The organism is Mycobacterium sp. NPDC051804 (genome assembly GCF_044452905.1).
GTDB lineage: Bacteria > Actinomycetota > Actinomycetes > Mycobacteriales > Mycobacteriaceae > Mycobacterium.
The window spans coordinates 225,504-280,202 of sequence record NZ_JBITCD010000002.1; the positions used below are offsets into that span (position 1 = coordinate 225,504).

General features: G+C 65.4%; 61 protein-coding genes (2 of these 61 running past the window's edge). 27 read left to right on the forward strand and 34 right to left on the reverse strand.

The annotated features are described in order from the left end of the window. Positions 1–22: the start of a type I methionyl aminopeptidase gene (gene map, locus ACIA48_RS06760; RefSeq protein ID WP_396728974.1), read on the reverse strand. It extends 836 nt beyond the left edge of the window; 22 of the gene's 858 nt are visible here — the first part of the coding sequence; its start codon is at positions 20–22; its stop codon lies beyond the left edge, outside the window. Between the two features lie 41 nt (positions 23–63). Between map and ACIA48_RS06765 the strand changes: the two genes are divergently transcribed. Next, positions 64–510: a nuclear transport factor 2 family protein gene (locus ACIA48_RS06765; protein WP_396728976.1), complete on the forward strand. Its 447-nt coding sequence runs from the start codon at positions 64–66 to the stop codon at positions 508–510. Here the strand turns inward: ACIA48_RS06765 and ACIA48_RS06770 are convergent. Both ACIA48_RS06770 and ACIA48_RS06775 read right to left on the reverse strand, forming a co-directional pair. Then, positions 507–1,337: a maleylpyruvate isomerase N-terminal domain-containing protein gene (locus tag ACIA48_RS06770; protein ID WP_396728978.1), complete on the reverse strand. Its 831-nt coding sequence runs from the start codon at positions 1,335–1,337 to the stop codon at positions 507–509. The two genes, ACIA48_RS06765 and ACIA48_RS06770, sit on opposite strands and share 4 nt — an antisense overlap. Positions 1,338–1,354: 17 nt before the next feature. Beyond that, positions 1,355–1,957 carry a TetR family transcriptional regulator gene (locus ACIA48_RS06775; protein ID WP_396728980.1) on the reverse strand — a complete coding sequence of 201 codons (603 nt, stop codon included), beginning with the start codon at positions 1,955–1,957 and terminating at the stop codon, positions 1,355–1,357. Between the two features lie 19 nt (positions 1,958–1,976). Between ACIA48_RS06775 and ACIA48_RS06780 the strand changes: the two genes are divergently transcribed. After that, on the forward strand, positions 1,977–3,071 hold the full coding sequence (locus tag ACIA48_RS06780; protein ID WP_396728982.1) for a DUF1214 domain-containing protein: 1,095 nt from the start codon (positions 1,977–1,979) through the stop codon (positions 3,069–3,071). Between the two features lie 47 nt (positions 3,072–3,118). Next, positions 3,119–4,240 (forward strand): sulfotransferase, encoded by a 1,122-nt coding sequence (locus tag ACIA48_RS06785; RefSeq protein WP_396730661.1) that lies wholly within the window; start codon positions 3,119–3,121, stop codon positions 4,238–4,240. On the opposite strand, the gene ACIA48_RS06790 is transcribed toward ACIA48_RS06785, so the two are convergent. Beyond that, positions 4,233–4,811 (reverse strand): DUF1707 domain-containing protein, encoded by a 579-nt coding sequence (locus ACIA48_RS06790; protein ID WP_396728985.1) that lies wholly within the window; start codon positions 4,809–4,811, stop codon positions 4,233–4,235. The two genes, ACIA48_RS06785 and ACIA48_RS06790, sit on opposite strands and share 8 nt — an antisense overlap. 78 nt (positions 4,812–4,889) lie before the next feature. Between ACIA48_RS06790 and ACIA48_RS06795 the strand changes: the two genes are divergently transcribed. Then, positions 4,890–5,138, forward strand: a complete 249-nt coding sequence (locus tag ACIA48_RS06795) for a hypothetical protein (protein WP_396728986.1) — start codon at positions 4,890–4,892, stop codon at positions 5,136–5,138. 3 nt (positions 5,139–5,141) lie between these two features. On the opposite strand, the gene ACIA48_RS06800 is transcribed toward ACIA48_RS06795, so the two are convergent. The 7 genes from ACIA48_RS06800 to ACIA48_RS06830 all read right to left on the reverse strand — a co-directional run bounded on the left by ACIA48_RS06800 (position 5,142) and on the right by ACIA48_RS06830 (position 12,645). Further along, positions 5,142–6,950, reverse strand: a complete 1,809-nt coding sequence (locus tag ACIA48_RS06800) for a penicillin-binding transpeptidase domain-containing protein (RefSeq protein WP_396728988.1) — start codon at positions 6,948–6,950, stop codon at positions 5,142–5,144. Positions 6,951–7,063: 113 nt separating this feature from the next. After that, positions 7,064–7,723, reverse strand: coding sequence for a GNAT family N-acetyltransferase (locus ACIA48_RS06805; RefSeq protein ID WP_396728990.1), 660 nt, complete (start codon positions 7,721–7,723; stop codon positions 7,064–7,066). A gap of 26 nt (positions 7,724–7,749) precedes the next feature. Next, positions 7,750–8,604, reverse strand: a complete 855-nt coding sequence (locus ACIA48_RS06810) for a GNAT family N-acetyltransferase (protein WP_396728992.1) — start codon at positions 8,602–8,604, stop codon at positions 7,750–7,752. A gap of 87 nt (positions 8,605–8,691) precedes the next feature. Further along, on the reverse strand, positions 8,692–9,855 hold the full coding sequence (ispG, locus tag ACIA48_RS06815; protein ID WP_396728993.1) for a flavodoxin-dependent (E)-4-hydroxy-3-methylbut-2-enyl-diphosphate synthase: 1,164 nt from the start codon (positions 9,853–9,855) through the stop codon (positions 8,692–8,694). 7 nt (positions 9,856–9,862) lie between these two features. Further along, a complete protein-coding gene (locus tag ACIA48_RS06820; protein WP_396728996.1) occupies positions 9,863–11,077 on the reverse strand; it encodes a M50 family metallopeptidase in 1,215 nt (404 codons plus the stop codon). Then, positions 11,074–12,246, reverse strand: a complete 1,173-nt coding sequence (dxr, locus tag ACIA48_RS06825; protein WP_396728999.1) for a 1-deoxy-D-xylulose-5-phosphate reductoisomerase — start codon at positions 12,244–12,246, stop codon at positions 11,074–11,076. Before dxr ends, ACIA48_RS06820 begins: the two co-directional genes overlap by 4 nt. 204 nt (positions 12,247–12,450) lie before the next feature. Then, positions 12,451–12,645 (reverse strand): hypothetical protein, encoded by a 195-nt coding sequence (locus ACIA48_RS06830; RefSeq protein ID WP_396730784.1) that lies wholly within the window; start codon positions 12,643–12,645, stop codon positions 12,451–12,453. On the opposite strand from ACIA48_RS06830, the gene ACIA48_RS06835 reads away from it, so the two are divergent. The 3 genes from ACIA48_RS06835 (at position 12,581) to ACIA48_RS06845 (ending at position 15,629) form a co-directional block, all read left to right on the forward strand. Then, entirely contained in the window at positions 12,581–13,126 is a 546-nt protein-coding gene (locus ACIA48_RS06835) for a fasciclin domain-containing protein (RefSeq protein ID WP_396730663.1), read from the forward strand. The two genes, ACIA48_RS06830 and ACIA48_RS06835, sit on opposite strands and share 65 nt — an antisense overlap. A gap of 94 nt (positions 13,127–13,220) precedes the next feature. Continuing rightward, complete coding sequence (locus ACIA48_RS06840) at positions 13,221–14,960, forward strand: cytochrome c biogenesis protein CcdA (protein ID WP_396729002.1); 1,740 nt, start codon at positions 13,221–13,223, stop codon at positions 14,958–14,960. Between the two features lie 90 nt (positions 14,961–15,050). Continuing rightward, on the forward strand, positions 15,051–15,629 hold the full coding sequence (locus ACIA48_RS06845; RefSeq protein ID WP_396729005.1) for a fasciclin domain-containing protein: 579 nt from the start codon (positions 15,051–15,053) through the stop codon (positions 15,627–15,629). A gap of 17 nt (positions 15,630–15,646) precedes the next feature. Here the strand turns inward: ACIA48_RS06845 and sigI are convergent, their stop codons facing one another. Beyond that, positions 15,647–16,552 carry an RNA polymerase sigma factor SigI gene (gene sigI / locus ACIA48_RS06850; RefSeq protein WP_396729007.1) on the reverse strand — a complete coding sequence of 302 codons (906 nt, stop codon included), beginning with the start codon at positions 16,550–16,552 and terminating at the stop codon, positions 15,647–15,649. Between the two features lie 81 nt (positions 16,553–16,633). Here sigI and ACIA48_RS06855 point away from each other — a divergent pair, with 81 nt between their 5' ends. Further along, complete coding sequence (locus tag ACIA48_RS06855) at positions 16,634–17,476, forward strand: NAD(P)H-binding protein (RefSeq protein WP_396729010.1); 843 nt, start codon at positions 16,634–16,636, stop codon at positions 17,474–17,476. Between the two features lie 10 nt (positions 17,477–17,486). Next, positions 17,487–17,930: a nitroreductase family deazaflavin-dependent oxidoreductase gene (locus tag ACIA48_RS06860; protein ID WP_396729012.1), complete on the forward strand. Its 444-nt coding sequence runs from the start codon at positions 17,487–17,489 to the stop codon at positions 17,928–17,930. Between the two features lie 29 nt (positions 17,931–17,959). Here the strand turns inward: ACIA48_RS06860 and msrB are convergent, their stop codons facing one another. From msrB to ACIA48_RS06875, 3 genes are all read right to left on the reverse strand, one after another. After that, positions 17,960–18,451 carry a peptide-methionine (R)-S-oxide reductase MsrB gene (msrB, locus tag ACIA48_RS06865; protein WP_396729014.1) on the reverse strand — a complete coding sequence of 164 codons (492 nt, stop codon included), beginning with the start codon at positions 18,449–18,451 and terminating at the stop codon, positions 17,960–17,962. Positions 18,452–18,565: 114 nt separating this feature from the next. After that, positions 18,566–18,976 carry an ester cyclase gene (locus ACIA48_RS06870; RefSeq protein WP_396729016.1) on the reverse strand — a complete coding sequence of 137 codons (411 nt, stop codon included), beginning with the start codon at positions 18,974–18,976 and terminating at the stop codon, positions 18,566–18,568. 2 nt (positions 18,977–18,978) lie between these two features. Continuing rightward, complete coding sequence (locus ACIA48_RS06875; protein ID WP_396729018.1) at positions 18,979–19,848, reverse strand: TIGR03619 family F420-dependent LLM class oxidoreductase; 870 nt, start codon at positions 19,846–19,848, stop codon at positions 18,979–18,981. Positions 19,849–19,887: 39 nt separating this feature from the next. Between ACIA48_RS06875 and ACIA48_RS06880 the strand changes: the two genes are divergently transcribed. After that, a complete protein-coding gene (locus ACIA48_RS06880; RefSeq protein WP_396729020.1) occupies positions 19,888–21,180 on the forward strand; it encodes a cryptochrome/photolyase family protein in 1,293 nt (430 codons plus the stop codon). On the opposite strand, the gene ACIA48_RS06885 is transcribed toward ACIA48_RS06880, so the two are convergent. Next, positions 21,173–22,006 (reverse strand): mycofactocin-coupled SDR family oxidoreductase, encoded by an 834-nt coding sequence (locus ACIA48_RS06885; protein WP_396729022.1) that lies wholly within the window; start codon positions 22,004–22,006, stop codon positions 21,173–21,175. The two genes, ACIA48_RS06880 and ACIA48_RS06885, sit on opposite strands and share 8 nt — an antisense overlap. A gap of 89 nt (positions 22,007–22,095) precedes the next feature. On the opposite strand from ACIA48_RS06885, the gene ACIA48_RS06890 reads away from it, so the two are divergent. Continuing rightward, a complete protein-coding gene (locus tag ACIA48_RS06890) occupies positions 22,096–22,359 on the forward strand; it encodes a DUF2631 domain-containing protein (protein WP_396729024.1) in 264 nt (87 codons plus the stop codon). Here ACIA48_RS06890 and ACIA48_RS06895 read toward each other — a convergent pair. Both ACIA48_RS06895 and ACIA48_RS06900 read right to left on the reverse strand, forming a co-directional pair. Continuing rightward, a complete protein-coding gene (locus ACIA48_RS06895) occupies positions 22,356–22,883 on the reverse strand; it encodes a hypothetical protein (RefSeq protein WP_396729027.1) in 528 nt (175 codons plus the stop codon). The two genes, ACIA48_RS06890 and ACIA48_RS06895, sit on opposite strands and share 4 nt — an antisense overlap. 104 nt (positions 22,884–22,987) lie before the next feature. Continuing rightward, positions 22,988–24,415 carry a wax ester/triacylglycerol synthase family O-acyltransferase gene (locus tag ACIA48_RS06900; RefSeq protein ID WP_396729029.1) on the reverse strand — a complete coding sequence of 476 codons (1,428 nt, stop codon included), beginning with the start codon at positions 24,413–24,415 and terminating at the stop codon, positions 22,988–22,990. A 115-nt stretch (positions 24,416–24,530) separates the two neighbouring features. Here ACIA48_RS06900 and ACIA48_RS06905 point away from each other — a divergent pair, with 115 nt between their 5' ends. Together ACIA48_RS06905 and ACIA48_RS06910 are read left to right on the forward strand one after the other, a co-directional pair. Next, on the forward strand, positions 24,531–25,196 hold the full coding sequence (locus tag ACIA48_RS06905) for a DUF427 domain-containing protein (protein ID WP_396729031.1): 666 nt from the start codon (positions 24,531–24,533) through the stop codon (positions 25,194–25,196). Between the two features lie 85 nt (positions 25,197–25,281). Continuing rightward, positions 25,282–27,114, forward strand: coding sequence for an acyl-CoA dehydrogenase (locus ACIA48_RS06910; protein ID WP_396729033.1), 1,833 nt, complete (start codon positions 25,282–25,284; stop codon positions 27,112–27,114). A gap of 109 nt (positions 27,115–27,223) precedes the next feature. Here ACIA48_RS06910 and ACIA48_RS06915 read toward each other — a convergent pair whose 3' ends face one another. Beyond that, positions 27,224–27,886, reverse strand: coding sequence for a TetR/AcrR family transcriptional regulator (locus tag ACIA48_RS06915; RefSeq protein ID WP_396729035.1), 663 nt, complete (start codon positions 27,884–27,886; stop codon positions 27,224–27,226). A gap of 106 nt (positions 27,887–27,992) precedes the next feature. Here ACIA48_RS06915 and ACIA48_RS06920 point away from each other — a divergent pair, with 106 nt between their 5' ends. The 5 genes from ACIA48_RS06920 (at position 27,993) to ACIA48_RS06940 (ending at position 33,825) form a co-directional block, all read left to right on the forward strand. Continuing rightward, positions 27,993–29,123, forward strand: a complete 1,131-nt coding sequence (locus tag ACIA48_RS06920) for a VOC family protein (protein ID WP_396729037.1) — start codon at positions 27,993–27,995, stop codon at positions 29,121–29,123. Beyond that, positions 29,120–30,058: a fumarylacetoacetate hydrolase family protein gene (locus tag ACIA48_RS06925; RefSeq protein ID WP_396729039.1), complete on the forward strand. Its 939-nt coding sequence runs from the start codon at positions 29,120–29,122 to the stop codon at positions 30,056–30,058. Before ACIA48_RS06920 ends, ACIA48_RS06925 begins: the two co-directional genes overlap by 4 nt. Before the next feature lie 5 nt (positions 30,059–30,063). Beyond that, a complete protein-coding gene (locus ACIA48_RS06930; RefSeq protein WP_396729041.1) occupies positions 30,064–31,596 on the forward strand; it encodes a bifunctional 3-(3-hydroxy-phenyl)propionate/3-hydroxycinnamic acid hydroxylase in 1,533 nt (510 codons plus the stop codon). Continuing rightward, entirely contained in the window at positions 31,589–32,779 is a 1,191-nt protein-coding gene (locus ACIA48_RS06935) for a cytochrome P450 (protein ID WP_396729043.1), read from the forward strand. The genes ACIA48_RS06930 and ACIA48_RS06935 overlap by 8 nt, the downstream gene beginning before the upstream one ends. Before the next feature lie 245 nt (positions 32,780–33,024). After that, positions 33,025–33,825: an alpha/beta fold hydrolase gene (locus ACIA48_RS06940; RefSeq protein ID WP_396729046.1), complete on the forward strand. Its 801-nt coding sequence runs from the start codon at positions 33,025–33,027 to the stop codon at positions 33,823–33,825. Here ACIA48_RS06940 and ACIA48_RS06945 read toward each other — a convergent pair. Continuing rightward, positions 33,736–34,890 carry a hypothetical protein gene (locus ACIA48_RS06945; RefSeq protein WP_396729048.1) on the reverse strand — a complete coding sequence of 385 codons (1,155 nt, stop codon included), beginning with the start codon at positions 34,888–34,890 and terminating at the stop codon, positions 33,736–33,738. The genes ACIA48_RS06940 and ACIA48_RS06945 overlap by 90 nt on opposite strands. 3 nt (positions 34,891–34,893) lie before the next feature. Continuing rightward, complete coding sequence (locus tag ACIA48_RS06950) at positions 34,894–35,811, reverse strand: metal-dependent hydrolase (RefSeq protein WP_396729050.1); 918 nt, start codon at positions 35,809–35,811, stop codon at positions 34,894–34,896. Between the two features lie 84 nt (positions 35,812–35,895). Here ACIA48_RS06950 and ACIA48_RS06955 point away from each other — a divergent pair, with 84 nt between their 5' ends. Next, positions 35,896–36,498 (forward strand): TetR/AcrR family transcriptional regulator, encoded by a 603-nt coding sequence (locus tag ACIA48_RS06955; protein WP_396729052.1) that lies wholly within the window; start codon positions 35,896–35,898, stop codon positions 36,496–36,498. Here the strand turns inward: ACIA48_RS06955 and ACIA48_RS06960 are convergent. Next, positions 36,482–37,402 carry an LLM class F420-dependent oxidoreductase gene (locus tag ACIA48_RS06960; protein ID WP_396729055.1) on the reverse strand — a complete coding sequence of 307 codons (921 nt, stop codon included), beginning with the start codon at positions 37,400–37,402 and terminating at the stop codon, positions 36,482–36,484. The two genes, ACIA48_RS06955 and ACIA48_RS06960, sit on opposite strands and share 17 nt — an antisense overlap. Before the next feature lie 129 nt (positions 37,403–37,531). Between ACIA48_RS06960 and ACIA48_RS06965 the strand changes: the two genes are divergently transcribed. After that, the gene (locus ACIA48_RS06965; RefSeq protein ID WP_396729057.1) at positions 37,532–38,368 is read left to right on the forward strand and encodes a MaoC/PaaZ C-terminal domain-containing protein; all 837 of its coding nucleotides are present in this window, start codon (positions 37,532–37,534) and stop codon (positions 38,366–38,368) included. Next, positions 38,365–39,297, forward strand: coding sequence for an LLM class flavin-dependent oxidoreductase (locus tag ACIA48_RS06970; RefSeq protein ID WP_396729059.1), 933 nt, complete (start codon positions 38,365–38,367; stop codon positions 39,295–39,297). The genes ACIA48_RS06965 and ACIA48_RS06970 overlap by 4 nt, the downstream gene beginning before the upstream one ends. Here ACIA48_RS06970 and ACIA48_RS06975 read toward each other — a convergent pair. Continuing rightward, positions 39,294–40,451: an acyl-CoA dehydrogenase family protein gene (locus ACIA48_RS06975; RefSeq protein ID WP_396729061.1), complete on the reverse strand. Its 1,158-nt coding sequence runs from the start codon at positions 40,449–40,451 to the stop codon at positions 39,294–39,296. The genes ACIA48_RS06970 and ACIA48_RS06975 overlap by 4 nt on opposite strands. Positions 40,452–40,507: 56 nt before the next feature. Here ACIA48_RS06975 and ACIA48_RS06980 point away from each other — a divergent pair, with 56 nt between their 5' ends. Then, entirely contained in the window at positions 40,508–41,161 is a 654-nt protein-coding gene (locus ACIA48_RS06980; protein ID WP_396729064.1) for a GAP family protein, read from the forward strand. Positions 41,162–41,179: 18 nt separating this feature from the next. Beyond that, on the forward strand, positions 41,180–41,659 hold the full coding sequence (locus ACIA48_RS06985) for an SRPBCC family protein (RefSeq protein WP_396729066.1): 480 nt from the start codon (positions 41,180–41,182) through the stop codon (positions 41,657–41,659). On the opposite strand, the gene ACIA48_RS06990 is transcribed toward ACIA48_RS06985, so the two are convergent. Genes ACIA48_RS06990 through ACIA48_RS07020 form a run of 7 tightly spaced genes read right to left on the reverse strand, consistent with a single transcriptional unit; the run spans position 41,654 to position 48,458 of the window. After that, entirely contained in the window at positions 41,654–42,577 is a 924-nt protein-coding gene (locus ACIA48_RS06990; RefSeq protein ID WP_396729068.1) for an alpha/beta hydrolase, read from the reverse strand. The two genes, ACIA48_RS06985 and ACIA48_RS06990, sit on opposite strands and share 6 nt — an antisense overlap. Before the next feature lie 4 nt (positions 42,578–42,581). Continuing rightward, positions 42,582–44,090, reverse strand: a complete 1,509-nt coding sequence (locus tag ACIA48_RS06995) for a flavin-containing monooxygenase (RefSeq protein WP_396729070.1) — start codon at positions 44,088–44,090, stop codon at positions 42,582–42,584. A gap of 5 nt (positions 44,091–44,095) precedes the next feature. Further along, positions 44,096–44,818, reverse strand: a complete 723-nt coding sequence (locus ACIA48_RS07000) for an SDR family NAD(P)-dependent oxidoreductase (protein ID WP_396729072.1) — start codon at positions 44,816–44,818, stop codon at positions 44,096–44,098. Next, complete coding sequence (locus ACIA48_RS07005) at positions 44,815–45,558, reverse strand: HpcH/HpaI aldolase/citrate lyase family protein (RefSeq protein ID WP_396729074.1); 744 nt, start codon at positions 45,556–45,558, stop codon at positions 44,815–44,817. Before ACIA48_RS07005 ends, ACIA48_RS07000 begins: the two co-directional genes overlap by 4 nt. Further along, on the reverse strand, positions 45,555–46,520 hold the full coding sequence (locus ACIA48_RS07010) for a zinc-binding dehydrogenase (protein ID WP_396729076.1): 966 nt from the start codon (positions 46,518–46,520) through the stop codon (positions 45,555–45,557). Before ACIA48_RS07010 ends, ACIA48_RS07005 begins: the two co-directional genes overlap by 4 nt. A gap of 1 nt (position 46,521) precedes the next feature. After that, positions 46,522–47,733, reverse strand: coding sequence for a cytochrome P450 (locus ACIA48_RS07015; RefSeq protein WP_396730665.1), 1,212 nt, complete (start codon positions 47,731–47,733; stop codon positions 46,522–46,524). A 20-nt stretch (positions 47,734–47,753) separates the two neighbouring features. Further along, complete coding sequence (locus tag ACIA48_RS07020) at positions 47,754–48,458, reverse strand: NIPSNAP family protein (protein WP_396729079.1); 705 nt, start codon at positions 48,456–48,458, stop codon at positions 47,754–47,756. Between the two features lie 49 nt (positions 48,459–48,507). Between ACIA48_RS07020 and ACIA48_RS07025 the strand changes: the two genes are divergently transcribed. Continuing rightward, positions 48,508–49,344 carry an SMP-30/gluconolactonase/LRE family protein gene (locus ACIA48_RS07025; RefSeq protein ID WP_396729081.1) on the forward strand — a complete coding sequence of 279 codons (837 nt, stop codon included), beginning with the start codon at positions 48,508–48,510 and terminating at the stop codon, positions 49,342–49,344. Then, positions 49,341–50,156 carry a thioesterase family protein gene (locus tag ACIA48_RS07030; RefSeq protein ID WP_396729083.1) on the forward strand — a complete coding sequence of 272 codons (816 nt, stop codon included), beginning with the start codon at positions 49,341–49,343 and terminating at the stop codon, positions 50,154–50,156. Before ACIA48_RS07025 ends, ACIA48_RS07030 begins: the two co-directional genes overlap by 4 nt. Here the strand turns inward: ACIA48_RS07030 and ACIA48_RS07035 are convergent. From ACIA48_RS07035 to ACIA48_RS07045, 3 genes are read right to left on the reverse strand one after another with little or no spacing between them, the layout of a single operon-like run. Then, positions 50,153–50,920, reverse strand: coding sequence for a MarP family serine protease (locus ACIA48_RS07035; RefSeq protein ID WP_396729085.1), 768 nt, complete (start codon positions 50,918–50,920; stop codon positions 50,153–50,155). The genes ACIA48_RS07030 and ACIA48_RS07035 overlap by 4 nt on opposite strands. 35 nt (positions 50,921–50,955) lie before the next feature. Next, entirely contained in the window at positions 50,956–51,147 is a 192-nt protein-coding gene (locus ACIA48_RS07040; protein ID WP_396729087.1) for a ferredoxin, read from the reverse strand. A gap of 8 nt (positions 51,148–51,155) precedes the next feature. Next, a complete protein-coding gene (locus ACIA48_RS07045) occupies positions 51,156–52,409 on the reverse strand; it encodes a cytochrome P450 (protein ID WP_396729090.1) in 1,254 nt (417 codons plus the stop codon). A 44-nt stretch (positions 52,410–52,453) separates the two neighbouring features. On the opposite strand from ACIA48_RS07045, the gene ACIA48_RS07050 reads away from it, so the two are divergent. After that, the gene (locus ACIA48_RS07050) at positions 52,454–53,002 is read left to right on the forward strand and encodes a TetR/AcrR family transcriptional regulator (protein WP_396729092.1); all 549 of its coding nucleotides are present in this window, start codon (positions 52,454–52,456) and stop codon (positions 53,000–53,002) included. After that, the gene (locus tag ACIA48_RS07055) at positions 52,999–54,066 is read left to right on the forward strand and encodes a phosphotransferase (RefSeq protein WP_396729094.1); all 1,068 of its coding nucleotides are present in this window, start codon (positions 52,999–53,001) and stop codon (positions 54,064–54,066) included. The genes ACIA48_RS07050 and ACIA48_RS07055 overlap by 4 nt, the downstream gene beginning before the upstream one ends. Here ACIA48_RS07055 and ACIA48_RS07060 read toward each other — a convergent pair. Beyond that, on the reverse strand, positions 54,063–54,699 hold the 3' portion of the coding sequence (locus ACIA48_RS07060) for a phosphotransferase family protein (protein WP_396729097.1). Its footprint extends 431 nt past the window's final position; 637 of the gene's 1,068 nt are visible here — the last part of the coding sequence; the start codon falls outside the window, past its right edge — the gene reads right to left on this strand; its stop codon occupies positions 54,063–54,065. The genes ACIA48_RS07055 and ACIA48_RS07060 overlap by 4 nt on opposite strands.

Genomic DNA, 54,699 nt, shown 5'->3' on the forward strand with positions numbered 1-54,699 from the left:
GAAGGGCAGTACGAACAGGCATGACGCCAGAATAGTCGGCCCCGGCCATTAGATTCGAGCGTCATGACCGTCGATGACGTAGACGCGCAGTTCGCCACGCGGTTCGCCGAGCAGTTCGCGGACACGTGGCGCACCCCCGATCTCGCCAAGCACGAGGCGCTGTGGAGCGACGACATCGTGCTGACTCAGCCGATGATGGGCACCCTGCGCGGTAAGCAGGCCTGCCGCGAGTCGTTTCAGCGGCTGTTCGCGTTGATCCCCGACCTGCACGCCGACGTGCATCGTGTCGCCCACAGCAGCCGCGAGGTGTTCATCGAATTCACGCTCAGCGGTACATACGGCGGCAAGCCCATCGCCTGGGATGCCGTCGACCGCTTCACGTTCATCAACGGCCTTATCGCCGAACGGGTTTCGTACTTCGACTCGGCTCCGCTGATGGTCAAGCTCGTCGGTCGCCCTGGCGGCTGGGAACGGTTGATCCGCACCGGTTCACAGCTGTTCAAGCGCTAGAGGCTCTGTAGCGGCAACCTGGCAGCCAGCCATGGCCGGCGACCCCACGCCATCAACTTCCCACGCAAAACAGCACCAATCTGGCTGCGCCGTCCGGTCGAGACCAGCAGGAACGTCACCGGGTCCGCCCAGACATGGCAATCGACGGGGTCGACGGGGTGTGGGACGACCTCGAGGCGGCCATCGTGCACCCAGAGCGCGAAAGCCGGACCGCCGCGTAGCCGCAAGAAGACGGTGGCACGCATATCTCCCGCAGCGTCGGCGTCGAATTGGCCGGGCATCAGCGAGCTGATGCCCGAAAGCACCAGACGGGCTTCCTCGGCCGCAATGACCCATCGTTTCCCGAGACCGCGGGCCAGATCGTCGCCGTGGATGAGCAGTTCGAACATGACGACGCACGTGGCCGTCGGCAACGCGATGTCACCTTCGATGCCGCGGAACAGCCGATCCGATGGCCAGTCGCGGGTGGTGGCCAGGAAATCGCCGACCGCCTCTTCGATGAGTTCGCCCGCCCTGCTCAGCTGGCTGCGGTCGAATGCCGCAATCTCGTTGCGGTTGAGGGTCGACATGCGCGCACCTGACGCCATGCCCTCCGTGCCAGGTGCGTACTTCTCCCACATGCTCTCTGGTGTGAGGTCGCCACTCGCCAACCGGGCGAATGATCTGGATTCGGCGGCGACGTGCGCGGCCGTGTCGCCGAGAGTCCAGTCCAGGCCGGGCACCGAGCGCGACCCGTCGAATTCGTCGGCAAGCAGATCAGCGACACGGTGCGCAACCGCCGCCAGCCTCCGGCGTGCTTCGGCTAGGTCGACGCGAAGGTCCCCCATAGTCCTTCGGATCGTACTTATTCGATATGCAGTGACGACAGCGCTTTGCGAACTCTTGATGGCAGCGACCCGCCGTGCAGCAGCCAGTCGTCCAGTGCGATCCGCACCGACGCCATGGCCATCGCGCCGACGAGCCGCGGTCGCGGGTCGTCGGCGGTCAGATCGCCGATGCGCGGAGCTACCAGGTCCGCGATGACGGCCTCGTAGCGCAGATAGATCTGCAGCGTCCATGCGCTCAGCGCGGGCGAGGACCGGGTCAACATGGCCAGGTCGCGTACCTGTCCGCTGACCGCCTCGAAACCGTCGCCCAGATCACCGAACCCGGCGATCACCGCATCGACCGCCGACAATTGGGCCGGCTGTTTGGCGATGACTTCGGTGATCGCATCCAGCCAGCGCGATGTGATCCCTTCGGCAACCGCGTCCTCTTTCGAGCTGAAGTACCTGAAGAACGTGGCGCGCCCGACCTCCGCGGCCGCCGCGATCTGCTCGACCGTCACCCCGGCCAGGCCATTTTCGGCGACACGCTCCGCCGCCGCCGTCGCGATGCGGGCCCGGGTGGCCCGCTGTCTGCGGGCCGTCAGGCTTTCCCGAGATTTCTCTGGTGAGACGGCGTCCATAATGAGACTATGTCTCACTATGGACATCGATGGCAACAAAGCCGCGCCGAAAACCCTGGAATCCTGGCGGTTGGTCCAGCAGATGCTGGCCGACCTCACCAAGTCGGTGACCGAGGACGCGATCGACGAGCGAGAGCTCATCGAGGGCCTTCAGGTCGTCGCGAAGATCGTCGGACTGTGTTCGGAGCTGTCCGTTCAGGCCGATCCCGAACGCCCGGCGTTCTTCGACATGTGTTCCGACACCCGGATGATCGGCGGCCCGAACCCCGACGGCCGCTACCTGTTGACGATGATCCGCGGTGATCGCGCCTACCGCGTCACCGGCACGCGCGGCACCTCCGCCTACCTCGGCTACCAGGTGCTCGCCGGGACCGGTCTGACGCCGCGCCGTATGTCGGGATACGTCAGCGACACCGACCTCGTTCTCGACGGCGGCACGTTCGAGTTGCTGTTCTCCCCTACCGAGCCGCCGGCCGACGTGCTCGGATCGGCGCAGTGGGTGCCGATCCCGGACGACGCCTCGTCGATCGTCGTGCGCGAGTACGTCGGCGACTTCGCGACCGAGGAACCGGCCACCATGCGGATCGAGCCCATCGCGCCCGATCCACTGCAGCCGGTCACCGATGAGGTTGCCGCAGAACAGTTCACGGCGATGGCGTGGACCATCGTCAAGCTGGCGACCATGCACCGCACGATCAAACCCGAGTTGCTCGACCAGCCCAACGAGTTGCTCACCGCCGAGGCCGCCGAACTAGGCGGCGCGGACACCACACCGGACAACCTCTACATGATCGGCACATTCGGACTCGAGCCCGACGAGTCGCTCGTGCTCGAAATCCAGCCCCCCGATACCCGCTACTGGAATGTGACGCTGGAGAGCATCTGGCACGAGTGCCTGGAGCCCAGGCATCGCCACAGCTCGGTCACCAACAAGGGTGTCGAGCCGGACGACGACGGCATCGTTCGAATCACGATCGGCGCCAGGGACTCCGGGCATGGCCATTGGCTGGACACGGGCGGCCGGCGCCGCGGCTTCATGGTGCTCCGGTGGCTCGACAACCCCGCCCCACCCGACGTGCGGACCAGTGTCCGGCGCGGCGGTGCCGCGTCGTGAGCGCCGAGCGTTTTCAGGCCGACCTGCTGGTGGAGCAGGCGTGCGAGATGGCAGGCAGCGACGACTTCGGCGGCGACGACAGCTGGCGCGAAGGCCTGAACCTGCTGTGCGACGGGCTGGTCACCGAGGCGCGCCTGAACGATATCGGCGTCGAGATCGCGGTGCTCGACCTGATCCGTCCCATGGTCAGCAGGTTGCAGATCACCAAGTGGCGCAAGGAGAATCCCGCTGTTGCCACGCAGCCGGTCAGCAGGCCCATCTTCATCGTCGGGCAACCGCGCACCGGTACGACCATCCTGTTCGACCTCCTCGCTCAGGATCCGGAGCTTCGGCCGCCGCTGACCTGGGAGGTGGACAACCCGTATCCGCTGCCCAGCCCCGAGACCTACGACAGCGACCCGCGCATCGCCGAAGCCCAGGCGAGCATCGAGATGTCCGAGCAGATCGTGCCCGGACTGCTCGCCTTCCATCCGATGGGCGCGCTGCACGGCCAGGAGTGTGTGCGGATCACCGCGGGGCAGTTCTGCAGCATGATTTTCTCGGTGCAGTACCGGCTGCCGACCTATTACCGTTGGCTGCTGTACGACGCCGACTACCGTCCGGCGTACTCCTATCACCGAACGTTCTTGCAGCACTTGCAGTCCGGGGTGCCCGGGCAGTGGCTGTTGAAGTCACCGGCGCATCTGTGGCAGCTCGACGCGCTGGCCGCCGAATATCCCGATGCGCTGATCGTGCAAAACCACCGCGACCCGCTCAACGTGATCTCGTCGATAGCCGCCTTGACCCACCATCTGCGCCGCCTGGCATCCGACGAGAGTTCGATCACCGAATGCGCGGGCCAATCGTGCGAGGAAATCGTCGTGGGACTCGAACGCGGGATGACGCTGCGTGATTCAGAGGCGCTGGCCGGCCACCAGATCGTCGACGTGCAGTTCGCCGACTTCATCCGCGATCCGTTCGCCACGATCCGCGCGCTGTATGCCGAACTCGGACGCGAACTTTCGCCCGTCGCCGAGGAGAGGATGCGTGCGTTCCTGGCGGCTCATCCCGGCGACGGCGGCGGTAGCCGCTATACGTGGGACGACACCGGGTTGGACGCCGGTGCAGTGCGTGAACAGGTGCGCGAATACCAGCAGCGGTTCGGGGTGCCCGACGAACCGCTCAAATGATGCGCCCGAAGCGCAAACCCTTGCGCGGTCCGCGAATATCCACCGAACCGCACACGACCTTGCCGGTCAGGATGACGTGGGGGTTGCCTTCGGCGGGCGCGTCCTTGCGGTGATCGTGGGCGCTGCCGACGAGCACCTCGACGTCGTCGATCGAGGCGCTGGCGCCGTCTGGCAGCCGGAGGTCGAGCCCGCCGAACTTGAGGTCGAGTTCGACGACGACGATGGAGCCCGCGAAGCGCGCCTTGGTGAGGTCCAGGTCGACCGAGCCCATCCGCCGGTGCAGCGCCAGCCGTGTCGGCACGGTCCACTCCCCCTGGCGCTTGAGCGAGCCGAGCACGCCGCGCAATTCCACCCGGTCGGTGGCCGTCGTGACGATCGCTCCCGGGCCGGGCAGATCGCCGACGAGGGCGTCCAGGTCGGTGTGCAATCGCGCACTCGACACCAACGCCGAGCGCTCCTCGAATTCGCCGATGTCGATCAGCCCAAGGGCGACAGCGTTGTGCAGCCGCCGCAGCGTCCCGTTGCGGTCCGCATCGGAGACACGCATCGCGTCGTGGTTGATCTCGGTCATAACGGTTCAACGGTACCGCCGCGGCACCGAACTGTTCGAATCGTCCCTGACGACGTCGAATGGGTCCAATATGGCCACGTGACCATGCTCGACGACGCCATCGCAGAGGAGTTGGCCAACGGCGGCCGACTGGGGTACCGCGATAGTGCTCACGCGGTCGTGCTTTACGGCGCGGGAAACGTCCTGCTCCATCTCACTTTCGCTGCGCTCACACTCGCCGTGTCGGGACTTTTCGTCTTCCCGTGGATCGTCTGGGCCAACACAATCCGCCAGCACCGCGTGTCCCTGGGCGTCGGCCCCGACGGCGAAATCGTCCGCAGTCGCTGAACCTCAGGCGAGGTAGCCCGTTGGCAGCGAGTCGAACATGCCCTTGAGCATCCGCACCGCGTACTCGGAGGATCCGCCGCCAACGATCAGGGCCGCGAACGCCATATCGCCGCGGTAACCGGCGAACCACGAATGCGATCCGCCCGCGAATTCCGCCTCCCCGGTCTTGCCGCGCACATCGCCCGCGCCCTGTAGATCCTTGGCCGTGCCGTTGGTGACAACCAACCGCATCATCGGCCGCAGGCCGTCGAGAATCTTCGGACTGATCGGCGTCTGGTCGCCGGCGACTTGGGTCTGGCGGCCCTCGATCAGTTGCGGCACAGGCGTTTTCCCGGCGGCGACCGTCGCCGCAGCCAGCGCCATGCCGAACGGGCTGACGACGACCTTGCCCTGTCCGAAGCCATCCTCGGTGCGTTCGGCCAGGTCCACCGTCGGCGGCACCGAACCGGTCACCGTGGTGAGACCCTCGATCGCGTAGTCCGTGCCAATGCCGTATTTCGCGGCCGCCTGCGTCAACCCGCGCGGCGGCATCCGGCTGGCCAGTTCGGCGAAGGTGGTGTTGCAGGAACTGGCGAACGCGCGCGACATGGGCACGGTGCCGAGGTCGAAGCCGCCGTAGTTGGGCACGGTGCGATGGCCGATATCCATGGTGCCGGGGCAGGGCAGCAGAGTGTTGGGGGTGGCCATGTCGCGTTCCATTGCCGCCCCCGCAGTGACCATCTTGAACGTCGAGCCAGGCGGGTAGAGACCGGTGGTGGCCAGCGGTCCCTGCGCGTTGGCCGAGGAGTTCTGCGCGACGGCAAGGATCTCGCCAGTGGACGGTTTGATCGCCACGATCATCGCGGGCTTGCCGGTGAAGTTCACGGCATTCTGGGCGGCGTTCTGCACGGCCCGGTCGAGGCTGATCGTCACCGACGGCGCAGGCTCGCCCGCCACCTCGTTGAGTACGTCGACGTCGACGTTGTTCTGGTTGACGCTGACGACGCGCCATCCGGCCTGGCCGTCGAGTTCGTCGACGACCGCCTTCTTGACCTCGTTGATGATGGCGGGCGCGAAAGTTTCGTCGGTGGGGAGCAATTCGGGCGTCGGCGTGATCACTACCCCGGGCAGCTTTCCGATCGCGCCTGCCACCCGGTCGTGGTCGGACTGCCGAAGCGTGATCAGGTACATCGGCTCCTTCGCCGAACTGGCCTGCTCGGCGAGACGCTGCGGATCCAGGGTGTTGTCGAACGGCCGCAGCGCGTCGACGACGGCGCGCGAGGTCGTCATCAGCGAGCCCGCCGCAGCCTGGGCGTCCAGCGAGAAGTTGTAGTGGTACCCGGGCACCAGAACGTCGGTGCCGCCGCGTTCGTTCACCGAGGCTCGCCGGGGCTGGTCCCCGCGCAACGCCAGCGTTTGGTTCTCACCGAGCTTGGGGTGCACTCCGGTAGCGCTCCAGCGCACTTCCCAGCGGCCCTCGTTGCGGATCATGTTCAGCTGCCCGTCGTAGGTCCAGGTGCGGTCCTTGGGCAGGTGCCAGGTGTAGCGGTAGGTGACGCTGCCGGTGTCCTCGGCGTACTTCGAGCTGAGGACCTGTGCGTCGAGGTGGGTGGCCTGCAGACCCGCCCAGGCATTGTTGAGCGCTTGGCGCGCGTCTGCGGGCCGGTCGCTCAGCTCAGCCGCGGCGCCGGTATCGCCCGCGACCAACGCGGCGAAGAACTGCTCCGCCGTCGGCTCGGGGCCGTTGGGTTTGGGTGTACAGGCGGGGCCGAAGGTGAGGACCACCGCCGCCGCCATCAACAGGGCCGTCACGCGTGATGCTGAAGTTGCCATTGAGACAGATGTTACGAATCCGAGACCTCAAGATCGCGGAGGCGCGCAACGAAATCAACGAAATGCAGACAAAGTTCGAGAGCGGGCCTGCAAAACGTTGAAAGCGATGCGCGTCAAGACCCCGCGGCCGGGGCGCGCACCACCAACGGGACGGCCGGGAAATAGGCGGCCATCTCCGAGCGCGACTTACGAAGCACCGCAGTGCCGTAGCCCTGCTTGCGATAGTCGGGGTGGATCCAGATCCGGACGTTGACCTCCCCCGAGACCAAGTCGCCGAAGATCATGCCGATCTTCTGCGGACCGTGGATCGCGACCAGCCACGCCGCCTCTTCGGCGTGGACGCGCTGCAGTCCGGCCCGGATCTCGTCCTCGAGGTCCCCCGCGGGCGCACGCGAACCGTCGCCGGCCTCACGCACGTCGGCCGTGCGCGCGGCGAAGATATCGCGGTCAGTGTCGGCGGCGAACGGCCGAAGGACCATGGCGTCCACCGGGCTCGACGGCTCACCCCTGGTGAAACTCAGCTGATTGTTCAAGTCCTCGAGTTCGGCGGCGATCCTGCGTCGCGAGACTTTGGTGAGCCGATCGAACGACAACCGCAACACGGCCTCGGCAGCGGTGGTCGAAGTACCGAGATGGTTTGCGATAGACCCGATCGCGGCGTCGTAGTCCTCGGCTTTCACGAGGACATCGAGGAGCTCATGGCGCCGCTCGAGGGCACGCACCAGCGCATCGGCGATCTCGCGGCGCTCAACTCTGGGATCGACGTCGGTCATTCCCAGAGCGTAAAGGCACGCCGGGATCAGTCGAGCAGAACGGTCGCGAACGTGCCGATTTGGGTGAAGCCGATGCGGTCATAGGTCGCGCGGGCGACGGTGTTGAAGCTGTTGACGTACAGGCTCGCGGTGCGCCCGCCGCGGACCACCGCCGCCGCGAGCGTCGCCGTGCCCGCGGTGCCGATTCCGTGGCCACGCCGATCGGGATGCACCCACACGCCCTGGATCTGGCCGACGGACGGCGACTGCGATCCCACCTCGGCCTTGAACACCACCTGGCCGCGTTCGAAACGGGCCCACGCGCGGCCGGCCGCGATCAACCCAGCCACCCGGCGGCGGTAGCCGCGCCCGCCATCACCGATCCGCGGGTCGATGCCGACCTCGCCGATGAACATGTCGATGGCCGCGACCAGGTATGCGTCGAGTTCGTCGGCGCGCACCTGACGGACAGCCGGGTCGATCGCACAAACGGGCGGTGTGCTCAGCGCCATCAACGGCTGATGCTCGCGCACGTCGCGCGCCGCACCCCAGGCGCCCTCGAGCCGCTGCCACATCGGAAGCACCATCTCGGCGCGGCCGACCAGCGACGAACAACGCCGCGCCGTACTCATCGCCTTATCGGCGAAGGCATACATGTCGTCGATGCCGCCGCGCAGCGGAATCAGATTCGCGCCTGCGTAACAAAGGGATTCGGTCGGTCGCCGACGGGTCCAGAGCTCGCCGCCGATCGCGCCGGGCTCGATACCGTGCTCGACCACCCGCGACGCGACCATGCAGCTGCCGACGGGATCTTCGTCAAGAACGCGGTACACCTCGCCCGCTTCGCGTACCAGAGAGACCCGTCGTTCATCGACGCGGCGAAACAGCGGAGGAGCCGACATTCAGACTCTTTCTAACCCGATCCCGACGGTGCGGTGACCCCGATTCCATGTCGCCGCCGGAGCGGCTCCGTGCTCACAGGGTCATGCTCAGCTTACGGTCACAACCGGCGAACCGCTTGCGTCTGATCCGGACGCCGGGCCCATTTCTTCGGCGATCCGCATCGCCTCTTCGATCAGCGTCTCCACGATCTGGTGTTCGGGCACGGTCTTGATGACCTCGCCCTTGACGAAGATCTGCCCCTTGCCGTTTCCGGACGCCACGCCGAGGTCAGCCTCGCGGGCTTCACCAGGGCCATTGACGACGCAGCCCATGACCGCGACTCGCAGCGGCACCTCCATACCTTCCAAGCCGGCTGTCACCTCGTTGGCCAGGGTGTAGACGTCGACCTGCGCGCGACCACACGACGGGCACGACACGATCTCCAGGCCACGCGGGCGCAGATTCAGCGATTCGAGGATCTGGTTGCCGACCTTGACCTCTTCGGCGGGCGGCGCGGACAGCGAGACGCGGATGGTGTCGCCAATGCCCTTGGACAGCAGCGCACCGAACGCGACCGCGGATTTGATGGTGCCCTGGAAGGCGGGCCCGGCCTCGGTCACGCCGAGGTGCAACGGGTAGTCACTCTTGGACGCCAGCAGCTCATAGGCGGCGACCATGACGACGGGATCGTTGTGCTTGACGCTGATCTTGATGTCACCGAAGCCGTGGTCCTCGAACAGCGAAGCCTCCCACAGCGCGGACTCGACCAGCGCCTCCGGCGTGGCCTTGCCGTACTTCTCCATGAAGCGCTTGTCCAGAGAGCCGGCGTTGACACCGATGCGGATCGGGATGCCCGCTGCCCCAGCGGCTTTCGCGACTTCCTTGACCCGGCCGTCGAATTCCTTGATGTTGCCGGGGTTCACACGCACGGCCGCACAGCCGGCGTCGATCGCGGCGAAGATGTACTTGGGCTGAAAGTGGATGTCGGCGATGACGGGAATCTTCGACTTCGTCGCGATCGCGGGCAGCGCATCGGCGTCTTCCTGACGTGGGCACGCGACGCGCACGATGTCGCAGCCCGACGCGGTCAATTCCGCGATCTGCTGCAACGTCGCGTTGATGTCATGCGTCTTCGTGGTGCACATCGACTGCACCGCGATCGGATGGTCGCTACCCACACCGACGTCGCGCACCATCAGTTGGCGCGTCTTGCGGCGTGGGGCCAGGACCGGCGCGGGCGGCGCCGGAATTCCCAGACCAATCGAGGTCATGCTTCTCCTACTGGAACAACCTGATCGGGTTGACCAGGTCAGCGGTGACGGTCAGCAGCATGTACCCGGCCACCACGAACAGGATGACGTAGGTGGCAGGCATCAGCTTGAGGTAGTTGACGGGCGCCGCGGCCACCTTGCCGCGCGCCGAACGGATCATATTGCGGATCTTCTCGTACCACGCAACCGCGATGTGGCCACCGTCGAACGGCAGCAGCGGAACCAGGTTGATCGCGCCGAGCACGAAGTTGAGCTGGGCCAGGAAGAACCAGAACGCTACCCACAGCCCAGCGTCCACGGTGTCGCCGCCGATGATGCTGGCGCCGACGACGCTGATCGGCGTCTCGGGATCGCGCTCGCCTCCGCCGATGGAGTGCACCAATGCGCCGATCTTGGTCGGGATCTTCGCCAGCGACTTGCCGAGCTCGACCGCCAAATCCCCGGTGAACGCGACGGTGGCCGGCACCGCCGACAGCGGGTTGTACTGCGTCGGCCCGAAGTGCGCGGCCGCGATACCGATGGCGCCGACGGTCGTCGGCTGGTCGCCCTCGCCGGTGAACCGCTGCGTGCGGGTGACGTCGACGACCGTGCTCGTGGGCTGGCCGTCCCGCTCATAGACGACGGTGGTGGGGCCGGAGGCGCCCTGCAGCGCGGTCCTGGCCTCGTCGAATGTGGCGACGGAAGTATCGCCGACCTTGACGATCACATCGCCGGCGCGGATACCGGCCTCGGCTGCCGGACCAAGACCGGTGCAGTCGGCCACCTGATCCTTGCTGATCTGTGCTGCGACACAACCGGTTTCACCGACGATCGCCTGGGTCGGCGGATGCAGGTTCGGCAGCCCCCAGATCACCGCGATGGCGTAGATGAGGACAAGGCCGACGACGAAGTTCATCGCGGGGCCGGCGGCCAGCACGGCCGTGCGCTTCCATGTCTTCTGTTTGTACATCGCGTATTGGCGGTCTTCGGGTGCGATTTCGTCGATCGAGGTCATGCCTGCGATGTCGCAGAAGCCGCCCAGCGGGACGGCCTTGACGCCGTACTCGGTCTCGCCCAGCTTGTTGGGCCGACGAGTCGACCACAGCGTCGGGCCAAAGCCGACGAAGTAGCGACGCACCTTCATCCCGGTGGCGCGCGCCACCCACATGTGGCCGCATTCGTGCAGTGCAACCGACACGAGAATGCACAGCGCGAACGCGATGATGCCAAGCACGAACATCATTTGGTGAGCAGTCCTTTTCTTGAGATCTCTCGCTCGACTTCGCGCTTTGCCCGGTCACGGGCCCAGCGCTGAGCATCGAGTACCTCATCCACGGTAGCGGGTTCGGCGGCCCACTGGTCAGCAGCGCGCAGGACCTCGGCGATTGTTCCCACAATGGCCGGAAATCGGATACTCCCGTCAAGGAACGCGGCCGCGGCCTCCTCGTTCGCTGCGTTGTAGACCGCGGTGAGGCAGCCACCGCCCTCGCCGGCCTGCCTGGCCAGGTCGACTGCCGGGAACACTTCGTTGTCCAGGGGCATGAACTCCCAGGTCGAGGCGGTTCCGAAGTCGCAGGCCAACGCCGCAGCGGGCACCCGGGCCGGCCAGCCCAATGCCAGCGCGATCGGCAGTTTCATATCGGGCGGACTGGCCTGGGCCAGCGTCGAACCGTCCGTGAAGGTGACCATCGAGTGAACGATCGACTGCGGATGCACGACCACCTCGATGCGGGCGTAGTCGATGCCGAACAGCAGGTGCGTCTCGATGAGTTCGAGGCCCTTGTTGACCAAGGTGGCGGAGTTGAGCGTGTTCATGGGGCCCATCGACCAGGTGGGATGCTTTCCCGCCTGTTCGGGGGTGACGGAGTCGAGATCAGCCGCCGACCAGCCCAGAAATGGGCCGCCCGATGCGGTGAGCACGATCTGCGCCACTTCGTCGGGGGTGCCGCCCCGCAGGCACTGGGCCATCGCGGAATGTTCGGAGTCCACGGGGACGATCTGACCGGGCTTGGCGGCCTTCAGCACCAGCGGCCCGCCGGCCACCAGCGATTCCTTGTTCGCGAGCGCGAGCCTGGCCCCGCTGTTCAGCGCCGCCAGCGTGGGTTTGAGGCCGAGGGCGCCGACGAGCGCGTTGAGCACGACGTCCGCTTCGGTGTTCTCGACGAGCTGCGTGGCGGCGTCGGGCCCCGCATAGGTGACGTCGCCGACCTGCGCGGCCGACGCCTCGTCGGCGATGGCGACGTTCGTCACGCCCGTCTCGGCCAGCTGCTGCGCAAGCATGCGGGGATTGCCGCCACGCGCCGCCAGGCCGACGACCTCGAAGCGGTCCGGATTGGCCCCGATGACCTCTAGTGCCTGGGTGCCGATCGACCCGGTGCTACCGAGGATCAACACGCGCTGTCTGTTGGTCACCGCACCATTGTGACTCTCACAGCGCCGGACGACCTCATCTGCTGGGACCACTTCTCATCGGGCAGCAGCAAATGTGACGCAAATGTGACCGCGCGGGCCAACGTCCATCCGTGCGTCGCGTCACATCGAATCCCCTTCGTCAACCGCAGGAGAGCGGCAAGCGCCCTCCGAGACATGGAATGGGGAATTCCAAATGAGAACAGTTCACCGCAAGGCAGTCGCGGCGGCCGGTCTGAGCGCACTCGCGATCTTCGGTGCCGTCTCGTGTTCGAACGACAGCTCATCTGAGGCCTCCTCCGCCGAGTCAACTCCGTCCGCCGCCTCGTCGGCGACGATGTCCGCAGCACCGTCGCCCACCACGACGGCGATGGCCGATCCCGCCGCGAACCTCGTGGGCACCGGCTGCTCCGCGTACGCGGAGCAAGTGCCGGAAGGCCCGGGATCGGTGACCGGCATGGCTCAGGATCCTGTGGCCGTGGCGGCGTCGAACAACCCGATGCTCAAGACGCTGACCCAGGCGCTGTCGGGTCAGCTGAATCCGAACGTCAACCTCGTCGAGACGCTGAACAGCAATCCCGCGCTGACGGTGTTCGCGCCGACCGACGACGCCTTCGCCAAGATCGACCCGGCGACCATCGAAAAGCTGAAGACCGATTCGGATCTGTTGACCAGCATCCTGACTTATCACGTGGTTGAAGGTCAGGCCAGCCCGTCCGCAGTCGTCGGGGATCACCAGACGCTCGAGGGCGGTTCGGTGAACGTGACCGGGGCCGGCCCCGATCTGAAGGTGAATGACGCCGGCCTGGTGTGCGGTGGTGTGCAGACCGCCAACGCGACGGTCTACATGATCGACACCGTCTTGATGCCCCCGGCCAACTAGGCCACTTCCTCTTTCCTCGAGAAGACGCAAAGGTGCCCAAAAGCACGCAGTTTCCGGCACCTTTGCGTCTTCTCGCCGTCTTCAAGGACCCGCGATGTTCACGCTTGCACTGATCGGCTTTCTCGGCGGATTGATCACCGGCATCTCGCCGTGCATCCTTCCCGTTCTGCCGGTGATCTTCTTCTCCGGTACGCAAAGCACACGTGCCGATACGCCCGACAGCGCAGGCGGTGTCGCGGTCGCGACCAAACCCGCACTATCGGACAGGTTGCGGCCGTACCGCGTGATCGCTGGCCTGGTACTGAGTTTCAGCGTGGTCACGCTAGCCGGTTCGGCACTGCTGTCGCTTCTGCACCTGCCGCAGGACGCGATCAGATGGTTCGCCCTCGTCGCCCTGACGATGATCGGTGTCGGGTTGATCTTCCCGAAGTTCGAGGCGCTCCTGGAGAAGCCGTTCTCCAAACTACCTCAGAAGCAGTTCGGCTCCGGCAGTAGTGGTTTCGGGCTCGGTCTCGCGCTGGGTGTGCTGTACGTACCGTGCGCCGGGCCCGTGCTGGCGGCCATCGTCATCGCGGGGGCGACGGGAACCATCGGCCTCCCCACGATCGTGTTGACCCTGGCGTTCGCTATCGGCGCGGCTTTGCCGCTGCTGTTCTTCGCTCTGGCCGGCCGCCGTGTCGCCGAGCGGGTCGCGGCGTTCCGGCGTCGTCAGCGCGAGATCCGCATCACCGCAGGCATTGTGACGATCCTGCTGGCGGTGGCGTTGGCGTTCAACGTGCCCGCCGCACTGCAGCGCGCGATCCCCGACTACACCGGATCGCTGCAGGAGCGCGTCGGCGGCGATGAGCAGATCCGTGAGAAACTCAACCTTGCAGGCCTGGTCAACGATCAGAACAGGGAACTCGCGAACTGTACCGACGGCGCCCCCGAGTTGGAAAGCTGCGGCACTGCACCGGATATCAAGAACATCACCGCGTGGCTGAACACACCGAACGGGTCGGCGGTCGACATGAAGTCGTTGCGCGGCAAGGTGGTCTTGATCGACTTCTGGGCGTACTCGTGCATCAACTGTCAGCGCGCCGCTCCGCACATCGTCGACTGGTACGACACCTACCGTGATCTCGGGTTCGAGGTGATCGGCGTGCACACCCCGGAGTACGCCTTCGAACGCGTCGAAAGCAATGTCGCCTCTGGCGCAGAAGATCTAGGCATCACCTATCCCGTGGCGCTGGACAACGGATATTCGACCTGGACGAACTACCGCAACCGGTACTGGCCGGCGAAATACCTCGTCGACGCATCGGGCACGGTACGCCACATCAAGTTCGGAGAGGGCGACTACGACACCACCGAGCGGCTGATCCGCGAGCTGATTTCGGAGGCCAACCCGTCGTCGGAGTTGCCGCCACCGGTTGACGCCGAAGACACGACTCCACAACAGGAGACGACGCCCGAAACGTATTTGAGTGTCGGCAAGGTCGTCAACTACGGCGGCACTGGTACCTACGACGAAGGGTTGTTCAATTTCAGTTACCCACAACAACTTCGCGATGACAGCTTCGCGTTGAACGGCGACTGGGCGCTCGACTACCAGGGTGCGACGTCGCGGGGCGCGAACTCCCGCATCGCGCTGAACTACCACGCCAAAGACGTCTACATCGTGGCAGGCGGCAACGGCACATTGACCGTGACCCGCAACGGTGTGAAATCCGCCGTGCCCATCAGCGGTCCGCCGACACTGCACCAGATCGTCGATGACTCCGATGTGACTCGCGGACGACTCGAAGTCGCCGTACCTGCCGGATTGCAAGTCTTTTCGTTTACGTACGGCTGACTACCCATCCAGATCACGCATGGCTCCGAATACATAACGAAGTAAAAACGAGGTGGCCCAGTCCGCCCCCAACGAAAGGAAGCGAATTTCATGCACGCCAAGAAAACTTTGGGGGTCGGCTTTGCCGCTATTGCCGCTCTCGGATTGTCGTTCGGCACCGCGGCGAGCGCGCAGGCCGAGATGGTAGGCGCCGGCTGTTCGGCCTACGCACAGCAGGTGCCCACGGGTCCGGGCTCGGTTCAGGGCATGGCAATGGATCCCGTGGCTGTGGCCGCGTCGAACAACCCGATGTTGACCACGCTCACCAAAGCGATTTCCGGACAACTGAATCCGGGGGTGAACCTGGTTGACACACTCAACGGCGGTCAGTTCACGGTGTTCGCTCCCACCGATGCTGCGTTCGCCAAGATCGACCCCGCGACCATCGAGAAGCTCAAGACCGACGCTCCCCTGCTGACGAGCATCCTGACCTACCACGTGGTGCCCGGCCAGGCCGGTCCCGCGCAGGTCGCCGGAACGCACAAGACGGTGCAGGGCGCCGACGTGACCGTCACCGGCATGGGCAACGACCTCAGGGTCGACAACGCATCCGTGGTCTGCGGTGGCGTGCAGACGGCCAACGCCACGGTCTACATGATCGACACCGTCCTGATGCCACCGACGAACTAACCGGCGGCACAACTGAATCAGGAAGGCAGCCCGCGCTCCCCCGGCGCCGGGCTGCCTTCCGCGCGCCCATCGGGCATCGCGGCCGACGGGTCAACCGACGCCTCTATCTTCAGAATCATGTTGTCCCGCAATGTGAACACGAGCACTGCGAACAGCCGACGATTCGTGAACGCCAACACAGCGGGCTGACCCACGGGTCCACTGACCAGCGTCGCTCCCTGTCCGAGGTATCGCAGCAGATTCACCGCGACATCATGCGGCCCGTGGTTGATCTGCGGTGGCGGGGCTCCGTCACCGATGATGGTGCCGGCACCCCACACCGTCGGATCCAGGATCGCAGTCAACGCTTGCAGGTCACCGTTCGCGCAGGCGGTGATGAACTTCTCGGTGACCAATTGATGTTCGACGTCGCCGACCTCGGCCAGCCGCGGCGACGCGTCGGCGAACTTCGCCCTGGCCCTGCGCGCCAGTTGTCTGCAGGTACCGACGGGTCTGCCTACTGTCTCGGCGATCTCGACGAACGGCAGTTGAAAGACGTCGTGGAGCACGAACGCGACCCGCTCCCCCGGGCTGAGCCGACGCAGCACCTCCAGCAGCGCCGCGCGAACGTCATCGTCGAGAGTCACCCGGTCAGCCGGCTCGAGGTCGGGTGAGATCGCGGTCTCGAGCGCACCGAAGTCGTCGGTGTATTCGCGGCGTACCCGCGCCGAGCGGATCTGGTCGAGGCACAGGCGTCCGGCGACGACGGTGAGCCAGGCGCGGAAGTCATCGATCTGCCCGGCATCCGTGCGCGCGAGCCGCAGGAACGCCTCCTGCGCGACGTCCTCGGCCCCACCGATGTCGCCAAGCATCTGATAGGCAAGATTCACCAGGTAGGGACGGTGAGCGCGCCATGCGGCGTCGATCGACGGTGAACCGCTCATGATTCAAGGACGAAACACGACGCCGAGAAGTTACGGGCTTCAATCAGTAACTTTCTCGACGGCCGCCCCGTCCTAGCTGCCATGAACGCAATTCTCGTCACGGGCGCAACCGGGAACGTCGGTCGCCCACTGGTCACACAACTCGTCAGCGCAGGAGCCGAGGTCCGCGCGGTCACCCGCGACCCGAGCACCGCAAGGTTTCCCGCCGGTGTGGAGGCGGTGGGCTCGGCTTCGGCAGGACTCGACGGCGCCTCTGCGGTGTTTCTCAACTCCCGTGCCGTCGGCGACGAACTCGAGCCGTTGGTGAAGTCCGCCCGGCTGGCCGGAGTCACCCGCCTCGTGGCACTGTCGGCGATCAACGCCGACGACGACTTTTCGCGGCAGCCGTCGCGCTATCGCGGCGACCGCAACAAGGAGGTCGAACAACTCGCGGTCGACTCGGGCCTCGAGTGGGTGAGTCTGCGCCCAACCGTGTTCGTCTCGAACTTCTTCGGCATGTGGGCTCCCCAGCTTCGCGCGGACGACGTCGTCGCGGGCCCGTTCGCGCAGGCGTCGACAGCGCCGATCGCCGACCGTGACGTGTCCGCAGTGGCCGCGCATGCTCTGCTCACCGATGAGCTTGTCGGTCAACGGATTCCGCTGACCGGCCCGCAGGCCATGACCAACACGGAGCTGGTCGACGTCGTCGGCGGGGTCCTGGGCCGTCAGCTCTCTTACCGCGAGATCCCCGTCGCCCAGATGCAGCAACGTTTTGTCGACATGGGCTTTTCGGCCGAATTCGCCGACGCCTATGTCGCGCTCCTCGCGGCGACCGTCGGTACGCCTGCGCTGGTGACCTACGACGTCGAGAAGATCCTCGGCCGCCCACCCGAATCGTTCGCCGACGCGGTATCGGCGAACCAAGAATTGTTCACGAATCAATAAGGGAGAGACAATGTCTGATCGCAAACCACCGTGGTATCTCAAGCCGATGAACCGGTTCGTCAAGACAATCCAGAAGCTCGGCATCCCGGCGGGACCGTCACAGATTCTGACGGTCCCGGGCAGGAAGTCCGGCAAGTTGCGCAGCACGCCGATGACACCGTTCACCCACGATGGCGGTCTATACACCGTCGCCGGTTATCCCGGCGCCGATTGGGCGGCCAACGCCCGCGCGGCGGGCGCGGGAACGCTCACCCGGGGCCGCAGATCCCGACAAGTCAGGATCGTCGAACTCGACCCGGTCCAGGCCGGTCCGGTACTTCGCAGTTTCGCCACCGAAGTGCCGGTGGGAGTGGGGTTTGCGAAGCGGTCGGGACTGGTGCGCGAAGGCACGCCGGACGAATTCGAGGCTCTCGCCGGTGAGCTGGCGGTCTTTCGCTTCGATCCGCAGGACTGAGCGAATCGATGGCCGTCGAGTCAGGCGGCTCAGGTCGACCGGAAGGTCATCGCATCGCCGTTCATGCAGTAACGGAGACCTGTGGGTGGCGGACCGTCGTCGAATACATGGCCGAGGTGACCTCCGCAGCGTCGGCAGAGGACCTCGGTGCGGGACACACCGATGCTGTCGTCGGCGCGCTCGAGTACCGCGCCGTCCAGCGGTTGCCAGAAGCTTGGCCACCCGGTCCCGCTGTCGAACTTCGTATCGGATGCGAACAGATCCAACGCACAGCCGGCGCAGCTGAAGACACCGTGGTCGTGTTCATCGTTGAGCGGACTGCTGTAGGGCATCTCGGTGCCCGCTTTTCTCAGTACGTTGTACTGGTCGGCGGACAACAGTTGCTGCCATTCCGCGTCGGTATGGGTGACCTCGAAGTCACCTGGACTGGCCGTGGCCGAACGCGCGCGGGCAGTCGTCGCGACGATGGTTGCCACGATGGCGCCCGCGCCGTAGAAAAAGCGCCGTCTCGTCAGATCCACAGCACCCGCCTTCGCCGGTCGGCTTGCCGTAGACCAGATTACGCCGCACTCGATCACGTAATCGTTGCCGCAGAGTCGTTGTCACGGAACGGTAAGAACCCACCGATGGCCGCGTCACGCGCCTTCCAGCTGCTGGTACAGCCCGTACATGTCGAGCTGGCCCCGGTGGGTGACGAGCATGTCGCCCTGAAATCGGTCGATGTGGATGCCGGCCACCGAGACCGCGTTGCCGGTCGGCGCGATGCCACGAAACTCGCCGGTGTGCGTGCCCACGAACCGGCAACGCGATACGCCATGGGAGCCGTCGACCAGTACCTCGTCGAGTTCGTGACGGCCGTCGGGGAATGCCGTGAAAAACTCGTCCAGGCAGCCGATCCACTGGTCCCATCCGACCGGTCCGCCGCCGCCGACCTCGACGACCACCCGCTGGGACACGACAGCCTCGAGCGTCGCCCGGTCATTTCGGTCGATGGCCGCATACAGGCAGTGCACGAGATCACGGACCTCGTCCCCCTCAAAAGCCATCACTACCTCACCTTTCCGATGATGTTCTCGGCGAACTGCTCGATGGGCCCGCGATAGCGCTCGACGTCGTCTCCGGGCAGGTCTTCACCCATCCACGGGGCGCACATCACGGCGGTGATGCCGGCGTCCTCGGCCCGTTTGTACAGGTCCGGCGACGGCGGTTCCATCAGCGCCAGCAAGATGTCGAAAGGCTCATTGCCCCTGCCATATTCATGCCGCAGCTTGGTGATCTTGTCGACGTAGGACACGGCCTCGTCCCATCCGTACGCGTAGCCGACCCAGCCATCGCACATCAGGGCCGCCCGCCGCAGCGCCGCCTCGGACTCACCGCCGCAGAGGATGGGGACGGGCGCCTCCGGATGAGGTTCGATCATCATCTCGGGCACCTGGTAGTACTCCCCGCTCCAGGAGACCCAACCGCCACTCCACAGTTCGCGTAGTGCCGGGATCATCTCGTTGAGCCGCTTACCACGGGTCGTGAAGTCCTGGCCCAGGATGTCGTACTCCTCGCGCATCCATCCGACGCCGACGGCGAGTGACACCCGGCCCTGCGACAGCGCCGCCGCGGTCGCGACCTGCTTGGCCACCTCCAACAGGGGGCGCGCCGGCGCAATGTAGACCGCGTTGGAAAACCGCAGCCGGCTCGTCACAGCGGCCATGGCACCGATCTGCACCCAGCAGTCCGGCCACGACGTCTCCGGTGGCCACGGAGGCTTACCGCTGGGGTGGTCCGGATAGGGCGAGGACAGGTTGCGGGGATAGATGAGGTGATCGGCAGTGACCATGCCGTCGTAGCCGGCCTCGTCGAGCATGCGCGCCAGCGGCAGGATTTCTGACGTTTTCATGAACGGAGTGCCCGACCAAAACTGCATCCTGTTTCTCTACCGGGAAATTCGGGCAGCATCAATGGCATGCCCACATTGCTGTGGTTCCGGCGCGATCTGCGATTGCACGATCTGCCCGCTCTGCTGGACGCGTCGACGGCCGACGGCGAAGTCCTCGCCTGCTACATCCTGGACCCGCGCCTGAAGGCATCCTCGGGGCAGCGCCGGCTGCAATATCTATACGACGCGTTGCGCGATCTGCAGGACAGCCTTGACGGGCGCCTGCACGTGTCCCGGGGTCGTCCGGAGAAGCGAATTCCTTCCCTGGCGAGGGCGATCGGCGCCTCCGCGGTGCACGTGTCCGGGGACTACACGCCCTTTGGCAGGCGGCGCGACGACGCCGTTCGCGAAGCGCTGGGCGACGTGCCCCTCGAAGCGTCGGGATCGCCCTACCTCGTATCGCCGGGACGGGTCACCAAGGACGACGGCACGCCCTACAAGGTGTTCACCCCCTTCTTCGCCGCCTGGCAGAAACATGGGTGGCGGTCACCGGCGTCGTCCGGTCCGAAATCCGCGCAATGGATCGACCCCAAGGACGTGTCGGGCGGGGTGAAGATCCCCGACCTCGGTGTCGAGTTGGAGCTTCCCGCGGGCGAGGGTGCGGCCCGGCGTCAGTGGAAGTCGTTCGTGCGCAAGCAACTCGAGGGTTACAACGAGGATCGCAACCGGCCGGACCTACCTGCCACCAGTCGGATGTCGGCGCATCTGAAGTTCGGTGCCATCCACCCGCGCACCATGGCGGCCGATCTCGGTAAGAGTGCGGGTGCGCAGGCGTATCTACGCGAGCTGGCGTTCCGCGACTTCTACGCCGCCGTGCTCAACGAATGGCCCGACAGCGCCTGGTGGAACTGGAACAAGGCGTTCGACAAGATTCAGGTCGACGACAACAAGGACGCGCGCAAGCAGTTCGAGGCGTGGAAAGCCGGCCGCACCGGGTTCCCGATCGTCGACGCCGGCATGCGGCAGCTCGCCGAGACGGGCTTCATGCACAACCGCGTGCGAATGATCGTGGCGTCGTTTCTCGTCAAGGACCTGCACCTGCCGTGGCAGTGGGGCGCTCGCTGGTTCCTCGACCAACTGGTCGACGGCGACATGGCGAACAACCAGCACGGCTGGCAGTGGGCCGCGGGGTGCGGCACCGACGCCGCACCCTATTTCCGGGTGTTCAACCCGACGACGCAGGGCGAGAAGTTCGACCCCGACGGTGAATACGTGCGGCGGTGGGTTCCCGAAATCGACGACGACGATTACCCGGATCCGATCGTCGACCACAAGGAGGAGCGGGCCGAGGCCCTGCGCCGCTACGGCGCGATCACTTGATGATCTGTCCGCCGTCGACCGGCAGCGCCACCCCGGTGAGATACCGACCCGAGTCGCCGCACAGGTACACCATCGTGTCGCTGATGACCTCGGGCTCGACGGGCGGATTGTCCAGCAGGGGTCGCTGCGACGGGCTGAAGTTCGGATGCTCCGCGGACCACTCCGCCATCGCCTCGTTGTAGATCATCGGCGTCGCCACCCCACCGGGATGCACCGTATTGACGCGAATGTTCTTCTCGGCCAAGGCTATTGCGAAGTGTCGCATCAGCCCGATCACGCCGTGCTTGGCGGCGGTGTATCCCGCCGCACCGTGGCTGGCCGTCCCGAAGTCGACGGTGACCGGCCGGAATCCCGCGGCCGAACTGGTGATCACGATGGCCCCGCCGTCGCCGTGCTCGAGCATCGCGGGCAACGCGGCCACGATCGTGAAGTAGACGCCGTTGAGCATCACGTTCACCGCGTCGACGAAGGCCCCGATCTGGGCGCCCGGCTGGCCGGCGGCAGGCAGAATCCCCGCATTGGCGAGCACGAAGTCGATGCGCCCGAACTCGGCAACGCCTCTGGCCACCACGGCCTTCAGCTGTTCGAGGTCGCGGACGTCCGCGCGCTCTGCAACGATCCGGCGACCGGTCTTCTCGACCAGTTTCACCGTCTCGTCGAGATCCTCGGGTGTCGCCATCGGATAGGCGACACTGTCGAGCTGGTCACACAGATCCACCGCGATGATGTCGGCGCCCTCCTCGGCGAACCGCACCGCGTGGGCACGGCCCTGACCCCGCGCCGCACCGGTGATGAACGCGACTTTTCCGTCGAACTGGTCTGCCATGACGCATGACCCTACGGGCGCGCGCAATACCCCGGAAAACCGCATATGCCAGAATGTCGGCAGTTGTCCGCCCACCCCGAGGAGCAGCAGTGACCACCACTGAGGTCGTGCGTTACACCGGCGCCAACAACGTTGACGTCGAGGAAGTGCCGTCGGCCAACTGGGGATGGTCGAAGGAGAACTTCAAGGCGATCCACCTCGGCGGCATCGTGTCGGCGCTCTTCTTGCTGGCGATGCTGCACGGCAACCACGTGGGTCACGTCGAGGACGCGTTTCTCATCAGCTTCGCGGCGCTGATCCTCATCCTGGTCGGCCGGGACTGGTGGCTGCGCCGCCGCGGCTGGATCCGCTAGACCGAATACAGCGGGCGCAGCGCGTCCGCGCCGAGGCTGAACAGCGTCTCTGTTTCTATGACCTGGGTTGTCGACACCGTCGCCGCGCTCAGCGCATGGGCCTTGAAGGCACGCGCAGCCGAACTCAGCTTGTGTTCGACGGGGTCAGCCTTCCGGCTGAACTCGGCGGGCCAGTCCTGACCCCACACCGTCACCTGGGTCAGTCCCCGCTTCAAGATCCCGAGGACGCCTGCCCGGATTCGGTCATCGGCGAGCACCCCTGCGCTGACGGCCAGCGCACCGCCGAGCGAGGCCATCTTGATCACCTCGGGCAATTCGGCGTCGACGTGCGACGCACCAAGGATCGCGACCGGCCGCGTGTCGCCGTCGTCGGTGAGCACCACCTTGACGTCCCACCCGGCTCTGGCCTTGTCACACATCCATCCGCCGGCGGATCCAACCAGGTCGGCGACGCTCGAGGCGACCACGGTCAGCTGGTAGCGGCGACTCCCGATGGGATTCGATTCGTCGAGGGGCAGAGGCACCTACAGAGCGTGACACTTTCTCGATGATCTGTAAAGAACGAGTTTTGGTGCCGGCATAACGAGTCGTCGCAAATCTGTAAAGCATGAATTCAATTAGATCGAGGTCACCCCGCCGCGGCGGCTAATGGCATGACGGCCCCTACCTCCGTCAGCTCGACGGGTAGGCCCGCCGCCTGACGTATCTCGACGAACGCGTCGATCATGGCGTCGGTGGCCTCGTGCGGATCGGCGAGTGTGATGTCGTCGGTCAGCACGGAGATCGCGAGCTGGTCGACGTAACTCCAGACCGTGATGTTCATGCCACTGCCGGCGACCACCGGCCCGACGGAGTAGATCTCCGTGACGAGCCCGCCTTCGATCGAGCCGCGATCGCGGGGGCCTGGCACATTCGAGACCGTCAGGTTGAACACGCTCGCCGACTCGACTCGACGGGCCTGCCGGCGGAATATCCCCGGCGCCATCGCCGGCGGAAGGTAGGACATCCACGCGGGCAGCACCGCAGGCCCGAGCAGCTGGTGGTTCTCCTTGGCGATGCCGGTGGACAACGCCGTCAGCCGCACTCGCTCCATCGGATCGTCGACGTGCACCGGCAACGACGGAGTGATGTACGTGAACTCATTGCCGGCCAACCGCTCTCGCGAGGGGTTGGTGCTAACCGGCACACCCGCGAGCAGTGGCTCGTCGGCACGCCCGTCGTAACGCAACTGCAGGCAGCGCAGCGCGCCCGCGACCGTCGCCAACACGATGTCGTTCAGCGTCACGCCCAGGTGCTTGGCGGTCTCCTTCACATCGGACAACGCCAACGGCGCCGTGGCAAACCGCCGCCCCGGGGTGACCACGTGATTGACGAAGCACGACGGCGGCGCGAAATTGCGGGCCAGGTCCGGATGCGTGCCACGCTCTTTGGACCGCTGCCGGACCCGCGAAACCCCCGCCGCCGTCTCGCTCACCAGCCGTGGCAGCTTTCGGATCAGGCCGACGTGATCGCGCCCCGCTTCGGCCAGCAGGCGGCCCCGGGTGCGGGGCATGTTGTTCAGGTTCGGCATCACGTCACCGGATACCAGCGAGTCCATCGCCTTCGACATCTGGTTGGCAGACGCGACCCCGTCAGCGAGTACGTGGTGGACCTTGTGAACGATGGCAATCCGGTCGTCCGCCAGACCCTCGACGAGGTACATCTCCCACATCGGACGAGCGCGGTCCAGCGGAGTGCTGGCGATCTCGCCGATGAGCACATCGAGTTCGCGCCGACCGCCAGGCGCGGGCACGCGCGCCTGGCGGAGGTGGTAGTCGAGGTCGATGTCGTCGTTCTCCACCCACATGGGGTGATGAAGCTTCATGGGGATGTCGACGAGTTGGTAACGCAGCGGCGTCAGCGCCATCAGTCGCGGATAGGCGACCTGCCGGAACAAGTCGAAGTCGAAGCCGTCGACACCGGATACGTCGAGGATTCCGATCTTCAGCGTGTGCATGTGGACTTCGGGCGTTTCGCTGTACAGCATCAGGGCGTCGACGCCGTTGAGTCGTTTCATGTGCCCCCATTCGACTACCAACCCAGCAATCCCCCAATTGCACTCCTTCGGTGGCCCGGTCACGTGACTTCGGCAAAGAAATGACACTTCTCAAACGCTTTGTAAAGCTAGGTCCATGAGTCTCGTCACCGGGCGCGGTCCGCTGAGTAGAGATCCTGCCGGATGGTTCACGCCGCCGGTGGCCTCGGGCACCGTTTATGTCGAACCTCACCCCCGACGGGTGCAGGCGTTGCGCGACGGTCATTCGGTGATCGACACCGAGCGGGCGCTACTGGTGCACCGGGCCGACCGCCCCTTGAGCTACGCGTTCCCGGTGGGCGAGATCGGGGATCTTCCGGGCGAGCCGGTGACCGAGGCGCCGGGTTACGTCCAGGTGCCGTGGGATGCGGTCGACGCATGGCTGGAGGAAGGTCGCCGCCTCGTCCACTACCCGCCGAACCCGTATCACCGGGTCGACTGCCGGCCCACGAACCGCAGGCTGCGCGTCGCATTCGAGGGCGAGGTTCTGGTGGACACCACCGATACGGTGATCGTCTTCGAAACGGCGCTGGAACCCCGGCTCTACGTTGCCCCCTCGCTGGTGCGCACCGATCTGCTGCGGCGTTCGCAGACGAGCAGCTACTGCAACTACAAGGGCTATGCGACGTATTGGTCTGCCGGCACCGTCGACGACATCGCGTGGAGTTACGAGGACCCGCTGCCCGAAACTCAGCCCATCAGAGGGTTTTTCAGCTTCGATGCAGGCAAGGTCAAGGTTGTGGCAGCACTGCCACAGGCTTGAACTTTCCTACGGATGCGTAGGTTACGGTTGCGTACGTTTTCGCTGCTCAGCCACACTTCGAATGGCTACAGCGAAGGGAACAGCCGTGGGGCACTACATCGCAAATGTCCGTGACTTCGAGTTCAACCTCTTCGAGGTATTCCGCCTCGGTGAGGTGCTGGACGCAGGCGGCTATGGGGACCTCGACGCCGACACGATACGAACGATGCTCGAGGAGGTCGCCAGGCTGGCCGAAGGGCCCGTCGCTGCATCGTTTGTCGACGCCGACCGTCATCCTCCGGTGTTCGATCCCGACAGCCACAGCGTCAGCGTGTCGGCGGAACTGGCCAAAACGGTGCAGACCATCAAGTCCGCGGACTGGTGGCGGATCGGTATTGCCGAGGAGATCGGCGGTATCCCGGCACCCGCACCACTCGCGTGGGCGGTGTTGGAGATGCTGATGTGCGCGAATTCGTCCGCGACTTTCCTGTGGGCGCTCGGTCCGACGATGGCCAATGCACTCTACGTGGAGGGCAACGAGCAACAAAAACAATGGGCTGGAGTGGCTCTGGAACGCGGCTGGGCGGCAACCATGGTGTTGACCGAGCCCGACGCAGGCTCCGACGTCGGCGCCGCCCGCGCGAAAGCGATCGCCCAGCCGGACGGCACGTGGCATATCGAAGGAGTGAAGCGATTCATCTCCGGCGGCGACGTCGCCGACACCGCCGAGAACATCTTTCACCTGGTGCTGGCACGGCCCGAGGGCGCGGGCCCCGGCACCAAAGGGCTCAGCCTGTTCTTCGTGCCGAACTATCTCTTCGACCCCGAAACGCTTGAACTCGGCTCTCGCAATGGGGTTTTCGCAACCGGCCTTGAGCACAAAATGGGTTTGAAGTCGTCGCCGACGTGCGAGCTGAGCTTCGGCGTCCATGGTGTGCCCGCGGTCGGCTATCTCGTCAGCGACGTGCACAACGGAATCGCGCAAATGTTCACCGTCATCGAGCACGCCCGCATGACCATCGGGGTCAAGGCCGCCGGCACGCTGTCAACGGGTTATCTGAATGCGTTGGCCTACGCCAAAGACCGCATCCAGGGCGCCGATATGACGCAGATGACGGACAAGACCGCGCCGCGCGTGGCGATCATCGCCCACCCCGACGTGCGACGGAGCCTGATGACGCAGAAGGCCTACGCCGAAGGGCTGCGCGCGCTCTACATGTACGCCGCGGCCCACCAGAACAACGATGTCGCCCAGCATGTTTCGGGAGCAGACCCGCAGATGGCCCATCGGGTCGACGATCTGCTGCTGCCCATCGTCAAGGGCGTCGGTTCGGAACGCGCATACGAGATCCTGACCGAATCGCTGCAGACGCTAGGCGGGTCGGGTTTCCTCCAGGACTATCCGATCGAGCAGTACATCCGCGATGCGAAGATCGACTCATTGTACGAGGGCACGACCGCGATCCAGGCGATGGACTTCATCTTCCGAAAGGTCTTCCGCGACAACGGCGCTGCGCTGGCCCACGTGGCAACGCAGATCAGCGCGTCCATCGAGGGCTGCGATGCGGCGCTGAAACCGCAATCGGACCAACTGCGGATCGCGCTTGCCGACATTCAGGCGATGACGGCGAAGCTCACCGAATACTTGATGGCCGCCTCCGAACAACCGCCGGAGATCTACAAGATCGGCCTCGCCTCGGTGCGCTACCTGATGGCCGTCGGGGATCTGATCATCGGATGGCGACTGCTGGTACAGGCGGATGTCGCACACGCGGCACTGACGGCTGGAGCGACAGGCAGTGACGAGGCCTTCTATCGAGGCAAGGTCGCGACAGCCGTGTTCTTCGCTGCGAACATGCTGCCGAGGATCACCACGATCCGCGGCATCGTCGAGACCATCGACGACGACATCATGCGCCTGCCCGAAGCGGCGTTCTAACTGCCGCTCAGGCGGGGAACAACGCGAGCGCATTCGCGCGTTCGATCGCCGAGCGCGGTGGCGTCCAGCGCCGGGTACGTCCCGAGCCCCGCGAACCGCGGCTGAGCACTCAGGCGGCCGAGCCGGGTTCGGTGAGGCCGTCCAGATCGGGTAGCGGCCGGCGGCAGATCTCACCGGCCTCCTCGGCCGGCAGACCGAACAACCGCAGGATGTCCTCTGTCACAGCGTCAGTCGCCGCCGCGTCGTCGCGGTCGGGTTGATTGCGCAATAGGTTGCCCAACCCCAGAAGTGCACCGCCGGCCATCGCCAACGCGAGTTCGGGATCGTCGACGGTGAAGCGCCCCGCCCGCTTGGCCTCTTGGATATCGCGCAGAGCGCGGGGCGCCAGCCCCTTTTCGGAAGCCAACAGCTGCATGCCATTCGCCAACAGGATCTGGCTCTCCTGGGGACGACGCCGGAACAACCGCCCGGTCAGCCGGTAGCTCCGGGCGAAAGTTTCGGCGGGGTCGTCGATCGACGGAGTGAGTGCATCGAGCAGGGCGCCGTGGGAGTCGAGCACCTCGGTGACCGCAGCCTCGAACAACTGCTCCTTGCTCTCGAAGTGGTTGTAGAAGGAACCCATCCCCACATCGGCCGCCTGGGTGATTTCCAGGACCGGCGCGTTGACCTTGCCCGCGGCGATGAAGCTCTGCGCCGCCTTGATCAACGCGGCACGCGTGCGTTGTTTACGCCGTTCCAGGCGGTTGGACGACGGCTCCGGTTGTTCGCTCACCCACTCACGGTAGCAGAGTTCCTCACTTTTGAGGATTTCGTCAGAAAGTCTTGACTGAGTGTTGCATCGTATGTGACGATTTCGTCAGTCAGGAAGGAATACCTCCATGAGCAGCACCATCGGCGCGCACAGCGAGCTGCACAGCGAGCAGGGCGGACGCGACGGCGAGCACTGCGGACGGTCCCGCAACCCGGTCATCAAGGTCGCCGACATCGCCTGGCTGGAATTCGAGAAGCCGGATCTGGCCCGCGCGGAAGCGTTCGCGCGCGCCTTCGGGTTCGCCACCGCACTGCGCACCCCCGACGAACTGCACCTGCGCGGCGCGGACGCCGCCGCACCGTGCGTGATCCTGCGCCGCGGCCCACGGTCACGGTTCGTCGGGACCGCATTCAGGGCCCAGGACGACGGCGATGTGCTCCGCCTTGCCGATGCCGTCGGTGCCCGGGTACGGGCGTTGCCCGAATCGATCGGCGGCGTATCGGTCGATCTGGTGGACCCGAGCGGAGGTCGGATCTGCGTGGTCTCCGGTATGCACGCGCTCCCAGAATTACCGAAGCAACGGCCGCACACCTTCAACTTCGGGCACCGGACTCGACGCACCAATGAGACGCAGCGGCCCGCACGCGTACCGGCGACAGTGCAGCGCCTCGGTCACGTCGTGATGCAGACGACCGACTACACCGCGACGTTGAACTGGTATCTCGACCACCTCGGCATGATCGTCAGCGACTTCCTCTACTACCCCGGCCAGCGCGATCGCGGTCCGGTGATGAGCTTCATCCGCGCCGACCGCGGATCGCTGGCCACCGATCATCACACGCTGGCCCTGGCGCTCGGCCCGGACAACCGGTACGTGCACTCGGCATACCAGGTGTGCGATCTGGACGCACTTGCCGCCGGTGGTGAATACCTTTGTGAGCGTGGCTATTTCCGGTCATGGGGCATCGGGCGCCACATCCAGGGCAGCCAGCTGTTCGATTACTGGCGCGATCCCGACGGATTCCTCGTCGAGCACTTCGCCGACGGCGACATGTTCGACAACACCCTGGAACCGGGCTGGGCACCGTTCACTGCGTCGGGGCTGTCTCAATGGGGGCCCGCTGTCACCAAGGATTTCCTCGGCATCAATCCCAAAGCGCTTCCCCACGAAGCACGTTCAATCTTGAACGCCCTACGCGACGACAACGAGTTCACCCTCACCCGCCTCCGCGGCCTGATGAAAGTAGCCACCTCGTGACCATTTCCGTTCTCCGCACCGCCGACGCCTGGTGGGTGCAGACCCCGACCGGTGCGGCGAAAATCGCCACTGCCGCGACCACCACCGGCGAGCTGCTCGCAGACCGCGAAGCCATCGAGCGCGCTGAGCACAGCACCGACTCGGTCCCGGTCGAAACCCTGACGCTGATCTCCCCGGTGACACGACCGTGCCGGGTCGTGGCCCAGATGACCAACTTCGCATCGCACGTCAAGGACGCGGGTATGGACCCGACGTCGATCCCACTCACCTTCTTCCGCAAGTCGTCTGCGTCGATCAGCGGTCCCTTCGACGACATCGTCAAGCCCGGCCACGTGAAGTTTCTCGACTACGAAGTCGAGATCGGCCTGGTGATCGGGCGCGACATACCGGTCGGCACGGCGATCTCCGAATCCGCACTGTCCGACTACATCGCGGGACTCGTCGTCACCAACGATGTCTCGGCACGCGACATCCAGCTCCCCCAGACCCAGTTCTACGAGGCCAAGTCCTATCCGACGTTCACCCCAGTCGGGCCGGCGCTCGTCCTGCTCGACGCCGACGAACTCAAACGCTTCACCGATCTGCGCCTGCGGTTGCGCGTCAACGGCGAGATTCGGCAGGACATGGTCGTCGGTGCCGACATGATCTACCGGCCGGTGCAGGCGCTGGAATCGTTGGCCCGGTTCCAGGATCTCGCTGTGGGCGACCTCGTGATGACGGGCACGCCGGTCGGAACCGCCTTGAGCGCACCACCGAAGCCGATCGAGATCATCGGGTCGCTGCTTCCGCCCGCCGTCAAATGGAAGGCGTTCTTCAAGCGCCAGGCCAAGAACCCGAAGTATCTGAAGAACGGCGACAAGGTGGAGCTCAGCGTCGCGACCGACGACGGCGCCATCGACCTCGGTGTGCAACGCACCACCGTGAGGTACGCGTGACGCTGATGGCCTCACCTCCCGTCGTCATCGTGGGAGCGGGCCCCACCGGTACCACCGCCGCAACCCTGTTGGCGCAGTGGGGAGTTCGCTGTCTACTTCTGGACCGGTGGTCCGCTGTCTACCCCCAGCCGCGGGCGGTACACCTCGACGACGAGATCTATCGCGTCCTGGCCCGACTCGGCATCGCTGACGAGTTCGCCGCCATCTCACGGCCCGCACAAGGCTTGCGCCTACTAGACCCCGCGCTGCGGGTGCTCGCTGAATTCCGGCGTGACACCGCGCTGTCCGTCAACGGCTACCCCCAGGCCAACATGTTCGACCAGCCCGACCTCGAGACGCTGCTGCGAGCCAACCTGAAGCGCCACCCGGGCGTCGAAATGCGGGGGAACGTCGAGGTCACCGGAATCACTGAGCACGGCGACGGCCGGCTCAGGGTCACCTACGTCGACCGCACCGACGATTCCACTCACCTCGTCGACACCGACTACGTGCTGGGCTGCGACGGCGCCAACAGCGTTGTGCGTGAACAGATCGGCATCCGCATGCACGATCTGAAGTTCGACCAGCGTTGGCTTGTGATCGACGCCGCCACCGACGCCGACCTCGGCCAGTGGGACGGGGTCCACCAGGTGTGCGATCCCGTACGGGCGGGCACGTATATGCGCATCGGGCCGTCGCGGTATCGCTGGGAATTCCGGCTCCTGCCCGGCGAGACGGCCGACGATTTCCGGACCATCGAGGCGCTGCGTCCGCTGCTCGCGCCGTGGACATCCGGTGTCGCCGACGATGAGGTCGAGTTGATCCGCGTCACCGAGTACACCTTTCGCGCGCGGATTGCCGAACAGTGGCGGCGCGGCAACGTCTTCCTGCTCGGTGACGCCGCACATCTCACACCGCCGTTCATCGGCCAGGGGCTCGGCGCGGGACTGCGCGACGCCATGAACCTCGCGTGGAAACTCGCAGGCGTCATCGCGGGCGAGCTTCCGCCGGACGCGCTCGACAGCTACGAGCAGGAGCGTAAACCCCACGCCAGGAGCATGATCCGGCTCGCGCTGGGCGTGGGCTGGGCCATGACTGCCGGCGGGGACTTCGGCAATGCCGTCAGGCGTCTGTTCGTCACCCGCATGCGGTTGGTCCCGGGGTTACGCAAGAAGATCGTCGGCAGCCGCACGCCGGCCCTGCACCGGTCGGCTTTCGTGGGGCGGACGTACGTGCCCGGACAGCTTCCGGGAACACTCTGCCCCAACCAGTTGTGCTCCGACGGACGCCGACTCGATGATGTCCTCGGCGACGGCTTCACAGTCGTCACCGCTATCCTGCCCACCGATGCGCAGCGCTCAGCGCTCGACGCTCGTGGCGTCGCCGTCCACGTAGCGGCGCCCGGCTCCGAACTCGCCGAGTGGCTTCGAGACGGTCACGCGACAGCGGCGGTCATCCGGCCTGATCGCACCGTCATGTGCGCCGGACGGGATCTGCAGAAGCTCTATGAAGTTGTCCCGAATTTCAGCTGTGACACCAGGATCCGGTCCCATGCTTAGACGCCGCAGCGGCATTCCCACTCACGGGTCGAACCTCTACACGACCGAGGCCATCGTCGACCCATATCCGCACTACTCCGCGCTGCGCGAACTCGGCCCCGTCGTGTGGCTGTCGCGACACCGCGTCTATGCACTGCCGAGGTACACCGAATGCAAAGCGGTGCTGCGGGACGACAAGACCTTCGTCTCCGGCAAGGGTGTGGCGCTCAACCCGCTGACCAATCGGCTGTCGCGGGGTACGACGCTGAGCAGTGACGGAGCCGAGCACGATCAGCGCCGCAAGCTCGTCGCGCACCGGTTGCTCCCCCGCGCCCTGCGCGCTATCGACGACGACGTGCGGGCCCAGGCCGCCCGTGTGGTGGAGGCCGCACTGGCTCGGGGCGAGGTCGACGGTGTCGAGGATCTCGCCTGTGCACTGCCGCTGGCGGTGGTGCCCGACCTGATCGGGTGGCCCCTCGAACAACGCGCTGACCTTATGCCCTGGGGCGCAGCCACTTTCGACATCCTCGGCCCGATGAACCGGCACGGGCTGCGGTCGCTGCCCGCGAGTCTCCGCATGCTCACCTACGCCCGCCGTGTCGTGCGCGAGCGCAGCCTCATCGAGGGCAGCGTCGGCCATGAGGTCCTGCTGGCCGCCGAAGACGGCAAGGTGAACTTGGCTGAATGCGCGCCGCTGATGATCGACTACATCGCCCCGTCGCTCGACACCACGATCAGCGCCATCTCCAACGCGCTTAACCTGTTTGCCTCGCACCCCGAGCAGTGGCAGCTGTTGAAGGAGGAGCCCGGCCTGATCCCCAATGCGGTCAACGAGATCGTGCGATACGAATCGCCGTTGCGGGCGTTCACCCGACGGGTGCGCATACGCACTGAGATCGAAGGACACCCCATCCCCGAAGGCGCACGAGTCCTGGTTCTCTACTCCTCGGCCAACCGCGACGAGCGTGAATGGGATGCACCCGAGAGTTTCGACATCACGCGCGATGCGACTCGTCAACTCGGGTTCGGACACGGCGCCCACGCCTGCGCGGGACAGGGATTGGCGCGTCTGGAGACTCAGGCGATGCTGCAGGCACTTGCCGAACGCGTCGAAAGGATCGAGCTTTCCGGTACGCCGACGTGGGCGATCAACAACATCATCCGACGATACGAACATCTGCCGCTGAAACTGATCGCCGCGTGACAACGAAAGGGAACACGCTTCGATGACTGCCGCCATGACGCACACCTACACCGATCCGCCGCAGCGGATAACCGACGGGTTGGACGGCGGTGGAACTACGCAGAACCTGTTCGACCGAGTCGCAGCTCTGCTTGACGAACTCCCGCAATCTCGCGTCGCGAGCGGCAATACCGATGGGGAACGCGAGAAACTCGGCGACACCACGGTGACCCACCGATTCGTCGACGCCGCTGGCGAGCGAAACCGTGAAGTGGCATTACGTGGAAGCCGGCGATCCGTCGGCGCCGTCGGTGGTGTTCCTCCACGGTGTCCCCGACTCGTGGTGGCAATGGCACTACGCTCTGGAGTCGCTCAGCGATGCCTATCACTGTGTGGCAATCGATTTGAAGGGCTACGGGCAGTCCGACAAACGCACCGGCGACTACCGCCAACAGGGTGTCGCGGACCAGCTTCACGCGCTTCTCAATGAGATCGGCATCGCCGAGTTCGCCTTGGTGACGCATGACCGCGGCACGCCGCCGGGAGATCACCTCGTCAGCGCTCTGGGCGACCGGGTCACCGGCTACGCCCGTGGACAACAGCACCTGTGGCATCTGCATCCCAGCCTGCATCCTCAGGAGCAGCTTTTCACCTCACGGGATGCTCCCGCGATCCTCGCTGATGCCGCGCGGTTCGTCACGACCGCCTACACCTGGCTGGCGGAACGGCCGGTGGCGGCAGAGGATCTCGTGCGCACCATCGATGAGTTCGGACACGAAGGTATCGCCTCGTCCGTGCCGAGGTACTTCCACTCGTCGTCGTTTCGGCAGGAATGGATCGATCGGCGCACGAAACTGCTGGACTCCTGGAGGGCGCCGGTTCTCCTCCTGCAGGGCAAGCATGACCCGGTGCAGCCGTACGAGTTCTACACCGACCCCGCTGTTCTGCAGTTGCTGCCGGAGGGCAGCGGTGTCCACCTATTCGACACCGGACATTTCTGGCCCTTCGAGGCCCCGCACGAGACTGTCGACGTTCTCCGGACCTTTCTCGATTCCGTGACGCGCTGACACGACCGCGACAATGCACAGCGCCGCCACGACGAAACTCGCCGTCGCGTAGAGCAGACTTCCCGTCGGCGTGCCGTCTCGGGTGACGCCGTCGACGGCTCTGAAATAGTCCGGCAGCGCACTGATCCACAACACTGCCAGCACCCCGAGATAGATCGGCCCGAACAGTCGCACGAAATCGCTCTGCAGAGCGTCATCCTCTCTACGCACCCGCGTCCATTGCGTGACGAGCACGGGGACCGCGACGACCGTGACGACGACGAGCTCGACGGAGAAGACGATCGCCTGCGCGGTGACCTTGCCGCTGAAGATCGACGACGGCAGGCTGAGCACCGCGATCCCGATGGGGGTCAAGATACCGGCTACTACGGTGCGCAACGCCAGGCTCACACTTCGGCGCTGTCCGTCGCGGCCCACAAAGAAAAACACGAGAAGTGTCACCACCACCGGGCCGAGCGCGGCGAAGATCCACACACTGGTCATCGGTACGGACGCCAGCATCGGCCGGTTGATCGCATTGTCGGTGTTCCATTGCCACCACCGCAGTTGAGGACCGAGCTGGTCGAACACCTCGTAGAGGCAATGGTGGACGAAGCCGACGCATAGAGCCCCGACGACGATCCCCCGGTCGCGAAACACCCCGAGCGAGCGGACGATCTCGTACGCGAGGGTGACGACGGCCGGATACAGCGCCACGATGTACAGCGGCAACCGCTCGAAGAGGAACTGGACCGTGAAGGCGTTGTGTACGAACACAACTCCCAATGACTCCTCGACGCCGAAGATGTTCGGGAAGTACAGCGGGATCTCGATGACGAACAGGTAGAGCACGGTGGCGAACCACAGCGCGAGGTTGACGGGGTCGCCGTCGCGCCGCAGGCGCCTGATCGAGTAGAGCAGCGCGAGAACGGCTCCCGCGACCATCATCAGCTCCAGTACGGGCAGCGTCCAGTTCGACAGTGCGAACGGATTGCGCAGGTGCAGGATGGCGGGAGCGTTCTGACACGTGAAGTCGCCAAGCGCTTCGGCGATGGCGTCAAACGCCGCGTTGCACTGTGCTGCCATGCCTCAGCCTGCGCGTTCTGCGCTGTACCAGCGCGTGACATCCTCGCCGCGGTCCCATCTGCCGAACCACTCGTCCGCGAACTCCGGCAGCGGCTCGTGTTCCGGATTGTGGAAAGGAGTCTGGCTCAACAACACCCGGGATATTGCAATGAACTTTTCCCGCCGCGACACACCGCTGAACGCCGGCGGTATCGGATCGGCATCTGGCCTGCCGAACGGCAATCTCTGCCTCAGCGCAGTGCGCATGTTGAACGCAGGCAGGAACGTCCGCGCGTCGACCTTGCGATCCTCCAGTGGGACATGGGCATTGACACCGTCGGCGATGATTGCCGCCACCTCGAGGAGGTGGCGGAAGATCGCAGGCAGCACGCGCATCCGGTACCACGGCTTGCCGACGACCGCGTCGTAGATGATCAGCGCTGAACTACGGTGTTCGACCTCTTCGACGAAGTGCCAGAGGAACAGCGACGCCACCCGCTCGTCTCCCGGCCGGAACAGCGTCTTCTCGTTGTCGAGCATCAACTTGAAACTCGGCGTGAACGTCGCCTCGGTATCAGCCACGTACGCAAGCCGGAATTCCAGCGATCTGCTCGCGGTGACGTGATCGAAGCTCGCCAGCATCTCGTCGAACGTCTCCTGCAATCCGGGGTACCGCCGGATGAGCGCGTTCACGTGTTTGCGATGGGTGCTCGAATGCTGCGCTTCCTGACGCAGGAACGCCATCGCCTCGGCCTCGACCGCGGGATCGGTGATCAGCGGCCGGGCTTCCTTCACCGCGGCGACGATCATCTGCTCGAAGCCGATGGCGATCATCGAGGTCGCATTCATCGAGAAGGAGAACGCTGGACTGTCCGGATGCCACATCCACGGCACGTCCTCGGTGAAGTCGAACTTCGGCCTGCGGACTTTCAAGTCGGTCATGTCAGCGGCCCGGTGCGACTCATTACACACTGAGACATCACGTGTATCATGTGTAATTGTTAACCGGCCGACGCGGAGGAGTCAATGGGGCGCAAGGGTTGGGCAGGCGCACCGCCCGTCGACGACGACGACGCCCGCAAGCGCATCGTCGATGCCGCACTGACGTGCATCGAGCGGCAGGGCCCCGCTCAGACCACTCTGTCGGACGTCGCCGACGCACTCGGGATCACCAGAAGAACCGTCTACCGATACTTCGCCAGCACTGAGGAGCTGTTTCTGTCCGCGGCGGACGTGGCACTCAACGGTTTCGTCGCCAACATCGAACACATCACCTCCGAGTTCGACGACGTCGCCGATCAGTTGGTCGACGTCGTCGCCTACATCATCGAGCAGCTTCCCGAGCAGCCGTTGTTGACGCTGTTGCTCGAAAACGACCGGGCCAATCAGTTCAGCCGCCGACTGCTGCAGCCGGTCGTGATCGCACGGTGCCGGATCATCCTCCAACACACCCGAATCGACTGGGCCGCACTGGGCTACACCGAGAATGACATCGACGAACTCGTCGAGTTCCTCCTGCGCATCATCCAGTCGATGGTCATCGCGCCGGCGGACCCACCGCGCACCGGCGCGCAGCTGCGCGCTTACCTGCGCCGGTGGATCGGGCCTGCGCTCAATTCGCGGCCTTGATCACCGAGCTACCGAAGCGTTCGATCGTTTCCAGCACGTGCGTCAGATTGTCGCCCGGTAAGCCGACCTGCACCCACGTGACGCCCACTGCCGCAAGCTTTTCCAGACCGGTGAGATAGGCGTCGGCGTTGAAGTCGTCGCTGCCGGGGCTGCCGCCCGCGGCGTTGGTGAACGTGACATCGATGCCCGTGAAGTCCCGACCCGCGGTGTCGAACCTGCGACGCAGATCCTCGACCCCCGCGGCGAGGGCCTCCTCGTCCATAACCGCGGTGCGCGCCGTCTGCGCGAGCATCGCCGGCGCGGGGAACGGGCACCAGCCGTCACCGTGCAGGACGACGCGTTTGCGCGCGGCCGAGGTGTTGCCGCCGATCCAGATCGGCGGGTGCGGTGTGCTGACCGGCCGAGGATGAGCGGTGATCCCCTTGGCACTGAAATGCGTACCCTCGTAGGAGAAGTCGTCGGTGGTCCAGATTCCGCGGATCACCTCGAGCGCCTCCTCGAACAATTCCGCACGCTCGTCGAAGTCCACGCCGACCGCGGTGAACTCCCGCTTGAGGTAGCCGACGCCGACGCCGAGGGTGAACCGCCCCTCGGACAGCAGGTCGAGCGTCGCCCCGGCCTTGGCCACCACGAATGGATTGCGGTACGGCAGCACGACAATGTTCGGGATCAGCCGCAGCGTCGTCGTCCGCGCGGCGGCGTAGCCCATCGCCACGAACGGGTCGACCGCGTCGTGTCCGCCCGACTCCAACCATCGCTGCGAGGGTGCCGGGTGGTCGGTGAATCCGAAGCCGTGGAACCCGGCTTCCTCGGCCGCCGCCGCGACGGTGGCGATCCCTGAACCTGTCACCAATTCCGGGTTGTATGGATGGCTGTGCATCGGGTGGGTGAACGTGAACCGCATGTATCTGCTCCGCTTCCGCGCGGCGAGCCGCGCATTCAACGTTAGAACAATCTTCTCGATTTCCGAGAATGTCGTTACCATGCGAATCGCAGAAAGTACAGAGTTCGCGCCGCAGAAGGGTCATCAGGGATGAGCGAGACGACGGTGGCTCCTGTCCGGCACGGCCCATTCGCCGGCCACCTCGACCCTGAAACGATCGCCCGGTACGCCGCGGCCACCGGCGACCGGACGGCTTCAGTGCAGAACGGGCTTGCGGTCCCCGCCGTGTTCCCGGTGATCCTCGTGTTCGCACCGAATGAAGCCGCGCGAACGGACCTGCCAGATGCGGCGTACCAGGGTGCTCGGGGCGGTGTGCATGGCGAGCACGACATCGTGCTGCACCGACCTTTGGTTCCCGGCGAGCCGCTGCAGACGTGGTCACGAATTTCAGCGGTTCGCACGACAACAGCGGGCACCCAGGTGGTGATGCAGTTCGATCAGGTGGATCGCGACGGAATTGTCGTCGTCGAACAATGGTGGACGATGATCCTGCTCGGCTTGCGGGGTATGGCGGATCTCGGCATGCCGCCGGCTGAACACAGGTTCCCCGACTCGGCGCGGGCCCACCCCCTCGGCAGCATCAGTCAGCACATCGATGCGGACATCACGCATCGCTACGCCGAGTTGTCCGGGGACTGGGCCGCACATCATTTCGACGTCGACGTGGCCCGGGCGGCCGGTTTCGATTTCGTGTTCACCCACGGGCTGTGCACGATGGCGATCTGTTCACACCTCCTGCTCGGTCTGCTCGGCGTCGGGGATCCGGGACGGGTTCGGCGCATCGCGGTGCGGTTTGCGGCGCCCACTCCCCTTGGTTGCGATCTGCACGTGAATGCCTTTTCAATCTCCGAGCATTCGTTCGCGTTCGAGGCGGAAACGAACGGTACGACGACCATCAGCCACGGACGATTGGAGCTGCGGGCATGACCAAGCCGGAGATAGGCGTCTACCTGCCTCAGATGGGCTTCACCTACGAGCAGGTCCTGCATCGCACGCTGCGCTGCGAACAGCTCGGCATCGACTCGATCTGGCTCTACGACCACCTCTACGCCCCCGGTATGCCGGACTATCCGTCGATGGAGGCGTGGACGCTGGCCACCGCGCTGCTGAGCCGCACTGAACGTATCCGGGTCGGACATATGTTGCTGTGCAATCAGTTTCGCCATCCGGCGGTCCTCGCGAAGATGGCGACCACGCTGGATCAGATCTCGGCGGGGCGGCTTGCGCTGGGTATCGGCAGCGGTTCGATCGAGGACGAGCATTCCCGCCTCGGGTTGCCGTGGGGCACGTTCGCCGAGCGGTCCGAGCGCCTAGGGGAAACTCTGCAGATCCTGCAACAGGCGTTCGCCAACGAGGTTATCGATTTCACCGGACAGCATTTCGTCGTGAAGGACATGCCGATAAAGCCCGGCCCAGTGCAGCAGCCCAGACCGCCGATCGTCGTCGGCGGAGTCGGCGAGAAGTACACACTGCCGTTGGTCGCGCGCTACGCCGATGTCTGGAACGTGCCGACGTATGCGCTTGGCGAACTCGAACACAAGATCTCCGTGTTGCGGGCCCTGTGCGACGAGATCGGCCGCGATCCGTCGACGATCCTATTGTCGATCGAAGCGGTGATGGCATTGGCGGCGGACGACACGTCTCTGCCCAAGGTGCGTGAGCTCGCCGAGAAGCGTTTCGGTGTACCGGCGTTCGGGCTCAAGGAAGGCGGTCTCGTCGGCACGCCACAAGCCATCGTCGACCGCCTTCATCAGTTGCAGGAGCTGGGCTTCGGGCAGATCGTGCTGTTCACCCACGACCGCGGATCCGACGAGACACTCGACCTGCTCGCCGCCGAGGTGATCGCGAACCTCTAACTCTTCACCGGCGGCGCGTACGCGGGCCGCCCCAGGCCCAGCGCGTGCTGGGCGATCATATTGCGGAACACCTCGAGAGTGCCGCCGTAGATCCCCGTCGGTCCCGCCAACCGGAACACATACTCGGCTCCCCCGTCGGCCTGCGCACCATACGCATCGACGGGCAGCGTCGAGACCGTGCCCTGAAGGTCCATCAGCTCGAGCGACACTTCGCGCATGGTCTGCGCATTGGCAACCCGGCCGAACATGTCCGGTGTACTCATCGCCGCTTCCATACGCGCGATGCCGCGACCCAACCGGTACTTCACCGCATCGTCGTCGGCGGCCCGCGGCGCGACCTTGTCGATCGCTTCGGCGAGCAAGACGAGATGCTCGGCCATGGCCGCGACCTTCTGCAAACCGTCAGCGCCGCGTTCCACGGTGCCGTGTTCATCGTTGAGCGCGTCGCGCAACACGGTCCAGCCGGCGTTCACCTCACCGAGACGGTATCTGTCGTCGACCCGCACGTCGCTGTAGTACGTAATGTTGGTGCGATCGCCGTCCACGGTGCGCAACGGTTGAATCTCGACACCCGGCGAGTCCAGCGGAACCAGGAACATGGTGAGGCTCTTGTGTTTCGGCGCGGACGGATCCGTGTTGGTGATCAGGAAGACGTAGGAGGCATTTTGCGCATTCGAGGTGAACATCTTCGAACCGTTGATGATCCAGCCGTCGCCGTCGCGCACCGCTCGCGTCTTGCAGGTCGCCACATCGGACCCGCCGTCGGGCTCGGTGTAGCCCAGGCACAGGCGAATCCGGCCCGACAGCGCGCGCTCCATCACCTCCGCCTTGAGTTCGTCCGACCCGAAGTCGCGCACCGCCCTGGCGACCATCGCCGTCGTGCCCCAGTGGAACCACGGCGTGTGAGCGCGGCCAATCTCGAGATTCCAGAGCCGGCGCCGCAGACGGCTGAACCCACCGTCGGCTTCATCGTTGAACTCGGAGGCCAGATAGCCGGCCTCGCCGAGCGCGAGGTGAACGCCCTCATCGAAGTTCTCCCCCGACTCGCGGTCACGTGCGATCACCTCGTCGGTCACGAGGGTCCTCAGCAGTGCCCGGAGCTCGTCCTGGAAGGCCTGGTCGTCGGCAGACAGTTCGACGCGGGAGAAGTCCACGCTCCGAGCGTGACACTTTCTCATCGATCTGTAAAGCCGCTGTAGAGTCGCGTCTGATGTCGACACTTCTGAGCCAGCTCGTGGCCCCCGCGATGGTGGTTGCGATCTCGCCGTTCTCGATCATCATCGCAATCTTCGTCGTGCTCCACACCGATCGCCCCCGCGCGAACGGCGTTGCGCTGCTGGTCGGCAGAGTGCTTGCCCTCGCCGCGGTGACGGCCGTGTTCTTGCAGGCACCGCGGCTGATCGGCGGCCTCAACCGACCCTTCTCCCCTCGGGTGCTGCTCGTCCTCGGCGGCATCCTCCTCGTGATCGGCGTGTGGGTCTGGTTCAGGCGCGACCAGATGACCGAGGAACCACCGTGGCTCGCCAAGTTCAGCCGGCTCACGCCCATCGGCGCCGCGGGCGTCGGGATGTTCCTCGTATTGGGCAACCCGAAGATGCTGGCCGCCACCGCCGCTGCCGGATTACTGATCGGCACCGCCGGCATCAGCGTCGCGGCCGCGAGCGGGGCAACTGTGTACTACTCCGTGGTCGCCAGTTCGACGGTGGCCGTTCCGGTGCTCGCCTACATGGCGGTGGGTGCGCGGGCCGACGACCAACTCAACCGTTTCAAGGAGTGGCTGCACCGACACAGCGGACTCGTCACGGCCGTCATCCTCGTGGCGGTCGGAATCACCTTGCTGGTCATGGGAATCAGCGAGATTTAAACCGAAGGAGCATCAACCGTGGGCATCGTCACCACCAGCTCGGAGACGGCATTCAGCCAGTCTCCCGAGGCGGTCTACGACTTCGTGACCAACCCCGCCAACTGGACCAAGACGTATCCAGGCGGTCCGGATATCCGCAACCTCCCCGACCGGTTGCCGCTGCAGGTCGGTGACACCTGGGACGAGGCACACCCCGATCCGTCGAAGGACCGCGTGTTCACGTGGCAGCTGGCGATGGCGATACGCCCGGCGCTGTTCGTGTTCAGCTCCGTCGGCAAACTGGGCCACGACAGTCAAGGCAAGGGCGGTCTCGAAGGACGGATGACGATCGAGTACCACTTCACCCGGCCCGGGGATGGCCTCACGCTCTTCACGAGAACCATGACCATCGAGGCGTATCGGCATGCTCCGCTGACCGACGGCTTCTTCCGGATGGTCAACCCGTCACACATCGACGCGTACCACGCGGCCGTCGCGCGGGAACTCGCCGCGTCATAGTCCGTGCCATAACGCTTTGCGTAGCGCGGCTCCCTGCAGATCGAAAAGGCGCTGGCTCGTCTCCCACTCCGGGAGCAGCGAGTCGAACCCATGACAGGTGCCGGGGAAGACGTGCAGTTCGGTGGCGACGCCTGACCACATCAGCCGTAGCGCGTAGTCGAGAGCTTCGTCGCGCAACGGGTCCAATCCCGAGCAGGTGATCAATGCGCTTGCGACCCCGGATAACTCGTCGATCCGGCCGGGCGCGGCGTCGACGGGGACGGGTCCGTCACCGACGTAGTGTCGCCACATCTGTTCGGCGGCGGGTCCGTCGAACCCTGGCGTTTCGATGAACTCTTCCTTGGACGGTGTCGGCCGATCATCGAGCACGGGTTGGTGCAGCAACTGGAATACGACCGGCGGCGCCGCTCCGTCGGCGGCACACTGGGCGAGCCGGGCGGCCAACGCCGCACCGGCGCTGCTGCCCGCGACCGCTAACCGGTCGGGGTTCACGCCCAACTCGGATGCGTTTTCGGCCACCCAGTGCAGCACCGCCATCACGTCCTGCAGCGCGGCGGGGTGCGGATGTTCAGGGGCCAGCCGATAGTCGACGGAGAACACGGTGCAGCTACCCTGCCGGGCGAACTGGACACACTGGCGGTGGTCCGTGTCGAGGTTGCCCAGCACGAAAGCCCCCGAGTGGCAGTAGATCACCGCCGGAGACGGGGCACCCGCACCCCGGTAGATGCGTACCGGCACCGAGTCCACGACTCGCTGCTCGACTTCCACCCCGACTTCGTTGACACTCTTCACCGTCTCGGCGCGGCGCTGGTTCAGTGAGTCGCGAACCACGCCGAGCAGATTCGGCGAGAGATCGGTTCGGGCCGCTGCGAGATGGCTCAAGGCGGGATCGAGCCGTTGCACGACGTTCGCGTCCATGACGCTATTGGTTCGCCGTCGAGTGTGACCCCACCTCGACCGCTGGTCGTCGCGCAGGAGGTTCGAAGGTGTACTCGGACGGGCGGAAGCGGCGCGTCATCTCCCAGAATGCCCGAGCGCTGCGCGGCCACTGCGTGACCACGCGTCCGTTGGGCGCGCGAAAGTAGTTGCTGCACCTCGTGAGCCACACGGTGCCCTGCATCCAGCCGTCAATCCTGTCGATGAAATCCGTCATCGTCGTAGTGCGCACCGCGACATAGTTCTTCCGTTTGCGCCGCATGTATTTCAGCGCGCGCACGATGTAGTGGGCCTGCGCCTCCAGCATGAAGATGACGCTGTTGGAGCCGACGTTGGTGTTCGGGCCGTAGAGCATGAAGAAGTTCGGGAATCCGGGCACCGACATGCCGAGGTAGGCGAACGCCCCGTCACTCCATGTCTCCCGTAGCGTGGTCGCATCCTCGCCGACGACCTCTATCTGGCCCAGATAGTCAGCCGCCGCATAGCCTGTCGCGCACAACACCGCATCCACGTCGAGTTCCCGGCCATCGGCGGTCACCAAGGTGCGGGCACGCAAGGCCCTAGCCGGACTGGCCACCACCTCGACGTGCGGTTGGGTCAACGTCTGCAGATAGTCCGTCGCGAAGACCAACCGCTTGCAACCGAACGGATGTTCCGGAGTCAGCCTGCGGCGCAAATCTTCGTCGGGCACCACGGCATCGAGGGTGCGCAAGGCGATGTCCTTGAACTCGTGGGTCTTCTCGCTGCCGTTCTCGATCACACCGATGTTGGACTCGCTGCGCAGCCACAACCGCGTCCGGTAGACCTTCTTCGCGAACGGAACGTGGGTGAACAGCCACTTCTCACGATCGGTGTAGGCGCGGTCGGGTTTCGGCAGAATCCACGTCGGCGATCGCTGTACCGAGTACACCTTCTTGGCCACCTTGGCGACCTCGGGGATCAATTGCGCCGCAGTCGATCCGGTACCGAGAACCGCCACCTTCTTGTCGGCGAGGTCGACTGAGTGATCCCAGCGAGCGGTGTGCATCAGCGTTCCGGTGAACGGCTCCTCTTCCGCGAGGTCGGGCAGCACGGGTTGGGTGAACAGGCCGATCGCCGAGACCACGACGTCGAACGTGTACTGCTCACCGCCCGCTGTGCTCAGCTGCCACGTCTCGGTTTCGGCGTCCCATCGCGCCGACGTGACCTCTGTGCGCAACTTCAGATTACGGTCGAGTTGGTAGCGCTGCGCGCATCGCTCGAAGTATTCGAGGATCTCGGGCTGCCCAGACCAGAGCCGAGACCATCGGGCGTTGAGGTCGAACGAATACGAGTACAGGTGCGACTTCACATCGCAGGCCAGCCCCGGGTAGGTGTTGATCCGCCACGTGCCGCCCACGCCGTCCTCGCGGTCGAAGATCGTAAAATCGCGAAAACCGTTCCTTCTCAGAAAGATCGCGAGCGCCAGGCCACCAGGGCCGGCCCCGATGATGCCCACCGAGACAGCTTTGGTCATCTGGTTCATCCGATCTGCAGGGTCTGTCCGCCGTCGACGACGAGTTCGGAGCCGGTGATGAACGACGCGTGCTCGGACACCAGGAATGCCACGGCGTCGGCGATCTCCATCGGCGTACCGAGCCGCCCCTTCTCCGCGAGCCGTGCCTGCGTCACCGGGTCCAGCATCGGCGTCTCGACCGGTCCGGGGAGCACCGCGTTGACGCGGATGCCCGAGGCTGCGAGCTCCGCGGCGGCGATCTGGGTGAGGCCGCGCAGCGCCCACTTCGACGAGCCATACGCCGCGTGATTCGGAAACGCGCGGATGGCGCCGGTGCTGCACGTGTTGACGATCGCCGCGCCGTCGGCTTGGCGAAGATGCTCGAGCGAGGCCTGGATGCCCAGGAACGGCCCGAGGCAATTGACCCGCCAGCTCCCCTCGAACCCCGCAGGCGTCTCCTCGGAGAACGACGCGCGATGCAGCACACCGGCGTTGTTGACGAGGGTGGTCAGCGAGCCGAACCCCTCGACGGTCCGTCCTACGGCATCAGCCCACTGCTGCTCGGACGTCACGTCGAGTTCGACGGCGAGCACACCCTCGCCCAAATCCGAAGCGCAGGCCTTCAGCTCATCGATCAGCAGGTCGCACGCGGCCACCCGGAAGCCATCCGCGTACAGTCGCTTGACGATCGCCGCTCCCTGCCCGCGGGCCGCACCGGTGACAAGGGCGACGCGGCCGGTCGACGTCACTGGGCCTCCTCGAGGTGCGCCGCTGCACCGCGACGTAGCGCCTGGGACTCCGACGCCAGGGTGATCATCCGAAAGCCCAACTCGGCCATGGCCTTTCCAGGCTTACCCGCGTTTGCATGGATGCCGGGAACCAGGCCCGCGCCCGAAGCAACGGAATGGATGCGAGTCACGGCATCGAGCACCGCGGGAGTGTCGAGTGCGGTGATCGGGTTCTCCCCCAGCGAGATCGCCAGGTCTGCCGGTCCGACGTAGACGCCGGAGAGACCGGGTACCGCACAAATCTCGTCGGCCGCCGACAACCCTCGGGCGGTCTCGATCATCGCGTAGACACTCGTGCGTTCTTCGTGCGCCGCGGGATCAACACCGATGTCGACGCGCAGCGGCCCGAAGCTGCGCACGCCGGCCGGCGCGTATCGGGTGGCAGCCACCGCGGCGGCAGCCGTCTCGGCGGATTCCACCATCGCGATGATCACCGCGTCGGCTCCGGCATCAAGAACGCGACCGATCGGCGCGGGATCTGCCGACGGCAGCCGCACCGCGGTCGCGATCGGTACGTGCTCCAGTCGGCGCAGCAGCAGCGCGACATCGGCGTCGTCGAGATAGCCGTGCTGGACGTCGAATCCGACGTAGTCGTATCCCGCCCTTGCGAACTCCTCCGGCCCAATGATCGTCGGCCCGACGACCCAGCCGCCCCAGATGCGCGGCTTGTCGGCGAGTGCGTCCTGCAGTCGGCTGCTCATTCGGCGATCGCGATCTTCACGCGGTCCGGGACCGGCTTGCACGCCAGGTCGAACGCCGCCTGCACGTCGTCGACGCCGAACGTGTGCGTGACATAGGCGGCGAGCAGCTCCGGATGGTCTTTCGCGAAAGCGTCGGCGGCATCGAGGACTCGTCGCCGCTCGAGCGTCACACCGGATTTGAGCGTCAGGTTCTTGCGCAGCATGGCGCGCATGCTGATGGGATAGCTGTCGTCGTCGGGCACCCCGAAGTAGAGCACGGTCCCACCCGGCGCCGCGGCGTCGATCGCATGCCCCAGGGTGGCGACCTGGTGGCCGACGGCTTCGATCACGACGTCGGGCTGATCGCTGGGCTCCAGGTGGCTCACCCACCGGTCGCTGGTCGCGCGGACGATGGTGTCAACACCGAACTCCTTGCCGACGCCGTCGCGGTCGACGGGGTCGATCCCGGTGACATGACGTGCGCCCAAAGCCTTTGCCGCATAGGAGAACAACAGCCCGATCGACCCCTGCCCGATGACCGCGACGTGCCGGCCCGCCAGGTCCAGCTGTTCGAGGGCATACAGCACACAGGCCAACGGTTGCAGTGCGACGGCATGCGAGGCGCTCAACGCCGGATCGTAAGGCGCGAGGCCGTCGCCGTCGGCGACCACGAGTCCCATCAGCCCGTCAAAGCCGGAGGCCCAGCCGACGACCCGGTCACCCACCCGGTGGTCACTGTGGTTGCTCGCCACCACTTCACCGACGACCTCGTGGACCGGAAAGCCCACCATCTCGGCTGCGTTCAGGCCTCTGTCGCCGGCGATCTTGCCGCGCACGCCGCGGAACGGCGGCAGGTCGCTGCCGCAGACACCGGCTGCCATGAAGCGCAGCAGCACGTGGCGGTCGGTCAGGTCCTCGGCGGCTTTGGGTGGAACATCAAGTCGCTCAAAGGTGTACGGCGCAACGAGTCGGTATGCCCACACCTCACACCTCCACGGGCAGGTTGTTCCAGCCCCATTGGAAGCTGGACGGCGGGCGCGCGGCGCCTTCACTGATGATCCGCCAGTCAGGCACTCGTTTGAGCCATTCGGTCACCATGATGCCGATTTCGAGGCGGGCCAGGTGCACACCGAGGCAGAAGTGCTGTCCGCGGCCGAACGCCAGCAGCCGTTCGATGCGACGATCCCAGATGAACTCGTCGGGCTCCGGGTACTCCCGCTCGTCGCGGCCTGCCGATGCGAGCAGCGTGATGACCCGTTGGCCCGGAATCATCGTCGTACCGTGCATCGTGAACGGTTTGCGCAGTGTGCGCGCAAACCATTGCGCGGGCGCGCAGTAGCGGATCATCTCCTCACGCGCGACGGGCACGTTGGCGTCGAGATCCGCACGTACGGCTGCTAACTGGTTCGGGCGCTGACCCAATTCCCAGAGTCCGTGCGCGACGATCTTCGGCACGGTTTCCGTGCCGCCGATGAAGACACCGAGCATCTGCACGGCGGCCTCCATGTCCGACAGCGCCGAACCGTCGGGAAGCCGGTAGCCGATGAGACTGTCGGCGATCGACAGCTCGGCACCGTCACCGGCGCGCCTGCGTTCGATGATCGGCACGAGGTACTCCAGGTAGCCGGGCCGCGCGTTGGCCACCTCCACCCCGCTGCCCGGTTGGGCCAGGCTTCCGGCGTTGACGGTCGCCAACACATCGGATGCCAGATTGGTCGGCAGCCCGACCAATTCGCAGACCACAGACGCGGCGACGATGCCGCCGTAGTCCTGGGTCAGGTCGAAGGTGCCGCGCGGCAGCAGTTCGTCGAGCCGCTCGTTGGCCATGACGCGGATCCGGTCCGCCAGTGCGGCCACGGATTTCGGCCGGAACTGACCCGAGGTGCAGCGACGGACGGAGTCGTAGATCGGCGCGTCGAAGTTCGCGTGAAACGGCAGAGGGTGCAGCGGCGGATCGGGCACCGGACCGTCGTTACGTGTCGCCAAAACCGTTGCCGCGGGCAAAGTTCCCTCCGACGCGACGAAGGTACCGTCGTTGATCGCCAGCACCTGCCAGATGTCGTTGAAGCGCGACAGCGCGTAGGTGTCCCACTTGTCGATGTAGTACACCGGATACTCGTCGCGCAGGACGCGGTAGTAGGACGGCGGGTCGGCCATCACCGCGGGGTCGAACGGATCGTAGGAGAAGTTCTGCATCAGCTGTGTCACTTGGAAACTCATCGCAGCGGCGACGGGGGTAGCGCCTGCAGTATCGAATCCTCCCACCCGTCGCGCAACGCGGGGGCGACGCTCATCCAGGTGACGATCTCGGCGGGCGGGCTGTCCTTCCACGACGGATAGTGGTTCTCGAAACAGTCCCAGTCGCCATCGAGCGCCCAGTAGTGGATGACTTCGTTGAAGCGGAACGTCGTGATGAACGATCCGAGCCAACGCTTTCCGGTGGATTCGGACCACGGCACGTACAGGCGTTCGAGTTCCCGGATGTAATCGTCCTGCTTGCCGGGCTTGGTCTCCATGATCTCCTGGATCACCAGACCCGCGGAGAAGTTCGACTCCGTCAGCTGTGCCAGCGTCCTGTTGAACTTCCCGGCGTACATGATCCGGCCCTCGCCGGAGGCACGGATCTCGGCCAGGAAGGCCCGCCACGTCGCCGCCGCGTCGGCATGGCTGCCACCGGGCGCCTGTGCCTTACCGATGCGGGCGTAGTCCGCGAACGCATCGATCTCCCAGATGATCGTCACCTGGGGCCAGTGACCGTTGTACGGCGTGGTCTCCCATATCGCGAACAGTCGGGCCCCGAGGGCTTCCATCATCGGGTGGTAAACCTCGCCGAAGACGCTCGTGAACTGCCCGCTTAGGCCTTCACCCAGCGCAATCGTCTCGTGGAGATAAAGAAGCGTGTGGCCGTAGAACTTCTTCACACCCGCCACCTAGTTGACAGTCGCACCCTGCGAGCGTGACACTTATGACGTGATTTGTAAAGGTGCCGACACGCTGACGACACTGACCAAAGGTTTCTGCTTCGGTGAGGGTCCTCGGTGGTTCGAGGGACTGCTGTGGTTCTCCGACATGCTGGGCGAGGCGGTGCACACCGTCAACCTTCATGGCGACCTCACCACCCTCCCGCTGCCGGGCCACCACCCGTCCGGTTTGGGGTTCCGCCCCGACGGGACGCTGCTGATCGTGTCCGGTGAACAGTGCCGGCTGCTGCGCTACGACGGGTACACCGTCGAGGAGGTCGCCGATCTGTCGGCCGTCGTGCCCGCCGCGCTCGGTGACATGGTCATCGACGACACTGGCCGCGCTTACATCGGATCCCAGGCACGTGAGGGTGGCGTGATCGTCCGGGTCGATCCCGACGACTCGATCACCGTCGTCGCCGAGAGCCTCGACTTCCCCAACGGCATGGCGATCACCCCTGACCGCACGACGCTGATCGTGGCGGAGTCGACCGGACGGCGGCTCACCGCGTTCACCATCGCGACCGACGGATCGCTCAGCGACCGAACGATATTCGCCGATGGACTCGACGGGCCGCCCGACGGCATCTGCCTCGACGCCGAGGGCGGGGTCTGGGTGGCGATGACCCTGGCGCACGCGTTCGAGCGGATCGAAGAGGGTGGCACGGTCACCGAAAGGATCGAGATGGGCGACCGCACCGCGATCGCCTGCACCCTCGGCGGGCCGGAGCGGCGCACGCTGTTTCTGCTCTCCAGCACGGACGCCTATCCGCAACGGCTGATCGGGACCAAGGAGTCACGCGTCGATGCAATGACCGTCGACGTCCCGGGGGCCGGCCTGCCGTGAGCGATTCCTACTACGAATTGATCGATGCGACCGATCCGCTCGGCGAGAAGTTCGCGGCGACCGATCTGGTCCGCAGCACCTGGACGGCCGAAATACAGCAGGGCGCACCGGTCTCGGCCCTACTGGCGCGCGCGCTCGAGAGATGCGAGGCCCGCGACGACACCCGGCTGAGCCGCGTGATGATCGATCTGCTCGGCGCGGTCCCCGCCGAGGGAGACCTGTGGGTGCGATCCCGAATCGAGCGCTCCGGCAAGCAAATCGAGTTGGTCAGTGGCGAGATGCTGGCGCCCGGTCGTGACGGTGAGCCCCGCGCGGTGGCCCGTGCCAGCGGGTGGCGACTGAAGACGATCGACACCGCGGATGTGGTTCGCACCTCGGCGCCGCCGCTCCGGCCACTGTCGGAGGCGCGCAGCCGCGACATGAAAAAGGACTGGGATCGCAACTACGTGCACAGCCTCGACTGGCGGTGGCTGACTCAGCCGATGAGCGACGGGCCCGGCGAGTCGTGGATCCGCCCCGAGGTCGACCTGGTCAAGGGCGAGTCCATGACACCCCTGGAGCGACTGTTCGCCGTGGCCGACGACGCCAACGGCATCGGCACCAAGCTCGACATCAGGAAGTGGACCTTCATGAACACCGACCTGGTCGTGCACGTACACCGGGTTCCGGAGGGCGAGTGGATCGGCATCCGCGCCGAGACCAACTACGGTCCCGACGGGATCGGTACGACAATCGGCACGCTGTTCGACGAGTCCGGGCCCGTGGGCGCGATTCAGGAATCGGTATTGGTCCGGCCGATGCCCGGCCGCTAGGTGACGCAGGCTCCTGTCGGCACCGGCTCGGTCCCCGTCGAACCGACGGCGTGCGGAAAGACCTGATTCGTGGTGAGCACGAAGCCGGTCTCGGGATCGTCGACGGCCGAGCCGAAATTCATGCCTAGCACCCGACCTTCCACGTCTATCAGCGGTCCGCCGGAATCTCCCTGTCCCACTTTTCCTCTGATCGTGTACACCTCACGTCGCACGCTGGTGGAGCGATAGATGTCCGGGCCGGTGAGTTCGATGACCTCACGGATCCGAGCCGGATAGGCGACGAACGGTCCCCCACCTGGATAGCCGAGCACCACGGCGTCAGTGCCCTTCAACGCGGTGCCGTGGGCGAAATCCAGTGGTGGCGCCTGCAATCCCGGAACATCCAGGATCGAGATGTCAGCATTCGGATCGAAGGCGACCACGGTGGCTTCGTGGTCGTGACCGTCGACCGAGACGTTGAAACTGTCCGCACCCGCCACTACGTGTGCGTTACTCATCACGCGGTTGGGGCCAATGACGAAGCCACTGCCCTCCAGGACCTTCCGGCATGCAAACGAGCTGCTCATGACCTTGACGACGCTGTGCGCTGCCGCCGCGACGACGGCGTTGCCAGCTAGGGACTCGTCCGGCGCCTGGACGCTGGGCACCGGCGGTGCCACTTCTGCCGCCTGGTTGATCTCGTCGATCGTGTCCGCGACGGGCCCGCACCCGCTTAGACCAATCGCCACGGCGACCAGCCCAACGACGACGCGTATCGGCTTCACCGACGACACGATAGACGTACGCCCACCAAATGTCCTCAGTCGGTCAGGCGCAGCGCCGCCACGGGGCACTGAGTGACGGCCTGCTGCATACGATCGCGATCGGTTTCGGGCCGTTCGTTGTCGTGAATCACGACGATGCCGTCATCGGACACCTCGAACACCTCTTCAGCGATCGATTCGCAGATGCCGTGGCCCGTGCACTTGTCCAGATCGACTTCCACCCGCATGGTCACCCCTATCGAACGAAGGCAGGCAGGCGCTTGACGCCGTGAACGAAGTTGGAATAAAGCAGGTCTGGCTCACCGAACTCGACGGTGGTCAATCGGGTCAGCAGTTCCCGGAACAGGTTTCGCAGCTCGGCCTTGGCCAACTGGCTGCCCAGACAGAAGTGCGGTCCGCCGCCGCCGAACCCGAGATGCGGATTGGGTGAGCGCGACAGGTCGAACACGTCGGGGTCGGCGAAGGCAGATTCGTCCCGGTTCGCCGAGCAGTAGAACAGACCCACTTTGTCGCCCGCCCGCACCGACGCACCGTTGATCTCGGTGTCCTCGGTCACGAAGCGCGCGAACTGCAACACCGGTGACGACCACCGGACGAATTCCTCGACCGCCGCACCGATCCGGTTGTCGAAGTCCTCCATTAGCCACTCCCGCTGTGCGGGGTTCGCGGTCAGGGCCAGCATCGCGTGTGTGGTGGCCTGTTTGGTCGTGTCGTTCCCGGCCGACGCCAGCAGGATCAGAAAGGCACCGATCTCCTCGTCGGTCAGCCGGTGGCCGTCGACCTCCGCGTTGACGATGCCCGTCATCAAGTCGTCACCGGGATTCTTGCGCCGGAACTGCGCCAGCTCGACCCCGGTGTTCGACAGCAGCGTGATCTGCGCGATCGGGTCTTCGGCCCGCTCCTCGGGTGTCGCGTACTCGTCGTCGCTCATGCCGAACAGCTTCTCGGCGGCGTACGCGACGGCCGGCTGGTCCGCGGTCGGCACGCCGAGCATGTCCATGATCGTCAGCATCGGCAGCCGCGCCGAACACGCAGCCACGAAGTCGACGTCCCCGGCGCCGACGAGCTCATCGACGATCGCGACGGCATTGCGGCGGATCTGCTCCTCGATCTGACGGACGTTGCGGGGCGTGAACGCCGAACTGATCAGCCTGCGGTACACGGTGTGTTGCGGCGGATCCATGCTCAGGAAGAACGATGCGAACCGTTGGATCTCGGCGGGCATCGGGTTCAGCGCCACCCCGTCGGCCGAGCTGAACAGCTCAGGATGCTGACTGACGAACGCGATATCGGCACGACGCGTCAGCGCCCAGAAACCGGGCTCCTCCATCGGGAACATCGAGTCGAACGGCCGGTGCCAGGTCAGGCCGTCACCAGCGCGTAGCTGGGCGAATATCTCGTCGCGGGCGTCGAAGGGCCGACTCCAGAAATCGTGCGACGTGATGTCGAACCGGCTGTACTCACGCGCCTGCACAGGTGGGGCTGTCACAGATTTAGCGTGACACTTCGCCAAAAATTTGTAAAGCTATGCCGATGGAGGAATCGTGGGTCGAGGTTGACAGCTCGACACGTCAACGAATTCTCGCCGCCACCGCGGAGGTGCTCGGCCGCAACGGTATGACCAAGCTCAGCCTGTCGGAGGTCGCTGCGCAGGCCGGGGTGTCACGCCCCACGCTCTACCGGTGGTTCGCCTCCAAAAAGGAACTGCTCGAAGCCTTCGTGGTGTGGGAGCGCCAATTCTACGAAACTGCGGTGGCCGAGGCGACCGCCCATCTGCCCGCGTGCGAGAAACTCGACGCAGCCCTTCAGGTGATCGTCGACTACCAGCAGTCCTACCCGGGGCTGCGCATGGTCGACATCGAGCCGGCTCAGGTCATCAAGCGGCTATCGCGCGTCATACCGCTGATGCGGCAGCGGCTCGAGCGCCTCGCGTCTGGGCCTGATCCCGCTCTGGCCGTGTCGACGGCTGTGCGCGTGGCGATTTCGCACTACGTCGTGCAAAGCGACGATGACGCCGACTTCCTGGATCAGCTTCGGCACGCCGCCCGCGTCAAGCACCACGCCCCTGAGACCGGGCGGTGAACATCCCGTCGAGCGTCGACGACCTGACGCCGCAGTGGTTCTCCGACGTGCTCGGCGCACCGGTCGATGCGGTGGACGTTCTCGATGCGCATTCCGGCACCACAGGCCGTGCACGCGTCGGCCTGACCGCGTCGTCATCGGAGTCGTCGGGCGTACCCGAAACCGTGTTCGTGAAACTGCAGCCGTTCGCAGAGCAGCAGCGCAAGTTTCTGCGTCAGATCGGTCTCGGTGTCGCCGAGGCGAGGCTCTATTCCGAAGTGGGCGGCGAACTTCCCGTGCGGTCACCGACGGTATGGCATGCCGCGTACGACGAGTCCGATGGCTCGTTCGTGATGGTGCTCGAGGATCTCACCGCCTCCGGGTGCCGCTTTCCCACCCCTGGTGACGACGACATCGTCGACGTCGCCGCGTCGGCCATGGATGAGCTCGCCATCCTGCACGCGGAATTCCAGGGGCACGATCTCGCCTGGCTGCGCACCCCATCAGGCATGAAAAGTAAGCCCGCCGATACCGAAACAGCCTCCCGCCGAGCACAGTTCATCGTGTCGGCGCTCGACCAGTTCGCCGATGACATGCCGGCCGTGTTCCGACGCCTCGGCCACCTCTACGCGTCCCGATCACTCGACATCGTCGCCCTGTTCGGCGAGGGTGAGCGCACCCTGATCCACGGCGACACCCACAGCGGGAACCTGTTCGTCGACGGGAAACGCACGGGCTTCTACGACTGGGCCGTGGCAGGCCGCGGTCCGGGAGTGCGGGATGTCGGGTATTTCCTGTGCAATTCGCTGCCGATCGAGACGCGGCGCGCCGAGGAGGACGCTCTGCTCGCCCGCTACCGGACCGCGCTCGCCCGCAACGGCGTCGAGCTCGATGCCGCAACAGCCCATGAGCAGTACCGGCTCTTCGCCGTGTATTCGTGGATAGCGGCCGCATCCACCGCGGCGATGGGCGCGCAGTGGCAGCCCATCGACGTGTCGCTGGCCGCCATGGCGAGTACCACGCAGGCGATCGAGGATCTCGATTCCGTCGGCCTGCTCGAAGATCGCTTGGGTATCAGCGCCTAGTGCGCGGTCTGCGCCTGCTTCATCCGTTCCTCGCTGGGCATCACCGGGCCGTCCTCCAACTGCTCGGTGACTCCCAGCTCGGCGAGCCCCATCTGCGTGAATATCGGTATGCCATAGGCATTCAGCATGAACCGGTGGTCCTCGGTGGCTCCGTCGTCGAAGAGCCGTGAGCCGATCAGGTTGATCACGGCGAGCTTGAAGGCGTTGAAGGCCCGGTACCACTCGCGATACGCGATGGTGAGCCCGCTCGCGGCCGCGTAGTGGGCGACGACGTCGTCGATGACCGGCGCCGCCTCATGGCTGGGGATCCCTACCGGCATGCGCCACAACAACTCCAGGTAGCCGATGTCGGTCATCGGATCGCCGATGGTGGTCAGTTCCCAGTCGAAGACCGCGCTGACTTCGCCGTCGACGAAGGCGAAGTTGCCGGGCTTGGCGTCACCGTGCACCAGGGTCACTGCGGAAGACGGCGCGGGTTGGCTGCCCTTGAGTTCGCGCAGCAGTCGTTCCAGCGCGGGCAGCGTGCCGCGTTTGACCCGCTCCATCTCCGCGGACCAGTGCCCAATCTCACGGTCGAGGTGGTTGTGACCGTCGGCAAGAGCATCCAGGCCCGCACCCGCGATGTCGACCGTG

Excerpts from the sequence above, each read along its gene's own strand:
- ACIA48_RS06935 (WP_396729043.1), top strand. The coding sequence starts at position 31,589 with ATGCTTAGACGCCGCAGCGGCATTCCCACTCACGGGTCGAACCTCTAC.
- ACIA48_RS06820 (WP_396728996.1), bottom strand. The coding sequence starts at position 11,077 with ATGATGTTCGTGCTTGGCATCATCGCGTTCGCGCTGTGCATTCTCGTG.
- ACIA48_RS06855 (WP_396729010.1), top strand. The coding sequence starts at position 16,634 with ATGAACGCAATTCTCGTCACGGGCGCAACCGGGAACGTCGGTCGCCCA.
- ACIA48_RS06945 (WP_396729048.1), bottom strand. The coding sequence starts at position 34,890 with ATGGCAGCACAGTGCAACGCGGCGTTTGACGCCATCGCCGAAGCGCTT.
- ACIA48_RS07015 (WP_396730665.1), bottom strand. The coding sequence starts at position 47,733 with ATGCAGAACTTCTCCTACGATCCGTTCGACCCCGCGGTGATGGCCGAC.
- ACIA48_RS06790 (WP_396728985.1), bottom strand. The coding sequence starts at position 4,811 with ATGACCGAGATCAACCACGACGCGATGCGTGTCTCCGATGCGGACCGC.
- ACIA48_RS06805 (WP_396728990.1), bottom strand. The coding sequence starts at position 7,723 with ATGACCGACGTCGATCCCAGAGTTGAGCGCCGCGAGATCGCCGATGCG.
- ACIA48_RS06960 (WP_396729055.1), bottom strand. The coding sequence starts at position 37,402 with ATGCGGTTCACGTTCACCCACCCGATGCACAGCCATCCATACAACCCG.
- ACIA48_RS07040 (WP_396729087.1), bottom strand. The coding sequence starts at position 51,147 with ATGCGGGTGGAAGTCGATCTGGACAAGTGCACGGGCCACGGCATCTGC.
- ACIA48_RS06980 (WP_396729064.1), top strand. The coding sequence starts at position 40,508 with ATGTCGACACTTCTGAGCCAGCTCGTGGCCCCCGCGATGGTGGTTGCG.
- ACIA48_RS06870 (WP_396729016.1), bottom strand. The coding sequence starts at position 18,976 with ATGGCTTTTGAGGGGGACGAGGTCCGTGATCTCGTGCACTGCCTGTAT.
- ACIA48_RS06860 (WP_396729012.1), top strand. The coding sequence starts at position 17,487 with ATGTCTGATCGCAAACCACCGTGGTATCTCAAGCCGATGAACCGGTTC.
- ACIA48_RS06955 (WP_396729052.1), top strand. The coding sequence starts at position 35,896 with ATGGGGCGCAAGGGTTGGGCAGGCGCACCGCCCGTCGACGACGACGAC.
- ACIA48_RS06875 (WP_396729018.1), bottom strand. The coding sequence starts at position 19,848 with ATGCAGTTTTGGTCGGGCACTCCGTTCATGAAAACGTCAGAAATCCTG.
- ACIA48_RS06840 (WP_396729002.1), top strand. The coding sequence starts at position 13,221 with ATGTTCACGCTTGCACTGATCGGCTTTCTCGGCGGATTGATCACCGGC.
- ACIA48_RS06885 (WP_396729022.1), bottom strand. The coding sequence starts at position 22,006 with ATGGCAGACCAGTTCGACGGAAAAGTCGCGTTCATCACCGGTGCGGCG.
- ACIA48_RS06965 (WP_396729057.1), top strand. The coding sequence starts at position 37,532 with ATGAGCGAGACGACGGTGGCTCCTGTCCGGCACGGCCCATTCGCCGGC.
- ACIA48_RS06800 (WP_396728988.1), bottom strand. The coding sequence starts at position 6,950 with ATGGCAACTTCAGCATCACGCGTGACGGCCCTGTTGATGGCGGCGGCG.
- ACIA48_RS06970 (WP_396729059.1), top strand. The coding sequence starts at position 38,365 with ATGACCAAGCCGGAGATAGGCGTCTACCTGCCTCAGATGGGCTTCACC.
- ACIA48_RS06785 (WP_396730661.1), top strand. The coding sequence starts at position 3,119 with ATGGCAGGCAGCGACGACTTCGGCGGCGACGACAGCTGGCGCGAAGGC.
- ACIA48_RS06810 (WP_396728992.1), bottom strand. The coding sequence starts at position 8,604 with ATGTCGGCTCCTCCGCTGTTTCGCCGCGTCGATGAACGACGGGTCTCT.
- ACIA48_RS06845 (WP_396729005.1), top strand. The coding sequence starts at position 15,051 with ATGCACGCCAAGAAAACTTTGGGGGTCGGCTTTGCCGCTATTGCCGCT.
- ACIA48_RS06765 (WP_396728976.1), top strand. The coding sequence starts at position 64 with ATGACCGTCGATGACGTAGACGCGCAGTTCGCCACGCGGTTCGCCGAG.
- sigI (WP_396729007.1), bottom strand. The coding sequence starts at position 16,552 with ATGAGCGGTTCACCGTCGATCGACGCCGCATGGCGCGCTCACCGTCCC.
- ACIA48_RS07050 (WP_396729092.1), top strand. The coding sequence starts at position 52,454 with ATGGAGGAATCGTGGGTCGAGGTTGACAGCTCGACACGTCAACGAATT.
- ACIA48_RS06990 (WP_396729068.1), bottom strand. The coding sequence starts at position 42,577 with ATGGACGCGAACGTCGTGCAACGGCTCGATCCCGCCTTGAGCCATCTC.
- ACIA48_RS06770 (WP_396728978.1), bottom strand. The coding sequence starts at position 1,337 with ATGGGGGACCTTCGCGTCGACCTAGCCGAAGCACGCCGGAGGCTGGCG.
- ACIA48_RS06835 (WP_396730663.1), top strand. The coding sequence starts at position 12,581 with ATGTCCGCAGCACCGTCGCCCACCACGACGGCGATGGCCGATCCCGCC.
- ACIA48_RS07005 (WP_396729074.1), bottom strand. The coding sequence starts at position 45,558 with ATGAGCAGCCGACTGCAGGACGCACTCGCCGACAAGCCGCGCATCTGG.
- ACIA48_RS06775 (WP_396728980.1), bottom strand. The coding sequence starts at position 1,957 with ATGGACGCCGTCTCACCAGAGAAATCTCGGGAAAGCCTGACGGCCCGC.
- ACIA48_RS06905 (WP_396729031.1), top strand. The coding sequence starts at position 24,531 with ATGAGTCTCGTCACCGGGCGCGGTCCGCTGAGTAGAGATCCTGCCGGA.
- ACIA48_RS06950 (WP_396729050.1), bottom strand. The coding sequence starts at position 35,811 with ATGACCGACTTGAAAGTCCGCAGGCCGAAGTTCGACTTCACCGAGGAC.
- ACIA48_RS06920 (WP_396729037.1), top strand. The coding sequence starts at position 27,993 with ATGAGCAGCACCATCGGCGCGCACAGCGAGCTGCACAGCGAGCAGGGC.
- ACIA48_RS06900 (WP_396729029.1), bottom strand. The coding sequence starts at position 24,415 with ATGAAACGACTCAACGGCGTCGACGCCCTGATGCTGTACAGCGAAACG.
- ACIA48_RS06930 (WP_396729041.1), top strand. The coding sequence starts at position 30,064 with ATGGCCTCACCTCCCGTCGTCATCGTGGGAGCGGGCCCCACCGGTACC.
- ACIA48_RS06880 (WP_396729020.1), top strand. The coding sequence starts at position 19,888 with ATGCCCACATTGCTGTGGTTCCGGCGCGATCTGCGATTGCACGATCTG.
- ACIA48_RS06995 (WP_396729070.1), bottom strand. The coding sequence starts at position 44,090 with ATGACCAAAGCTGTCTCGGTGGGCATCATCGGGGCCGGCCCTGGTGGC.
- ispG (WP_396728993.1), bottom strand. The coding sequence starts at position 9,855 with ATGACCTCGATTGGTCTGGGAATTCCGGCGCCGCCCGCGCCGGTCCTG.
- ACIA48_RS06780 (WP_396728982.1), top strand. The coding sequence starts at position 1,977 with ATGGACATCGATGGCAACAAAGCCGCGCCGAAAACCCTGGAATCCTGG.